Annotated in this window: 59 protein-coding genes (1 of these 59 cut by a window edge); 21 read left to right on the forward strand and 38 right to left on the reverse strand. The window is 70.3% G+C overall.

Going from position 1 to position 56032, the window contains the following annotated elements:
- Positions 1–10 precede the first annotated feature (10 nt).
- The 6 genes from Ato02nite_RS45135 to Ato02nite_RS45160 all read right to left on the reverse strand — a co-directional run bounded on the left by Ato02nite_RS45135 (position 11) and on the right by Ato02nite_RS45160 (position 2816).
- Positions 11–187, reverse strand: a complete 177-nt coding sequence (locus Ato02nite_RS45135) for a hypothetical protein (protein WP_213012889.1) — start codon at positions 185–187, stop codon at positions 11–13.
- Between the two features lie 30 nt (positions 188–217).
- Positions 218–613 (reverse strand): hypothetical protein, encoded by a 396-nt coding sequence (locus Ato02nite_RS45140; protein WP_213012890.1) that lies wholly within the window; start codon positions 611–613, stop codon positions 218–220.
- A 71-nt stretch (positions 614–684) separates the two neighbouring features.
- The gene (locus tag Ato02nite_RS45145) at positions 685–1164 is read right to left on the reverse strand and encodes a hypothetical protein (RefSeq protein ID WP_213012891.1); all 480 of its coding nucleotides are present in this window, start codon (positions 1162–1164) and stop codon (positions 685–687) included.
- Between the two features lie 65 nt (positions 1165–1229).
- Positions 1230–1694, reverse strand: a complete 465-nt coding sequence (locus Ato02nite_RS45150; RefSeq protein ID WP_213012892.1) for a hypothetical protein — start codon at positions 1692–1694, stop codon at positions 1230–1232.
- A 4-nt stretch (positions 1695–1698) separates the two neighbouring features.
- On the reverse strand, positions 1699–2541 hold the full coding sequence (locus Ato02nite_RS45155) for an alpha/beta hydrolase fold domain-containing protein (RefSeq protein WP_213012893.1): 843 nt from the start codon (positions 2539–2541) through the stop codon (positions 1699–1701).
- 41 nt (positions 2542–2582) lie between these two features.
- Entirely contained in the window at positions 2583–2816 is a 234-nt protein-coding gene (locus Ato02nite_RS45160) for a hypothetical protein (RefSeq protein ID WP_213012894.1), read from the reverse strand.
- Between the two features lie 24 nt (positions 2817–2840).
- Between Ato02nite_RS45160 and Ato02nite_RS45165 the strand changes: the two genes are divergently transcribed.
- Positions 2841–3149 carry a hypothetical protein gene (locus Ato02nite_RS45165; RefSeq protein ID WP_213012895.1) on the forward strand — a complete coding sequence of 103 codons (309 nt, stop codon included), beginning with the start codon at positions 2841–2843 and terminating at the stop codon, positions 3147–3149.
- On the opposite strand, the gene Ato02nite_RS45170 is transcribed toward Ato02nite_RS45165, so the two are convergent.
- Both Ato02nite_RS45170 and Ato02nite_RS45175 read right to left on the reverse strand, forming a co-directional pair.
- Positions 3146–3535: a hypothetical protein gene (locus tag Ato02nite_RS45170; RefSeq protein WP_213012896.1), complete on the reverse strand. Its 390-nt coding sequence runs from the start codon at positions 3533–3535 to the stop codon at positions 3146–3148. The two genes, Ato02nite_RS45165 and Ato02nite_RS45170, sit on opposite strands and share 4 nt — an antisense overlap.
- A gap of 62 nt (positions 3536–3597) precedes the next feature.
- The gene (locus tag Ato02nite_RS45175; protein ID WP_213012897.1) at positions 3598–4014 is read right to left on the reverse strand and encodes a PaaI family thioesterase; all 417 of its coding nucleotides are present in this window, start codon (positions 4012–4014) and stop codon (positions 3598–3600) included.
- Between the two features lie 123 nt (positions 4015–4137).
- On the opposite strand from Ato02nite_RS45175, the gene Ato02nite_RS45180 reads away from it, so the two are divergent.
- On the forward strand, positions 4138–4386 hold the full coding sequence (locus Ato02nite_RS45180) for a hypothetical protein (protein ID WP_213012898.1): 249 nt from the start codon (positions 4138–4140) through the stop codon (positions 4384–4386).
- Here the strand turns inward: Ato02nite_RS45180 and Ato02nite_RS45185 are convergent.
- The 3 genes from Ato02nite_RS45185 to Ato02nite_RS45195 form a co-directional block, all read right to left on the reverse strand.
- Complete coding sequence (locus Ato02nite_RS45185) at positions 4383–5642, reverse strand: PrsW family intramembrane metalloprotease (protein ID WP_246608121.1); 1260 nt, start codon at positions 5640–5642, stop codon at positions 4383–4385. The genes Ato02nite_RS45180 and Ato02nite_RS45185 overlap by 4 nt on opposite strands.
- Complete coding sequence (locus Ato02nite_RS45190; RefSeq protein ID WP_213012899.1) at positions 5639–6205, reverse strand: hypothetical protein; 567 nt, start codon at positions 6203–6205, stop codon at positions 5639–5641. Before Ato02nite_RS45190 ends, Ato02nite_RS45185 begins: the two co-directional genes overlap by 4 nt.
- Before the next feature lie 217 nt (positions 6206–6422).
- A complete protein-coding gene (locus tag Ato02nite_RS45195) occupies positions 6423–7202 on the reverse strand; it encodes a class I SAM-dependent methyltransferase (protein ID WP_213012900.1) in 780 nt (259 codons plus the stop codon).
- Positions 7203–7220: 18 nt separating this feature from the next.
- Here Ato02nite_RS45195 and Ato02nite_RS45200 point away from each other — a divergent pair, with 18 nt between their 5' ends.
- Positions 7221–7592 carry a PPOX class F420-dependent oxidoreductase gene (locus tag Ato02nite_RS45200; protein ID WP_213012901.1) on the forward strand — a complete coding sequence of 124 codons (372 nt, stop codon included), beginning with the start codon at positions 7221–7223 and terminating at the stop codon, positions 7590–7592.
- Between the two features lie 73 nt (positions 7593–7665).
- Here Ato02nite_RS45200 and Ato02nite_RS45205 read toward each other — a convergent pair whose 3' ends face one another.
- Complete coding sequence (locus Ato02nite_RS45205; RefSeq protein WP_014687221.1) at positions 7666–7875, reverse strand: BldC family transcriptional regulator; 210 nt, start codon at positions 7873–7875, stop codon at positions 7666–7668.
- 292 nt (positions 7876–8167) lie between these two features.
- Positions 8168–9007, reverse strand: coding sequence for a DUF8083 family protein (locus Ato02nite_RS45210; RefSeq protein WP_213012902.1), 840 nt, complete (start codon positions 9005–9007; stop codon positions 8168–8170).
- A gap of 152 nt (positions 9008–9159) precedes the next feature.
- Between Ato02nite_RS45210 and Ato02nite_RS45215 the strand changes: the two genes are divergently transcribed.
- Positions 9160–10239 (forward strand): Glu/Leu/Phe/Val family dehydrogenase, encoded by a 1080-nt coding sequence (locus tag Ato02nite_RS45215; RefSeq protein ID WP_213012903.1) that lies wholly within the window; start codon positions 9160–9162, stop codon positions 10237–10239.
- Between the two features lie 185 nt (positions 10240–10424).
- Positions 10425–10640, forward strand: a complete 216-nt coding sequence (locus tag Ato02nite_RS45220; RefSeq protein ID WP_020516925.1) for a DUF3073 domain-containing protein — start codon at positions 10425–10427, stop codon at positions 10638–10640.
- 264 nt (positions 10641–10904) lie between these two features.
- On the opposite strand, the gene amcA is transcribed toward Ato02nite_RS45220, so the two are convergent.
- The 5 genes from amcA to Ato02nite_RS45245 all read right to left on the reverse strand — a co-directional run bounded on the left by amcA (position 10905) and on the right by Ato02nite_RS45245 (position 15578).
- Positions 10905–11132, reverse strand: coding sequence for a multiple cyclophane-containing RiPP AmcA (amcA, locus tag Ato02nite_RS45225; RefSeq protein WP_213012904.1), 228 nt, complete (start codon positions 11130–11132; stop codon positions 10905–10907).
- Complete coding sequence (amcB, locus tag Ato02nite_RS45230; RefSeq protein ID WP_213012941.1) at positions 11101–12204, reverse strand: cyclophane-forming radical SAM peptide maturase AmcB; 1104 nt, start codon at positions 12202–12204, stop codon at positions 11101–11103. Before amcB ends, amcA begins: the two co-directional genes overlap by 32 nt.
- Before the next feature lie 134 nt (positions 12205–12338).
- On the reverse strand, positions 12339–13493 hold the full coding sequence (gene purM / locus Ato02nite_RS45235; protein WP_213012905.1) for a phosphoribosylformylglycinamidine cyclo-ligase: 1155 nt from the start codon (positions 13491–13493) through the stop codon (positions 12339–12341).
- Between the two features lie 23 nt (positions 13494–13516).
- Positions 13517–15106, reverse strand: coding sequence for an amidophosphoribosyltransferase (gene purF / locus Ato02nite_RS45240; RefSeq protein ID WP_213012906.1), 1590 nt, complete (start codon positions 15104–15106; stop codon positions 13517–13519).
- Positions 15107–15203: 97 nt separating this feature from the next.
- The gene (locus Ato02nite_RS45245; RefSeq protein ID WP_246608123.1) at positions 15204–15578 is read right to left on the reverse strand and encodes a sterol carrier family protein; all 375 of its coding nucleotides are present in this window, start codon (positions 15576–15578) and stop codon (positions 15204–15206) included.
- Positions 15579–15736: 158 nt separating this feature from the next.
- Between Ato02nite_RS45245 and Ato02nite_RS45250 the strand changes: the two genes are divergently transcribed.
- Positions 15737–17836 (forward strand): carboxypeptidase-like regulatory domain-containing protein, encoded by a 2100-nt coding sequence (locus Ato02nite_RS45250; RefSeq protein ID WP_213012907.1) that lies wholly within the window; start codon positions 15737–15739, stop codon positions 17834–17836.
- A gap of 138 nt (positions 17837–17974) precedes the next feature.
- Here Ato02nite_RS45250 and purL read toward each other — a convergent pair whose 3' ends face one another.
- The 6 genes from purL to Ato02nite_RS45280 all read right to left on the reverse strand — a co-directional run bounded on the left by purL (position 17975) and on the right by Ato02nite_RS45280 (position 25066).
- On the reverse strand, positions 17975–20476 hold the full coding sequence (purL, locus tag Ato02nite_RS45255) for a phosphoribosylformylglycinamidine synthase subunit PurL (RefSeq protein ID WP_246608124.1): 2502 nt from the start codon (positions 20474–20476) through the stop codon (positions 17975–17977).
- Positions 20476–21186 carry a phosphoribosylformylglycinamidine synthase subunit PurQ gene (gene purQ / locus Ato02nite_RS45260; protein WP_213012944.1) on the reverse strand — a complete coding sequence of 237 codons (711 nt, stop codon included), beginning with the start codon at positions 21184–21186 and terminating at the stop codon, positions 20476–20478. Before purQ ends, purL begins: the two co-directional genes overlap by 1 nt.
- Positions 21183–21425, reverse strand: coding sequence for a phosphoribosylformylglycinamidine synthase subunit PurS (gene purS, locus Ato02nite_RS45265; protein WP_213012908.1), 243 nt, complete (start codon positions 21423–21425; stop codon positions 21183–21185). The genes purQ and purS overlap by 4 nt, the downstream gene beginning before the upstream one ends.
- Positions 21426–21765: 340 nt before the next feature.
- Positions 21766–23187 (reverse strand): adenylosuccinate lyase, encoded by a 1422-nt coding sequence (gene purB / locus Ato02nite_RS45270; protein ID WP_213012909.1) that lies wholly within the window; start codon positions 23185–23187, stop codon positions 21766–21768.
- Positions 23184–24515 carry an MFS transporter gene (locus tag Ato02nite_RS45275; protein WP_213012910.1) on the reverse strand — a complete coding sequence of 444 codons (1332 nt, stop codon included), beginning with the start codon at positions 24513–24515 and terminating at the stop codon, positions 23184–23186. Before Ato02nite_RS45275 ends, purB begins: the two co-directional genes overlap by 4 nt.
- The gene (locus tag Ato02nite_RS45280; protein WP_246608125.1) at positions 24512–25066 is read right to left on the reverse strand and encodes an ArsR/SmtB family transcription factor; all 555 of its coding nucleotides are present in this window, start codon (positions 25064–25066) and stop codon (positions 24512–24514) included. Before Ato02nite_RS45280 ends, Ato02nite_RS45275 begins: the two co-directional genes overlap by 4 nt.
- 132 nt (positions 25067–25198) lie before the next feature.
- Between Ato02nite_RS45280 and Ato02nite_RS45285 the strand changes: the two genes are divergently transcribed.
- Positions 25199–25651, forward strand: coding sequence for an SCP2 sterol-binding domain-containing protein (locus tag Ato02nite_RS45285; protein WP_213012911.1), 453 nt, complete (start codon positions 25199–25201; stop codon positions 25649–25651).
- A gap of 21 nt (positions 25652–25672) precedes the next feature.
- On the opposite strand, the gene purD is transcribed toward Ato02nite_RS45285, so the two are convergent.
- Complete coding sequence (gene purD, locus Ato02nite_RS45290; protein ID WP_213012912.1) at positions 25673–26914, reverse strand: phosphoribosylamine--glycine ligase; 1242 nt, start codon at positions 26912–26914, stop codon at positions 25673–25675.
- Positions 26915–27031: 117 nt separating this feature from the next.
- On the opposite strand from purD, the gene Ato02nite_RS45295 reads away from it, so the two are divergent.
- The 3 genes from Ato02nite_RS45295 to Ato02nite_RS45305 all read left to right on the forward strand — a co-directional run bounded on the left by Ato02nite_RS45295 (position 27032) and on the right by Ato02nite_RS45305 (position 30994).
- Positions 27032–28324, forward strand: a complete 1293-nt coding sequence (locus tag Ato02nite_RS45295; RefSeq protein ID WP_213012913.1) for an adenylosuccinate synthase — start codon at positions 27032–27034, stop codon at positions 28322–28324.
- A gap of 4 nt (positions 28325–28328) precedes the next feature.
- Positions 28329–29303, forward strand: a complete 975-nt coding sequence (locus Ato02nite_RS45300; protein ID WP_213012914.1) for a diacylglycerol kinase family protein — start codon at positions 28329–28331, stop codon at positions 29301–29303.
- A 62-nt stretch (positions 29304–29365) separates the two neighbouring features.
- Positions 29366–30994, forward strand: a complete 1629-nt coding sequence (locus tag Ato02nite_RS45305; RefSeq protein ID WP_213012915.1) for a MinD/ParA family ATP-binding protein — start codon at positions 29366–29368, stop codon at positions 30992–30994.
- 4 nt (positions 30995–30998) lie between these two features.
- Here Ato02nite_RS45305 and Ato02nite_RS45310 read toward each other — a convergent pair whose 3' ends face one another.
- Positions 30999–31421 carry a DUF3151 domain-containing protein gene (locus Ato02nite_RS45310; protein WP_213012916.1) on the reverse strand — a complete coding sequence of 141 codons (423 nt, stop codon included), beginning with the start codon at positions 31419–31421 and terminating at the stop codon, positions 30999–31001.
- A 45-nt stretch (positions 31422–31466) separates the two neighbouring features.
- Positions 31467–32444, reverse strand: coding sequence for an ADP-ribosylglycohydrolase family protein (locus Ato02nite_RS45315; RefSeq protein ID WP_213012917.1), 978 nt, complete (start codon positions 32442–32444; stop codon positions 31467–31469).
- Positions 32445–32462: 18 nt separating this feature from the next.
- Between Ato02nite_RS45315 and Ato02nite_RS45320 the strand changes: the two genes are divergently transcribed.
- On the forward strand, positions 32463–33662 hold the full coding sequence (locus Ato02nite_RS45320) for an LOG family protein (protein WP_213012918.1): 1200 nt from the start codon (positions 32463–32465) through the stop codon (positions 33660–33662).
- 1 nt (position 33663) lies between these two features.
- Here Ato02nite_RS45320 and Ato02nite_RS45325 read toward each other — a convergent pair whose 3' ends face one another.
- Together Ato02nite_RS45325 and fbaA are read right to left on the reverse strand one after the other, a co-directional pair.
- Complete coding sequence (locus Ato02nite_RS45325; protein ID WP_213012919.1) at positions 33664–34185, reverse strand: hypothetical protein; 522 nt, start codon at positions 34183–34185, stop codon at positions 33664–33666.
- 105 nt (positions 34186–34290) lie between these two features.
- Complete coding sequence (gene fbaA / locus Ato02nite_RS45330) at positions 34291–35316, reverse strand: class II fructose-bisphosphate aldolase (protein WP_213012920.1); 1026 nt, start codon at positions 35314–35316, stop codon at positions 34291–34293.
- 212 nt (positions 35317–35528) lie between these two features.
- On the opposite strand from fbaA, the gene Ato02nite_RS45335 reads away from it, so the two are divergent.
- The 4 genes from Ato02nite_RS45335 (at position 35529) to Ato02nite_RS45350 (ending at position 40453) form a co-directional block, all read left to right on the forward strand.
- Positions 35529–35699 (forward strand): hypothetical protein, encoded by a 171-nt coding sequence (locus tag Ato02nite_RS45335; RefSeq protein WP_213012921.1) that lies wholly within the window; start codon positions 35529–35531, stop codon positions 35697–35699.
- Positions 35700–35743: 44 nt separating this feature from the next.
- On the forward strand, positions 35744–37105 hold the full coding sequence (locus Ato02nite_RS45340) for a 3' terminal RNA ribose 2'-O-methyltransferase Hen1 (RefSeq protein ID WP_213012922.1): 1362 nt from the start codon (positions 35744–35746) through the stop codon (positions 37103–37105).
- The gene (locus Ato02nite_RS45345) at positions 37102–39576 is read left to right on the forward strand and encodes a polynucleotide kinase-phosphatase (protein WP_213012923.1); all 2475 of its coding nucleotides are present in this window, start codon (positions 37102–37104) and stop codon (positions 39574–39576) included. The genes Ato02nite_RS45340 and Ato02nite_RS45345 overlap by 4 nt, the downstream gene beginning before the upstream one ends.
- 61 nt (positions 39577–39637) lie before the next feature.
- On the forward strand, positions 39638–40453 hold the full coding sequence (locus Ato02nite_RS45350) for a DedA family protein (protein ID WP_213012924.1): 816 nt from the start codon (positions 39638–39640) through the stop codon (positions 40451–40453).
- A 49-nt stretch (positions 40454–40502) separates the two neighbouring features.
- Here the strand turns inward: Ato02nite_RS45350 and Ato02nite_RS45355 are convergent, their stop codons facing one another.
- From Ato02nite_RS45355 to Ato02nite_RS45365, 3 genes are all read right to left on the reverse strand, one after another.
- Positions 40503–41177 (reverse strand): class II aldolase/adducin family protein, encoded by a 675-nt coding sequence (locus tag Ato02nite_RS45355; protein ID WP_213012925.1) that lies wholly within the window; start codon positions 41175–41177, stop codon positions 40503–40505.
- 99 nt (positions 41178–41276) lie between these two features.
- Positions 41277–41654 (reverse strand): ArsR/SmtB family transcription factor, encoded by a 378-nt coding sequence (locus Ato02nite_RS45360; RefSeq protein WP_014440216.1) that lies wholly within the window; start codon positions 41652–41654, stop codon positions 41277–41279.
- Positions 41655–41711: 57 nt separating this feature from the next.
- On the reverse strand, positions 41712–42107 hold the full coding sequence (locus Ato02nite_RS45365) for a hypothetical protein (RefSeq protein WP_213012926.1): 396 nt from the start codon (positions 42105–42107) through the stop codon (positions 41712–41714).
- A 2335-nt stretch (positions 42108–44442) separates the two neighbouring features.
- On the opposite strand from Ato02nite_RS45365, the gene Ato02nite_RS45370 reads away from it, so the two are divergent.
- Entirely contained in the window at positions 44443–44748 is a 306-nt protein-coding gene (locus Ato02nite_RS45370) for a hypothetical protein (RefSeq protein ID WP_213012927.1), read from the forward strand.
- Between the two features lie 167 nt (positions 44749–44915).
- Here Ato02nite_RS45370 and Ato02nite_RS45375 read toward each other — a convergent pair whose 3' ends face one another.
- Positions 44916–45776, reverse strand: a complete 861-nt coding sequence (locus tag Ato02nite_RS45375; RefSeq protein ID WP_213012928.1) for a hypothetical protein — start codon at positions 45774–45776, stop codon at positions 44916–44918.
- Positions 45777–46175: 399 nt separating this feature from the next.
- Between Ato02nite_RS45375 and Ato02nite_RS45380 the strand changes: the two genes are divergently transcribed.
- Complete coding sequence (locus Ato02nite_RS45380) at positions 46176–46352, forward strand: hypothetical protein (protein WP_213012929.1); 177 nt, start codon at positions 46176–46178, stop codon at positions 46350–46352.
- Positions 46353–46407: 55 nt separating this feature from the next.
- On the opposite strand, the gene clpB is transcribed toward Ato02nite_RS45380, so the two are convergent.
- Positions 46408–48996: an ATP-dependent chaperone ClpB gene (gene clpB / locus Ato02nite_RS45385; RefSeq protein ID WP_213012930.1), complete on the reverse strand. Its 2589-nt coding sequence runs from the start codon at positions 48994–48996 to the stop codon at positions 46408–46410.
- Positions 48997–49143: 147 nt separating this feature from the next.
- Here clpB and Ato02nite_RS45390 point away from each other — a divergent pair, with 147 nt between their 5' ends.
- The 4 genes from Ato02nite_RS45390 (at position 49144) to Ato02nite_RS45405 (ending at position 52741) form a co-directional block, all read left to right on the forward strand.
- On the forward strand, positions 49144–50361 hold the full coding sequence (locus Ato02nite_RS45390; RefSeq protein ID WP_213012931.1) for a sugar efflux transporter: 1218 nt from the start codon (positions 49144–49146) through the stop codon (positions 50359–50361).
- A gap of 40 nt (positions 50362–50401) precedes the next feature.
- On the forward strand, positions 50402–50899 hold the full coding sequence (locus Ato02nite_RS45395) for a cation:proton antiporter regulatory subunit (protein ID WP_213012932.1): 498 nt from the start codon (positions 50402–50404) through the stop codon (positions 50897–50899).
- A gap of 48 nt (positions 50900–50947) precedes the next feature.
- Positions 50948–52156, forward strand: a complete 1209-nt coding sequence (locus Ato02nite_RS45400; protein ID WP_213012933.1) for a cation:proton antiporter — start codon at positions 50948–50950, stop codon at positions 52154–52156.
- Positions 52157–52297: 141 nt separating this feature from the next.
- Positions 52298–52741, forward strand: a complete 444-nt coding sequence (locus Ato02nite_RS45405; RefSeq protein ID WP_213012934.1) for a hypothetical protein — start codon at positions 52298–52300, stop codon at positions 52739–52741.
- Here Ato02nite_RS45405 and Ato02nite_RS45410 read toward each other — a convergent pair.
- The 4 genes from Ato02nite_RS45410 to grpE all read right to left on the reverse strand — a co-directional run.
- A complete protein-coding gene (locus Ato02nite_RS45410) occupies positions 52738–53835 on the reverse strand; it encodes an FAD-dependent oxidoreductase (RefSeq protein ID WP_213012935.1) in 1098 nt (365 codons plus the stop codon). The genes Ato02nite_RS45405 and Ato02nite_RS45410 overlap by 4 nt on opposite strands.
- A gap of 108 nt (positions 53836–53943) precedes the next feature.
- Positions 53944–54378 carry a heat shock protein transcriptional repressor HspR gene (locus Ato02nite_RS45415; protein WP_213012936.1) on the reverse strand — a complete coding sequence of 145 codons (435 nt, stop codon included), beginning with the start codon at positions 54376–54378 and terminating at the stop codon, positions 53944–53946.
- A gap of 21 nt (positions 54379–54399) precedes the next feature.
- On the reverse strand, positions 54400–55602 hold the full coding sequence (gene dnaJ / locus Ato02nite_RS45420) for a molecular chaperone DnaJ (protein WP_213012937.1): 1203 nt from the start codon (positions 55600–55602) through the stop codon (positions 54400–54402).
- Between the two features lie 64 nt (positions 55603–55666).
- Positions 55667–56032, reverse strand: partial view of a nucleotide exchange factor GrpE gene (gene grpE, locus Ato02nite_RS45425; RefSeq protein ID WP_213012938.1) — the 3' portion only. The gene runs 276 nt beyond the window's last position; the window shows 366 of its 642 coding nt (coding positions 277–642); the start codon falls outside the window, past its right edge; its stop codon occupies positions 55667–55669.

Consider the following 56032-nt stretch of genomic DNA (forward strand, 5'->3'; position numbering starts at 1 on the left):
TCGAATCGGGTCAAGCCCAGAACTGGCGGGAGCTGTCGGTGGCTCCGCCGCCCAAGTGGTGGTGGACGATCGCGTCGGGGAGTTCGACTATCAGGTCTACTACGTAGCTTCCGGAGTCCTTGGCCAGCTCGCCGTGGGCGAACTGCTTCACGGTGTACGGGCTCACCTGTGGTCTCACCGGGTCCATGAGCTCATGGTATTTGCGGTGGTCAGCGGGTTAGCGGTCTTCGGCCAGTTCGCGTTCCAGGCGCTGCCACACGGGCTTGAGGTTGTAGACCGGGTCGGTGTCGGTTCCTACGAAGCGGTAGCCGTTGTCCAGGCGCAGGTGCAGGCGGCCGGGGACCTCGGGGTATTCGAAGATCGTGGCCTGGTAGGGGCCTCGCCGGAACGTGCGCAGCAGGGTGCGGTGGCTGTCGTCGACCGCGGTTATCAGGTCGGGGCGCCATCGCATCGGGGTGGCCAGGGGTGTGCCGGGGCCGGCCGGGTCGGTGTGCGCGCCGATGTGGGTGGGTTCGCAGTCGGCCGAGCAGAACCGGGATCCGGGCCGTGGTTCGGCCCCGCACGGGCATAGGGCCGTGCGGTGATCGATGCGCTGCACGATGTCGGCTGCCATCGCAATTCAGCGTAGGTCTGCCGCCTTTTGATCGCATGCCCCGTGGGGGTGGACCAGATCGCGAATGGCGCTTACCTCGGGGACGGTGGGGCAACTACCTCGCGCCAGCGGGCCTCGGGGTCCTTCGCGGCTGGGGCGCAGGTCATCAGCTTGCCGTCGCGGGTGTGGCCCAGGGCGCCCGGAAGGGTGCACGGCGTGCCGGAAACGACGCCCTCGTGGGTCTGGCCGGATGCGGGGGCTGCCGTGCCGGGGAAGACCGGCTTGCGGGGCATGTCGGAGAGCCAACCGGCCGCCTGCGCCGCCTTTGCCGCCTTCGGTGTGGCGGTCCGGGTCGGCACGGTGATGGGCGGACCGACGGCGGGTGGGGCGGTGTCGGTTTCGTTGTTCGGCGTGGTGAGCGGCCCGGGGTTCGGCGAGGCCGCGGCCGGGAGGGGCTCGCCGTGGTCGGACAGGGCGCCCAGCGTCGCGATGACGCCGCCGCTGACGGCCAGGGCGGCCAGGAGCGTCAATATGGCCGCCGAGGGAGAGCGGCGGGGCTGCTGTTCGGTCACCGGTACACCTTCTCGGCACTACCGTGCGTCGTCGATGGGCCGTTAGTCCATAACGGAACCCCGGATCAGGCAACTCTCAGGGTCAGGTGAGCCTCGCCGGGGTTACGGGTCGCGTTGATGGTCCAGCAACCCGCGACCGGGAAGATCCAGCCGGTGCCCCACTCCTCGCCGGGGCGCTGGTAGGTGCTCCCGCCGTGCGGCTCGGGGCCCCAGCTGGGTTTCAGGAGGCTGCCGTCGGGCGCGGTCGCGGTCATCGTCAGGTCGCCGCCGCCGGTCATTCGCCAGGCGACCTTGATCTCCTGGCCGGCCACGATCCGGCCGCCGAAGAAGAGTGCCCACAGGGTTACACCGTCGCCCACGCCCTGCATCTCGGCGTCGGCCGGCAGGTCGGCTGTGGAGGGACAGGGCTGCGGCGAAGGGGCGGCCGGCGCCAGCAACGCGGGCGACGGGGTGGGCGGAGCCGACGAGGGCGCCGACGAGCAGCTCGCCGACAGGACGAGCAGCAACAGGGTGGCGCTCAATCGGCGCATGACCTCACTGTATTCCGGCCAGCCAGGTGACGATACGAGAAAGGAAGACCGATTGGTCGCCGTCCAGGTCGGCGATGGTGAAGGCGTGCGGCAGACCCTCGTACACATCGACCTGGGTTTTGATTCCGGCGGCCGTGGCCGCCTCGGCGAAGCGCAACGTGTCGTCCAGCAGTGCCTCCGCCGAGCCGACGGCCAGCAACAGCGGCGGCAGCACGCTCAGGTTGCCGAAGATCGGCGATTGCGGCGCCCGGTCGGCGGGCGCGCCCTGAAGATATTGGCCGACCAGGAAACCGAGCATGCGGCGGTCGACCCCGGAGTCGGTGACCGCGTTGGTGTCGATCGACGGACTTTGCAGCGACAGGTCGGTGACCGGGGAGACCGCGATCAGACCGGCCGGCCGGGAAGCCTCGTCGAGGCCGAGCATCGCGCCGAGCGCCAGGCTGCCGCCGGAGGACTCGCTGTAGAGGACCACCCGCGAGGGCGGCACGTGCTCGACCAACGCCTGATAAGCAGCGATCACCGTTTCCAGCGCGGCCGGGAACGGTGACTCGGGAGCCAGCGGATAGTGCACGACCAGCACGGGACGGCCGGTCGCCTGGGACAGTCTGGCGGCGAAGAGGTTCATCAGCGCCGGCATGCGGTGGGCGAACCCACCGCCGTGCACATAGACCAGCACGCCGCGCTCGATCGAGGCACCCGGCGCGGTCACCCAGTGCTCCCCCACCAGCAGCGGCGGCGTCAGCGAGACCTCGGCGGGCAGCGTGAGGTCGCGGCCGCCCAGGCCGGTGATGGCCGCGAAGACGGTCTCGCGGTCCTGCGGGGTGGTGGGGATGCGGTGGAGGTCCATGCCGGACATCTACCCGCCGGACTCCGCCGCCGGCAACCGGATTACCGCCTCGAGGAAGGGGCGCAGCTGGGTCGCAAGTCGTTAAGGATCTCTTGCTCGTCCACGCCGAAACGGGCGGCGACCCGGGCTGCTACCACCTCGTGCGGCGCATATCCGTTACCGTCCGCATCTGTCAGCCAGGCCACCTGTGACCGGCCGAACCGGGACTCCGCCCAGGTCTTGAAGGCTGCCGTGCGGTCAACGAGAGTGTTGTCCAGATCGATGAGCAGCAACATCGATCGATGATAGGAGACACGAACGTGCTGACATTCACGAACGCGGCGGAACAGGCGGCGTGGACGCTGGCGGAGGCGCTCACCGACAAGGGTTTCGCCGCCATGAAACAGGCCGAGGAAGCCGCCGAGGCGTTCCAGTCCGGGAAGATGGCGATGCGCCGGCAGTTCAAGGCGCGCGGCCTGTCCCAGATCGACGCCGACATCCGCTGGTCGGGCACCACTCAGGCGAAGAAGGCACTGTCCGACAACGAGTGGTACATGGCGCAGGCCGCGATGTACAACGAGGCGGCGGGCGTGCAGTACGCCAAGGCGCTCTATCTCAAGCGGGGCTAGGCCGCTCGGTGCCGCAGCGTGGCGACCGTCGAGCCGGCGAGCGCCAGCAGGCAGTCGGGGAGCTGGCCGTCGGCGATGGCCGCACCGAACAGGGCCTCGCCGGTCGGGACGTCGCCGTTCATGTAGGCGCTGACGAAGCGGGCCACCCAGCGCTTGTCGTACCGCGCGTCGTCGATGCCGGGGAAATCCAGCGTCCAGGCGCCGCCCGACGGCACCTGACCGACCATCGTGGCGGCCAGACACCAGGCCACGTCCCACGCCCCGACGACGCCGGAACGGTCGACGACCGCGTCGAACGTGCCGACCACCGCGTCGCTGTCACCGCTGAGCGCACTCTGCAGGACGAGCGCCGCGTCATCGAACGCGTGCTGTGGTACCTCCGTCACGTGAAGAAAGGTACGTGGATCGGTCAAGGCGCGCTCGCCGACCGCTCAACTGGCGCGGGAATTCACGCTCCGCGCAGAAGACAGGTGATCCGGGCCGTGCAGACCCGCTCCCCGGCGTCGTCGGTGATGACCACCTCGTAGGTGGCCATCGTGCGGCCGCGATGCACGGGGGTGGCCACGCCGGTGACGACCCCGGAACGGGCGCCCTTGTGGTGGGTGGCGTTGATGTCGACGCCGACCGCGAACGGCCGGTCGACGGTCTGGCCGTGCAGCACCGCACCCACCGACCCGAGCGTCTCGGCGAGCACGCAGGAGGCGCCGCCGTGCAGCAGGCCGTAGGGCTGGGTGTTGCCCTCGACCGGCATGGTGCCGACGATCCGCTCCGGCGAGGCCTCGGTGATCTGGAGGCCCATCCGCTCGCCGAGGGTGCCACCGCCTCCGCTGAAGAGGTCTTTGATGCTCTCGGGAGCGATATCCATGAGCGGCAACGTTACCTCCCGCTGCGCGGCTTTCCTGCGACTTCGATCACATCGCCCGGGTCGCGCGGGTGGTCCGCTGGCCCTACTGTTTCGCGAGACCGACCAGCCCCTTGAGGAGATCCCATGACCGAGCCGCAGGAGACCGTCGAGACTCGTGGTGACGAGCGCGTCGACCTGATCGCCAACGACACGACCGGCGACGGCAAGCCCGACGTGTGGGTGGCCGACACCGATGGCGACGGCAAGCCCGACCTGTTCCAGTTCGACACCGACGGCGACGGCAAGGTCGACATCACGATGGTCGACCTCGACCAGGACGGTAACCCGGAGACGATCGTCGACGGCGACGGCGGCCTTCCGCCGCAGGTCTAGGCCCCGCCCAACGCGGACAGAGCGACCCAGAGGACGGCGATCGCCACCACGGTGGTGACGATGGTGGAGGCCGTGTGCCGCCACGATCGAGGACCGGCGATCGCCTCCGGATGGCCGAGCCCGCGCAGCACCCTGCGTTGCACACGGATGTGCTCGCAGGTCGTGTGCCGTTCCGACGAAGAGGCACGGCTCAACTCGACGGCCAGCCGCGCCTGCGCGCGCTGCAGACGGCGTACGGCATGGCGGCCTGCACGCCCGGCGCTCTCCCCGGCCAACCGCCGGGCGGAAGCCCGCGCCGAACCGGAACCCAGCACCCTCATCTCGCTTTCCGTGATCAGCTCGGGATCGCGCAGCGTGGCCAGGTGCCCCACGTAGTACTCGGCCTCCCGGTCGTGCGCGCGCCGCACCAGCCACAGGATCAGCAGCAGCGGTGGCAGGCCCTTGAGCACCAGCACCGCGAGCAGCGCCAGCGCACCGTTGCCGAGGCCGTCGATGAGCAGCGGCGAGTTCCACAGCGCGTGCGAGGCCCAGGCGCCCAGCCAGGCCAGCACCGCCACCCCGATCCGGCGCGCGGGCCGCCGGTCGCGACGCACCACGAGGTAACCGATGCCGGCCCCGGCCAGCGCACCGAACAGGGTGTGACTCCACACCCCGGACACGAAGCCGCGCAGCAGGAAGGTCGCGATCACCGGCTGGATCTGATCGCCCTGCCCGGCCAGCGCGACCGCGCCGACCGCGAACACGATGTCCTCGGCGATCTGGAAACCGAGGCCGACCATCGCGCCGTAGACGACCCCGTCCAGCACGCTGTTGATCTGCGGCCGGGCGATCAGCACGATCACCACCACGCCGAGCGTCTTGGCGATCTCCTCCACCGCCGGTCCGGCCAGCGCGGCCCCCCAACCGGCCGCGAGCTGCGGCGAGCCGAGCTTGGCGATCAGGTTCTCGCCGGCGGTGCCGGCCGGGATGGAAACGCTGGTGGCGACCAGCGCACCCCAGGCAAAGGCCAGCACGAGCAGCTCGATGGGCTCCCGCTCGAGAAAATCCAATTCCCGGACAACCCACCAGAACGGTACGGCGAGCAGCGCGAACAACAGCACCGCGGTGACCGTGGCGATCGGGTACGCGGTGGCGAACCGGGCGGTGATCAGCGTCATCCGCACCGCCCCGGCCAGCAGCAGGGCCGCCACCACCCAGAACGCCGGCACCCGGGCCAGCGCCGCCGCCCGGCCGGGTCGTACCTCGGCCGAGATCACCGGGCGGTCCCGTCCACCCGGAGGGTGCGGGTGCTGGCCTCGATCTGCGGCAACGTGCGCCCGAGGTCGAGATCGTTGCCGCTGATGATGACCTCGATGGTGAGGCCGTCGCCGACGAAGACGGCGTATCGGCCGCCCCGGCCGGGCGCGGTGTAGCCGCCCTGCAGCCCGTCCAGCCCGCCGATCGTGCCGACCGCGAGCTGGGAGCCGGTGACCTGATAGCCGGGGGTGCCGGTGATCCGCTGGCGGAGCCGGGTCGCGGCGGTGTCGAGGTTGCCGTCGAACGGCCGGACCGCGATGCGGTACTGGACCGCGCCGAGTCGGAACAGGGCCGAACCCATCGTGTCGCCGGGACGGGTGCCGGTCACGTCGAGGGTCGCTCCGGACGGCGGCACCACGGTGACCCCGGCGCCGACGTCGACCGGAATGCCGGACCGCAGCGGGCGCTCGGCCGAGAACGCCCGATCGACGGCCGGCAGCCCGAAGGCCAGTCCGGCGAGGGTCGCGACCACCCCGAATGTACCGACGAGATCCTTCAGCTCACGCCCCGTGATCCTCGCCATGCCACAACGCTAATCGGGCCGGAGCATTAAGCCACTTAGGAGGGTGATTTGTCCGTTAGATACCCAGGCGGCACGGCGGCGGTCAGCCAGACACCGTTCTCGCTGCGGTGAAAGACGTAGCGTTCGCGTCGAGCGTGAGCCCGGCGGTCTCCGGCCGGTGCCGCAGGACCAGCGAGATTCGCCGGCTTGACCCGTTTCTGCTCGGGAGACAGGTCGCTCACCGCGTCAGTTCCATGACCGCGAGGTAATAGGGCCGATCCCTGTCGTCGATCGACCTCAGGCGCCAGCGGCTGCCCGCCAGTAGGGCCTCCAGCTCCGCGGGCGAGCAGTTCAGGTAGTCGAACCACTCGGTGGCCAGCAACCGGTAGCGCAGCCGCAGCCGCAACTGGCCGCCGATCCGGCCGGCCTCCCGGTTGCGCCGGTGATAGGCGACGTGCACCGGGTCGGTGGTGCCGTAGGGGTCGGTGCCCTGGGCCACGATCCGGGCGCCCGGCTTGGCCAGCCGGGCGAGGGCATCCAGCAGCACCGGGGCCCGCTCGGGCCCCTCGAACAGCCCGAGGTTGTTGCCGAGCAGCAGGAAGGTGTCGTATCGGGTGGCCGCGCCCTCGGCGTACGCGTCGACGCCGGTGACCACCGTGTCGCGCAGGCCGCGCCGCCGGGCGATCTCGATCGCCCCCGGCGAGGTGTCCAGGCCGGTCACCGCGATGCCGCGCCGCTGAAGCTCGACCGCCACGCGGCCGGCGCCGGTGCCGATGTCGAGCACCTGGCCACGGCAGAGCTTGACCGCGCGGTGGTCGTGCGGCTGCCACTCCTCGGGTCCGCCCAGGTAGTGATCGGCGGGCGCGCCGTTGATCAGACCGTCGTCCCGCTCGATCACCTCGATGACCGGTCGCGGCACCCGGCCACCGGCCAGCGGCCGCGGTCCCACTCCGGTTCGGACGGCGTACGCGTCTCGGATCATCTCGCCGAAGACGTCGCCTATCGGCGGCTGCTCCATGGTCACTACTCTTGGCATATGCCGTCTCTGGAGCAACTCGGTTCCGAGAAGTACGTCCTGCTGACCACGTTCCGCCGAGATGGCCGGGCGGTGGCGACCCCGATCTGGGTCATGCCGGACGGTGCCGGGGTGGCGTTCTGGACCGTCCGTGACAGCGGAAAGGTCAAGCGCATCCGCAACAGCGGGCGGGTCACGCTCACCGCCTGCGACATGCGCGGCAATCCCCGCGGCGAGACGGTCGAGGCGACCGCCCGGCTGGGCGACGCCTCGGACAAGTCCCGGGTCGGCAAGGCCTTGATGAAGAAGTACGGCCTGATGGGCCGCCTTACCTACCTCGGCAGCCGACTCCGGCGCGGCGCCGACGGGACAGTGATCATCCTCGCCGACTGACGAAGAAGGGGCGATCGCCTTCCCCAGCGCTCGCCCCTTGCAACGATTTCGTCCTTGATCGACCGAGGTCCGTTCAGTCGCCTTGACGCTGCGTGGGAATCTGCCCCTGCAGCAGGGCACGAACCTCCGACTCCCGGTAACGGCGGTGGCCGCCCAGCGTGCGGATTGCACTGAGCTTGCCGGCTTTCGCCCACCGGGTGACGGTCTTCGGGTCGACGCGGAACATCGACGCCACCTCGGCCGGGGTTAGTAGCGGCTCAGGATCGTGCGTACGCGATGCCATCGGTCACTCCTCCACAGGTACCTATAGACATCGGCCGGGGTCCCGCCGGCCGGTGCGTCTCTCATGGTCCGGCTAGTCCCCGATGTCCGACATGGGCCGAACGGACGAAGGTCCCCAGATAGACGGATGAAGCATGCCCGATTTTTACGTGTTTTCTACGCCAGATAGTGCCTCGTTTAGTCCGATTATCACGCTTCGCCTGGCACTGATTACGAAGAGTGTTCACTTCGGGAGCGCTCCCGAATGGCTTCCGAGGGCCGTGAATCATGCCCGTCTGTCCGGTTTTCGCAGGTCAGTTGCAGCGTTCGAGAAGCTGAACCGCGCGCCACCGCTCGACGAGCTTCTCGTACGCCTCGGAGGCCGCGTCGGCGTCGCCGCGCGACAGTGCCGACAGTCCCGCCGCCACCAGACCGGGTGAATCGTCGGAGGACAGCACGTCATCCGGAAGGAGGTTGCCGAGGCCGCCGTAATCGAGCTCGACGATGGACCGCGGGTGGAACTCCTCCAGCCAGCGGGTGCCCTCCTCGACCGCCTCGGTGATCGGGGCATCGCCCAGCGACTTGCGCAGCACCGACACACCCCGGTGCGCCCGGCGGCGGGCCTTCGAGATCTCGGTGCGGTAGCGCAGCGTGCGCCGGCCCGGCTCGAGCGAGATCTCCCGCTCCTCCAGGTCGACGAAGACGAACCAGCGCAGCGGCACACCCCAGGTGGCGATCTGCTCGTGCACCCGCGGGACACCGTGCTCCAGAACCTTGGCCCCGGACCGCCAGTCCTCCACGATCGCGCGGGCCTGGCCGGCCAGCACCGGTGGCACGAACGCGTCGGCCAGCACGCTGGGCACGCCGTCCCGGGCGTTCAGCGCCGCCTCGGCGACGCGGAGGCGGAGGTTCCACGGGCAGACCAGCAGCGTGTCCGCCCACTCCAGCACGTACGCCTCGTCGGGCAGGTCGGGCAGGCGGGTCCAGCCGGCTCCGAGCGCCTCGAGGACGGCGGTGCGCTGCTTGACCGGGCCGTCGACCGGGCCCAGAGCGCGACCCTCCTTGGCATACCGCCGCCAAAAAACCTGGCGGTCACGGTCGAAGGCGGTCAGCGGCTCGTAAACCCGTAGGTACGACGCGAACAGTGACGGCACGGCGCGAGTCTTTCACGAATTCCCCGCCATGGAACTTCCCGCGCGGACGTAATCCCGACGCTGTCAGCCCTACTAGGCTCGCTATGTCCGGCTTACCCCGCCGGCGCCCCTCGGCCTCACGAAGGCCACGACCGCAGATCAGGAGAACAGCGATGGGCGTGTTCGACACCGACGGCACCGACGCCAGCGGGCACGAACAGGTCGTTTTCTGCCAGGACCGGCAGACCGGCCTGAAGGCGATCATCGGCATCTATTCCACTGCGCTGGGCCCGGCACTCGGCGGGACCCGCTTCTATCCGTACGAGAGTGAGGCCGCGGCCCTCGCCGACGTGCTCAAGCTGTCTCGCGGGATGGCCTACAAGAACGCGCTGGCCGGTCTCGACCTGGGCGGCGGCAAGGCGGTGATCTGGGGTGATCCGGCGCGAGTCAAGTCCGAGGGTCTGCTGCGCGCCTACGGCCGATTCGTCGAGTCGCTGAACGGCCGCTACTACACCGCCTGCGACGTCGGCACCTACGTGCCGGACATGGACCTGATCGCCCGGGAGACCCGCTACGTCACCGGCCGCAGCCTTGAGCACGGCGGCGCCGGCGACTCCTCCATCCTCACCGCCTGGGGCGTCTTCCAGGGCATGCGCGCCGCCGCCGAGCACACCTGGGGCACTCCGTCGCTGGCCGGCCGCACGGTTGGCATCGCGGGCCTCGGCAAGGTCGGCAAATACCTGGCCGGCCACCTGGTCGAGGACGGCGCCACGGTGGTCGCCACCGACGTGAACGAGACCGCGCTGGCCTGGGCCCGGGCCACCCACCCGCAGATCCGGCTGGTCGCCGACACCCGCGCGCTGATCACCTCCGACATCGACGTGTACGCACCCTGCGCGCTCGGCGGCGCCCTGGACGACGACACCGTCCCGCTGCTGCGGGCCAAGGTCGTGGTCGGCGGGGCCAACAACCAGCTGGCTCACCCGGGCATCGAGAAGACCCTCGCCGAGCGGGGCATCCTCTACACGCCCGACTACGTGGTCAACGCCGGCGGTGTCATCCAGGTCGCCGACGAGATCGAGGGTTTCAACTTCGAACGCGCCAAACTGCGCGCCACCGGAATCTTCGAGACCACCCGCCGGATCCTCCGGCTCGCCGACGACGAGGGCGTGGCTCCGGCGGTCGCCGCGGACCGGCTCGCCGAGCAGCGAATGGCCGACGTCGGGCGGCTTCGCACGATCTATTTGGGCTGAACGGAGAGCGGTTCAGGGCCTGCCGCGCGTTTCCGGAGAGATTTCCACGACGCGCGGCAGTGTCACACGCAACCCGAGGTGCCGAAGGCGGCATCGTCCATGTACCGTAAGACCCACGAGAGATGCCTGACGTCATCGGGGCCCGCCTTCGGGCTGCCCCGAATTCTGTGCGAGGGGGTCGAGCCATGGGGCGCGGCCGTGCTAAGGCCAAGCAGACGAAGGTGGCCCGGGAGCTGAAGTATCACTCCCCGAACACCGACCTCACCGCCTTGCAGCGCGAACTGGCGGGTGCCAGTGGTAAGTCCGACCGTCATTTCGACGACGACAACGATGAGTTCGTCGACGACGACGAGGACGACGCGGACGACGACCAGGACTCCTGGTCGCCAACAAGGCGCTGACCCGTATTGCACAGAGCACGCGGCTGACCGCGTGCTTCCGTGTGTCGCGGTCACATTTCCCACGGTTCAACAAACAACGAAGCCCACGCGGACATGTGCCCGCGTGGGCTTCGAACCGGATAGCGGCTCACCCACCCGCGATCGCCCCGCTGATGAGGAGCCAGTCGGTTTTTCGTCGCCGCGGGTTTTGCGGTGCCGGAAAATCGCCTGGCTCCTCATCAGCCTCCAGGGGGCGAGCGCCCGCTGAGCGAAGCGAAGCCATAGTTACCGCGGTCGGTTGTTCCAGTTGTAGAACGTCGGGATGTTCTCGAAGTGGTTCCAGGCGCAGACCGCCGAGCCACCCTCCTCCGACGTGCCTTCGGCGCGACGTGCGCGGGCCGCTTCCGCCTCCTCGATGAGCGCGGCCAGCCCGGCCCGGGTGTCCTCCACCCGCGCCGTCACCGGATCATCTCCCGTACCCTCAGACAGCCGTGGGCTGGTGATCTCGGGCATGGTCCAGCACTCCCTCCAGTAGGCGAATCTTGCTGTTACGGCAGTGATCGGTCTCGGTCACGTCGAATCGGCCGCGCTCGAAGTAGCGGTTCGCCGCATGGGCGCCGCCGCAGAAGCCGAAATATGGGCAGGCGGCCCGGCAGTTCTCCACCCCGCGCAGGAACTCGGCGATCCACGGCGTCGTGGCCGCCCCGGCCAGAATCTCGCCCAGCGGCGTGGTCAGCACGTTCCCGCTGCTGAAGTCGCCGTACCGCAGGTCGTGGAAGCCGGCCAGCTCAGGCGAGAGCAGCACCACCGATCCGTCGTGGGCGACCGTCGGGATGGGGTCGAGCCGGCGCGGCAGCACGTCGTCGGCGGTGCCGTCGAGCACGGCGGCCGCATAGCGCAGCGACCACTCCACCTCGCGCAGGTGGATCCGTGGGTCGCGACGCCAGGCCCCGACGAGCTCGGCCCAGAACGCGGTCACGTCGGCCGGGTCGTGCCGGTTGGCCCGGGTGTTGACGCCCTCCTGCTCCTCGATGTTGATCCCGAGGACCTCGCAGCCGAGCGCCGAAAAGTATTCGTACAGTTCGGCGGCCACGCCCGGTTGCGGATCGCCGACCACGCAGAGTGCCGAGAACGGGATGCCGTGCCGGTGCAGCGCGTCCACCCCGCGCATGATCCGGTCGTAGGCGGGTTTGCCACCGCGGGTGACCCGCTCGCCGTTGCGCGGCTCCGGCCCGTCCACGCTCACGCTGACCCGCATCTCGTGCTCGGTGAAGAAGCGGCACCAGTCGTCGTCGATCAGGGTGGCGTTGGTCTGGACGTGGTGCTCGACCGCGGGATCGAACGGCGCCAGCAGCGCGGCCAGGTGGTCGCGCCCGGCCGCGAGCGGCTCACCGCCGTGCCAGACGACCGAGAAGCGCCCGTTCCGCGTGAAGCCGGCGACCGAGCCGGCCACGGCCGCGGCCACCTCGACCGGCATGCGCTTGTCGGCGGCCCGGAACGGAAGGTAACAGTAGGAGCAGTCGAGGTTGCAGAGCGTGGTGGGCTGCATCACGACATAGGTAGGCACTGCCGAGATGCCCCGCATCCCGCTCCACGCCGTTGTCATGTTGTGCACCCCCGTCCACCATCGGAGTCAGGCTAGGCCGACCCGTCCACCTCCAGGAAGCAAAAGATCCGCATGCACCGAATAAATCGATACATGCGGATCTAAATGTAAGCTCAGCCGCGGGTGTACTGCCCCATCATCTGCACCTCGCCGGTGCCCTCGATGACCTCGCCCACCTGCCACGCCTCGACACCGCGGCCGGTCAGGTAGGCCATCGCGCGGTCGGCGTCGTCGGAGGAGACGACCGCGAACATGCCCACGCCCATGTTGAACGTGGCCTCCATCTCGTGGTCCTCGATCCGGCCCTTGGCCTGGATAAGGTCGAAGATGGGCTGCGGCCGCCAGGTCGAGCGGTCGACCACCGCGTCCAGGTGCTCGGGCAGGACCCGGACCAGGTTGCCGGGGATGCCACCGCCGGTCACGTGCGAGAACGCGCGGACCTCGGTCTCCTCGATCAGGCCCAGGCAGTCCTTGGCGTAGATCTTGGTGGGGGTGAGCAGTTCCTCGCCGAGCGTGCGCTGCGAGCCGAAGTCGTCGACCACCGAGTCGAGCCGCATCCGGCCGGCGCCCAGCAGCACGTGCCGCACCAGCGAGTAGCCGTTGGAGTGCAGGCCGGACGAGCGCATCGCGATCACCGCGTCGCCCACCTCGACCCGCTCACGGCCCAGGATCTCGCTCTCCTCGACCACACCGACACCGGTGGCCGAGACGTCGTACTCATCCGGGCGGAGCACGCCGGGGTGCTCGGCGGTCTCGCCGCCGAGCAGGGCGCAACCGGCGTACCGACAGCCGTCGGCGATGCCGGCGCCGATCTCGGCGACCTTGTCCGGCACGACCTCGCCGCAGGCGATGTAGTCGAGCAGGAACAGCGGCTCGGCGCCGCACGCGACCAGGTCGTCGACGACCATGGCGACCAGGTCGATGCCGATCGTGTCGTGGATGTCGAGCTGCTGCGCGATCACCAGCTTGGTGCCGACGCCGTCGGTCGACGAGGCCAGGATCGGGCTCTTGTATTTCGCCGTGTTGAGCTTGAACAGGCCCGAGAAGCCGCCCAGGTCACCCATCACCTCGGGACGGGTGGTCTTGCGCACCTTGCTCTTCAGAAGCTCCACTGCGCGGTCGCCGGCCTCGATCGAGACACCGGCCTCCGCGTAGGTGACCGAACGCTTGCGAGCACCGCCCCGGCCGGAACCGGCCGTCCACGGCCGGCGGTCGCCACCCTCGGCGCCGTTGGATCCGGCACTGTTGCGCTCGGACACGTGCGTCACGGTTCTCCCCTTATTCGTCAAAGTCACGGGTGCTGCAGGGCGTTGCCACCGCCCGGGCTACCGACCAGGCGTGCGGTCGGGCGGTCGTCGTACTCGGTTTCGAGTTCGGCGACGGCCGCCGTGGCGGCGTCATCGCTCGCGGCCGGCATCGAAGCTCGCTTGCCGACGCCCTCGAGGACATGCTTCCCGATCAGGTTGTCCGCCGGAAGCGGGATCGGGTAGTGGCCGTCGAAACAGGCCATGCAGAGCCGGGACTTGGGCTGCTCGGTCGCTTGGACCAGGCTTTCCATGGAAACATAACCCAGGCTGTCGGCCCCGATCGAGCGCCGGATCCCGTCGATCTCCAGGCCGTTCGCGAGCAGCTCGGCCCGGGTCGCGAAGTCGATGCCGTAGAAACACGGCCACTTCACCGGTGGCGCCGAGATGCGCACATGCACCTCGAGGGCGCCCGCCTCGCGCAGCATCCGGACCAGTGCCCGCTGGGTGTTACCTCGGACGATGGTGTCGTCCACCACCACGAGCCGCTTGCCCCGGACGACCTCGCGCAGCGGGTTGAGCTTGAGCCGGATGCCCAGCTGCCGGATCGTCTGCGAGGGCTGGATGAAGGTGCGGCCCACATAGGCATTCTTGGTCAGACCGGCGCTGTAGGGGATGCCGGAGGCCTCGGCGTAGCCGATCGCGGCCGGCGTGCCGGACTCCGGCACCGGGATGACCAGGTCGGCCTCGACCGGGTGCTCCTTGGCGAGCCGGCGGCCGATCTCGACGCGGGCCGAATACACGTTCCGGCCGGCGATGGTGGTGTCGGGACGGGCCAGGTACACGTACTCGAAGAGGCAGCCCTTCGGCTCCGGCGCGGCGAACCGGGTGGAGCGCAGGCCGTGCTCGTCGACCGCGACGATCTCGCCCGGCTCGACCTCGCGGACGAAGCTGGCGCCGACGATGTCCAGGGCCGCGGTCTCGCTCGCGATCACCCAGCCGCGCTCCATCCGGCCGAGCACGAGCGGGCGGACGCCCTGCGCGTCACGGGCGGCGTAGAGCGTGTTCTCGTCCATGAAGACGAAGCTGAACGCGCCGCGCAGGCGGGGCAGCACCTCGAGTGCCGCGGCCTCGACCGACATGTCCGGCCAGCTGGCCAGCAGAGCGGTCACCAGGGCGGTGTCGTTGGTCGTGTTCTTGTCCATCTCGATGCCGCGCTCGGCGACCTCGCGGGCGAGCTCGGCGGTGTTGACCAAGTTGCCGTTGTGGGCCAGCGCGATCGTCGTGCCGGCCGTGGTCGCGCGGATCGTGGGCTGCGCGTTCTCCCAGTTCGAACCGCCGGTGGTGGAGTAACGCGTGTGGCCGATCGCGAGGTGGCCGCGCAGGCTCGCCAGGGTCGGCTCGTCGAAGACCTGGGAGACCAGGCCGAGATCCTTGTATACCACCACGCCGGAGCCGTCACTGACGGCTATGCCGGCGGCTTCCTGGCCACGGTGCTGGAGTGCGAAGAGCCCGAAATAGGTAAGTTTTGCGACCTCTTCCTCCGGGGCCCAGACACCGAAGACGCCACAGGCATCCTGGGGGCCGCGCTCCTGGGGGTCGAGATCGTCGGTCAACCGGCCGTCGCCTCGGGGCACCTGATCGCTCCCTGTGTTCTAGCTCGAACTTTGCTGGTCCGCTCCGATCGCCCAGTGTACGCGAGCGGACGGGCCGCGGCTCGGGCTCGAGGCGGCCTCACTCGACGTCAGCGACCGGATACAGCGGCAGGTACTCGCTCAGGTCGGTTCGGATGCCGCTGGCGCGCAGACGGCCGTCACGCTGCGCATCCGCCCAGGTCACACGCTCCGTGGCGACCAGGAGCCAGGTGACCGGATCCGTTTCGACCACATTGGGCGGTGTGCCACGCGTGTGCCTGGGACCAACGACACACTGAATTGCACCGAAAGGCGGAATCCGCACCTCCACCGAACGGCCAGGTGCTCGTCGGGACAACTCGGCCAGCAGTGCTCGCACAGCGTCACGCAGCACCGGACGGTCGGGTTGGACACCTTGATCCAGCGCGTCCAACGCTTGTTTCACAGCTTCGGATCTATTGTGCGCAGGGGACACGTCGGGACAATACGACCCACTCGGCCGAGATTGCTACACGCCCCTGGGTCGCGCAATGGGCGTACGACAAGGCATAGTGGCCGACGGTGTTTTAGTCGCGGGAAGTAACCGGCACTCTAGACAGCCGGGAAAACCGTGCGACCGGAAGGGCGGTGGACGTGACAACGCACCTACGAGCCCGAGTGGCCCAGGCCGGTGCGTTACTGGCGGTGGTCCTCGGCGTAATCGTCGTCGCTCCCGCGGTGGCGCTGGCCGATCCACCCGACGTGCAAATCACGAGCCTGCCTACGGATGTGGTCTCGGGTAACAGCCTGCAGATGGGCTTCAAGGTTCGCGCCGTCAACGTCAACGGCGGTGCCGGCGGGCAGGCCACGGCGACCATCAAGGTCAGTGGCATGACCTGCGACGGCTGCAACCAGATCGCTCAGGTGAGCTCGGACGGCACTGACTTCAACGTCAAGCTGACCGCACCGACGGTCGACGCCGGCGCTACGAAGACCGTCAACATCTCGGTCAGCGCGACGATCGACGGCCAGACGAACTCCACCAGCCAGCCGGTGAACGTCAAGGGTCCGGACAAGCCGCAAACCGTCACATCCATCTCCGGCAAGGTGAAGGATCAGGACGGCAAGGCCATCTCCGGCGCCGCGGTCGCCATGAAGGACAGTGCCGGTCACGCGTACCAGACAACGACCAACGGCTCCGGTGGTTACTCCTTCAACTCGTCGGATTCGTCGCAGATCACGCCCGGCAACATCTCGGTCGGCGCGCTCAAGGACGGCTTCAACGCGGCCACCGTGCAGATCCAGGCCTCGGCCGGCAAGAGCGTCACGGTTCCGCTGACGCTCAAGGCCGTCGAGGCCACGGCATCGGCGACCCCGTCCGCGTCCGTCTCGGCCGCGGCCAGCTCCGCGGCCCTCGACGAGGCCACCGAGGACCCGACCACCGACGAGTCGGCCGCGGTCGACGCCGACACGGAGAACAAGTCGGCCGATTCGGGCAGCGGCTCCGGCTCGATGCTGTTCATCATCGTCGGCGGCCTGCTGGTGGCGGCCGGTGTCGGTGCGATCGTGCTGGTCCTGATGCGTCGCAAGAACAACGGCGAGGACGGCGGCGTCGACGACGACCCGACCTCGATGCCGGTCGGTCCCGGCGGCGTGGTGCCGCCGAGCCAGGGCCGGTTCAACGACGCGACCCGGGTCGCCTCCCCGATGGCAGCCGGCCGGGACGCCACGATGGTGGCGCCGCGTGCGGCCTCGCCGATGTCCGACGCGCCCACCATGCTGCACCGCCCGGTCGTCGAGGACGAGTTCCCCGACCCGTACGGCGTGCCCGTTCCGAACCAGGGCGGCTACGCCGGCGGTGGTGGCGGCTGGGACGACCCGGGCGTGCCCGGCCAGCAGTACGGCGGCGCGGCTCAGGGCGGCCAGTACGGCGGCGCGGCCCAGGGCGGCGGCGGCCAGTACGGCGGCACCTACGGTGCGGCGCAGCCCGCCGGCCCGCAGTACGGCGGCGGCGCGCCTCAGGGCGGCGGCCAGTACGGCGCGGCGGCGGCCCCGGCCGATGCCCCGCAGCAGCGCTACGACGAGCCGACCGGGATGTACCGGCCCGAGGCCGGCAACGACTACGACGAGTACGAGCAGCCCGGCGCCCAGCAGTACGGCGGCGGCGCGGCTCAGGGCGGCGGCCAGTACGGCGGCGGCACCTACGGCGGTGGCGCTCAGCAGTACGGCGGCTCCCAGCAATACGGCGCCGCCGAGCCGACCGGCTACGGCGACCAGCGCGGCGGGTACCCGGATCAGGGTGCCGGCGGCTGGGGCGGTCAGGACGCCGGCAACGGCTACGGCCCGCAGCAGGGTGGCGGCCGATACGGCGCAGCCGCTCCCGCCGGTCAGTACGGCGGCGGTTACGACGACCAGGCCGGATACGGCGGCGACCAGGGCGGCCAGTACGGCGCGGCCGGTGGCGGCTACGACCAGTACGGCGGCGCCCAGGGCGCTGCCCCCGGCGGTCAGTACGGCCAGGCCGCTCCGCCGCCGCCCGTCCCGCCCGTCCCGCCCGTCCCGAGCGCCCCGGGCGGTCAGTACGGCGCTGGTGGTGCCCCGGCCGGTCAGTACGGCGCAGGCGGTTACGACCAGGGTGGTTACGACCAGCGCGGCGGCTACAACGAGCAGAACCGCCATGGCGGACAGCCGCCCCGCCCGCAGGAGCCCTCCCAGCCGGGTCAGCGTCGCTCGCTCGACTGGATGGACAACTAGAAAGCCCTAGCAAAAAGATCGGCCCGCGCCACTACACGGCGCGGGCCGATCTTTTGCTATCCGGACTACCCGGGACCACCCCGGAACGACGAAAGCCGGTCAGCGTGGACGCTGACCGGCTTTACCGTCGGTTGTGGATCAGTCGGTGCTCGGCTCGGCCGGCTCGATCGGCCCACCCGGAACCGGCTCCGCGATCTCCAGCGTCACCGACCGAACCGCCGGCTCCTCGGCCGGGACGGCCGCCGCGGCCAGATCACCGAAGAGCTTGGGCAGCGTCGAGGTCCAGGCCTCCCGCACCTCGCTCAGCGGAATCTCGAACTGGTCGCGAACCTCGAGCACCGCGTCCCGCGACGTCACGCCGATCGGGGTGCACGGCACGCCGTAGTCGGCGGCGAGCGCCACGAACGCCTTGTCGTGCCCGCGCGGCACCGCCACGACGGCCCGGCTGGCCGACTCGCTGAACAGGTGCACGAACGCGGACTGGCCGTCGTCCGGCAGCGTGATCCGGGCACCGACCTCGCGCCGCAGGCAGCTCTCCACCAACGACTGGGCCAGACCACCATCGGAGAGGTCGTGCGCGGCGTTGACGTGGCCGGCCTGCGAGGCCCGCGACATCAGCGCGCTGAGCCGCTGCTCCTTCGCCAGGTCGATCTTCGGCGGGCGACCGCCGAGGTGCGCGTGGGTGACCCACGCCCACTCCGAACCGGACAGCTCGCACTCGGTCTCGCCGAGCAGGAACAGCAGGTCACCGTCGCCGGTCGGCGGCGTGAAGCCCATCGGGATGCGACGGGCCACGTCGTCGAAGACGCCGAGCACACCGACGACCGGGGTCGGGTGGATCGCGGCGGCGCCGGTCTGGTTGTAGAAGCTGACGTTGCCGCCGGTCACCGGGGTGCCGAGCTGCTGGCAGCCGTCGGCGAGACCGCGCACGGCCTCGGCGAACTGCCACATCACGGCCGGGTCCTCGGGCGAGCCGAAGTTGAGACAGTCGGTGACCGCGACCGGCTCGGCGCCGGTGACCGCGACGTTCCGGTACGCCTCGGCCAGCGCGAGCTTGGCGCCCTCGTAGGGGTCGAGGCGGGCGAAGCGGCCGTTGCCGTCCACCGACAGCGCCACCCCGAGGCCGGTGCGCTCGTCGATCCGCAGCACACCCGAGTCTTCCGGCTGGGCCAGGATCGTGTTGCCGAGGACGTAACGGTCGTACTGCTCGGTCACCCAGGTCTTGTCGCACAGGTTCGGCGACGCGGCCATCCGCAGCACGGTCTCGCGCAGCTCGTCGCCGGTGGCCGGCCGCGGCAGCGTCTCGGCCCGATCGGCCTGAAGCAGTATCAAGTCGGCGGGCTCCCGGATCGGCCGGGCGTAGACCGGGCCGTCGTCGGCCAGCGAACCGGGCGGCACGTCGACCACGACGTGCTCGTTCCAGCTGATCACCAGCCGGCCCGGAGCGCCGTCCGCCTCGGACTGGGTGACCTCGCCGATGGCGGTGGCCCAGACGCCCCACTTCTCGGCGACGGCCAGCACCGGGGCGAGGTTGTCCGGCGTGACGATCAGGAGCATCCGCTCCTGCGACTCGCTGGCCAGGATCTCGGTGGGCGACATGGACGCCTCACGCAGCGGCACCCGCTCCAGCCACACCCGCATGCCGGTGCCGGCCGCGGCCGCGGTCTCGGTGAGCGCGCAGGTCAGGCCCGCGCCGCCGAGGTCCTGGATGCCGGCGACGAGGCCGGCGTCGTAGAGCTCCAAGCAGCTCTCGATGAGCAGTTTCTCCATGAACGGGTCGCCGACCTGCACCGACGGGCGGCGCTGCTCGGCCTCGTCGTCGAAGGTGGCGGAGGCGAGCACGGAGACGCCGCCGATGCCGTCGCGGCCGGTGCGCGCACCGAGCAGCACGACGATGTTGCCGACGCCGGCGGCTTCCTTGTGCTGCAGCCGCTCGACCGGAAGCACACCGATGCTCAGTGCGTTGACCAGCGGGTTGCCCTGATAGGTCGGGTCGAAGACGATCTCGCCGCCGATGTTAGGCAGGCCCAGGCAGTTGCCGTAGCCGCCGATGCCGGCCACCACGCCGGGCAGCACCCGGGCGGTGTCGGGGTGGTCGGCCGCACCGAAGCGCAGCGGGTCCATCACCGCGATCGGCCGGGCACCCATGGCGAGGATGTCCCGGACGATGCCGCCGACGCCGGTGGCCGCGCCCTGGTAGGGCTCGACGAAGCTGGGGTGGTTGTGCGACTCGACCTTGAAGGTGACCGCGATGTCGTCGGAGATCTGCACGACGCCCGCGTTCTCGCCGATGCCGGCCAGCATGCGGGTGTTCTGTGGCTGCTTCTCACCGAACTGCCGCAGGTGCACCTTGCTCGACTTGTAGGAGCAGTGCTCGCTCCACATGATCGAGTACATCGCGAGTTCGGAGGCCGTCGGGCGACGCCCGAGGATCTGCCGGATCCGTTCGTACTCGTCGTCCTTGAGACCGAGCTCGGTGTGCGGCTGGAGCTCCGTCGGAGTCTGGTACGCACGCTCCACGGTGTCCGGAGCGCCGGCGAACTCGTTGATCAGAACGTCGGTCGCGGCGAAGCCGGTCGGCTTCTTCTCACTCGGCGACGCCGCCGCGCCGCTGGTGGCCGTGTCCGGCTGCGAGGTCATTACTGGTGTCCCCCTGATTGCTGCCCGCCCGCGGTCGCCCCGGCCAGGGCGCGCAGGACGGAGGTGAAGAAGCCGAGGCCGTCCAGCGACGGGCCGGTCAGCGCCTCCACCGCGTGTTCCGGGTGCGGCATGATGCCGACGACGTTGCCGGCCTCGTTGGTGATCGCGGCAATGTCGCGCTGCGAACCGTTCGGGTTGCCCTTGATGTAACGGGCGATGATCCGGCCCTCGGCCTCGAGCGCGTCGAGCGTGTGGGCGTCGGCGACGTAGCAGCCTTCGCCGTTCTTCACCGGGACCAGGATCTCCTGGCCTTCGGTGAAGTTGTTGGTCCACGCGGTGTCCGGGGACTCGACGCGCAGCCACTGGTCACGGTTGCGGAAGTGCAGGTGCTGGTTGCGGGTCAGCGCGCCGGGAAGCAGGTGCGCCTCGCACAGGACCTGGAAGCCGTTGCAGATGCCGAGCACCGGCAGGCCGCCACGGGCCGCGTCGATAATCGTTTCCATAACGGGGGCGAACCGGGCGATAGCGCCACAGCGAAGGTAGTCGCCGTAGGAGAAACCGCCGGGCAGCACCACGGCGTCGACGCCGTGCAGGTCGGGGTCGCCGTGCCAGAGGCGGACCGCCTCAGCGCCGGCGATGCGCGCGGCGCGGGCCGCGTCCCCATCGTCGAGTGATCCGGGGAAGGTGACCACACCGATACGCATGGTCAGGCGACCTCCGCCACACGAATGTCAAAGTCCTCGATCACCGGGTTCGCCAAGAGCTTGTCGGCGATCTCGCGGGCGCGATCGAGGTCGGCCTCGCCCTCGAACTCGATCTCGATCCGCCGGCCGATGCGAACGGAGGAGACATCGGTGACCCCGAGCCTGGGCAGCGCGTTCGCAACCGCCTGGCCCTGCGGATCAAGGATCTCCGGCTTGAGCATGACGTCGACCACGACGCGAGCCACGGGCACTCCTGACTGATAGATGTGAGCACCGGCAGCCTACCTTGTGAACCCTGGCATCGACCCATCGCCCGCTGTCGGCAGAGCGACGCAATCCCCGCTGACCAGGGCACTTCGGCGGTGATCTAGGGCACGCCCAAGATCACCGCGGGGTCATCACATCGTGATATGTGGGATCTGAGTGGTAGGCGGCACACCGAGATCCACCTACTGTTCGGTACATCGATCTCCGTAGGGCCGGACGGCGGCGCCCCCGCTGTCGTCCGGCAGGAGTTTCGAGCAGTCTCCGCCGAGGTGCGACGTGAGGGTCGAGCTCCGTTGCGCCTCGGCGGCACGATTTAGATCACAGGATGGGTGCCGGCGCGTAGTGCGCCGCGGCGGGATGCGCCGCCACGATCGCGGCGACTCGGTCCGCCACCCGGGCCACCTGGGACGACGCGGCACCGACGAAGCCGGCCCGGTCCGCCACCAGAGTGTCGATCTCGGCGCGCGAGAGCCGCATCCGCTCGTCGCCGGCCAGCCGGTCGAAGAGGTCGTTGACCGGAGCGCCCTTCTCCCGCATGGCCAGCGCCACCCCGACCGCATGCTCCTTGATCACCTCGTGCGCGGCCTCCCGGCCGACGCCCTTGCGCACCGCCGCCACCAGGATCTTGGTGGTGGTCAGGAACGGCAGGAAGCGGTCGAGCTCACGGGCGATCACCGCCGGGTAGGCGCCGAACTCGTCGAGCACGGTCAGGAACGTCTGGAACAGGCCGTCGGTGGCGAAGAACGCGTCCGGCAGCGCCACCCGGCGGACCACCGAGCAGGAGACGTCACCCTCGTTCCACTGGTCACCGGCCAGCTCGCCGACCATCGACAGGTAACCGCGGACGATCACCGCGAGGCCGTTGACCCGCTCCGACGAGCGCGTGTTCATCTTGTGCGGCATCGCCGACGAGCCGACCTGGCCGGGCTTGAAGCCCTCGGTGGCCAGTTCCTGGCCGACCATCAGCCGGATCGTGGTGGCCAGCGACGACGGGCCGGCGGTGACCTGGACGAGCGCCGACACCACGTCGAAATCGAGCGAGCGTGGGTAGACCTGACCGACGCTGCTGAGCACCCGGTTGAAGCCGAGGTGGCCGGCGACCCGCTGCTCCAGCTGGGCGAGGGCGTCGAAGTCGCCGTCCAGCAGGTCGAGCTGGTCGGCCGCGGTGCCGACCGGGCCCTTGATGCCGCGCAGCGGGTAGCGCCCGATCAGGTCGTCCAGCCGTTCGTACGCGATCAGCAGCTCCTGCGCCGCCGAGGCGAACCGCTTGCCCAGCGTGGTGGCCTGCGCCGCGACGTTGTGCGAGCGGCCGGTCATCACCAGGTCGGAGTATTCGACCGCGCGCTCGGTGAGCCGGGCCAGGGTGGTGACCACCCGCTCGCGGATCAGCTCGAGCGAGGCCCGGATCTGCAGCTGCTCGACGTTCTCCGTCAGGTCGCGGGAGGTCATCCCCTTGTGGATCTGCTCGAAGCCGGCCAGCGCGCTGAACTCCTCGATGCGCGCCTTCACGTCGTGCCGGGTGACCCGCTCGCGGGCCGCGATCGACGGGAGGTCGACCTGGTCGAGCACCGCTTCGTACGCCTCCACGGCGCCCTCGGGCACGGCCACGCCGAGATCACGCTGAGCGCGCAGCACGGCGAGCCAGAGCCGGCGCTCCATCCGGATCTTCTCCTCCGGGGACCACAGGTCGGTGAGCTCGGCGGAGGCGTAGCGGGCGGCCAGCACGTTCGGGATCGTCACGGCACCGATTCTTTCACGGGCGCGTTTTCCGGCTCGGGCAGCTTGTGCGGCAGGGTGCGCACGTCCCGGCTGCTCAGCTGGGCGAGGAAGGCGCCGGTGACGAGGATGCCGGCGCCGACCAGGGTCGCCTCGGTGCCGACCACGTGCGAGATCGGTCCGATCGCCATCTCGCCGATCGGGATCGCCACGAACGAGCCGACCATGTCGTACGAGTAGACCCGGGCCAGTTTGTCGGCCGGGATGTGCTCCTGCATCGTCGTCTCCCAGGCCACCCCGAACTGTTCGAGCCCCAGGCCGGCGATCAGTGCACCGGCGATGAGCACCCAGAGGTTCGGATAGAGACCGAGCACGTAGATCGGCAGGGCCATCAGCGTGCAGCAGGCGACGCCGAAGTAGAGCAGTCGCTCAAGGCGCAGTCGCATCGCGATCAGGGCTCCGATGATCATGCCGACGGTCTGTGCGGCCAGCACGAAGCCCCAGGCCCGGCGGCCGAAGGTGTCGTCCGCGATGACCGGTCCGAGCACGAAGAGGGAGCCGCCCCAGGCCATGTTGGCCACGCAGAACCCGGCCACGACCACCCACAGCCAGGTCCGCGAGCGGAACTCGGACCATCCGGTCCGAAGATCAACAAAGACGTTGGGGCGCTTTGGCGACGGCTCGGCACTTTCGAGTACGGGCACTGCGGTGCCGGCCAGACCGCCGGCCGCCTCCTCGACGACCATCTCCGCGTTCACCGGCTTCGCGGCGCCGGCGGCGATCGCCAGACCGAGGCCCGCGAAGCAGAACGCCGAGATCACGAACGTGGCCGCGTCGACCACGATGCCCCAGCCCGGACCGACCGCCGCGACCACGATCCCGGCCGCCGGCGCGCCCAGGACGGCCGCGCTGTTCAGGAAGACCCGGCTGATCCCGTTCGCCTGCTGACGGATCTCCGCCGGCACGGTCTGCGGCAGGATCGACGCGCTCGCCGGCAGGGCCAGCGCCCCGACCATGCCGTTGAGTGCGGCCAGCACGATGAGCAGCGGAATCGTGGCGTTGTGGGTGAGCACCAGAGCCGCCACGGTGCCCTGGGTGATGGCCGCCGCCAGGCTGGAGCCGACCATCAGCAGGTTTTTCGGCAGACGGTCGGCCAGCACGCCGCCGAACAGCAGGAACACGACGTTGACCACCGTGCGGGCGCCGACCACGAAGCCCAGGTCGGTGGCGGACCCGGTGAGGTCGAGAACCGCGAAGGCGAGCGCGATGGGGGCGAACGCGTTGCCGAGCGCGTTGATCGTGCGGCCGGCCAGCAGGAGTTGAAAGGGGCGTTGGCGGAGGGGGCCGTTCATTCGGACTCCATCTCGAACAGGGCAGCGGTGGTGCTGGTGCGGACGGTGCCGGGGGTGCGGGGTGGCTGAGCCGCGCCGTGCAGCTCGGTCAGCGCGAGGGCGATCCGTTCCCGCAGCTCGTCCCACTTCGCCGGATCGACCCAGAGCTCGGCGTCGGCCAGCACCTTCTGGCCGGCCGGGAAGCGCGCGTCCCGCGAACGGCGGATCAGCTCGTTGGCGAACGCGGCGATCTCGATGCGCAGCTGCTCGTCGGAGAGCGGGCGCTCGCTGAGCCGCCGCTCCCGCTCGTGGGCGACGTCGTAGCGGTAACGCTTGGCGACGCCACCGCGAATCTTCTCCTCGCTCTCCACGAAGATCAGCCCGCCGGAGAGCAGGGTGCGCAGGTGGTAGCTGGCGTTGGCGTGGGTGAGGCCGAGCTCACGGGCCACCTCGGCCGCGGTCATCGGGGCAGCCGTCAGCAGCGACATGATCCGCAGCCGCACCGGATGGGCCATCGCCCGCAGCGAAGCCGTGCTCTGCTCTCGTGGCGACGCCGAATCTCCCAAAGACATGTTGGGGAGTCTAGGCATTCAGCGCGCCGACTGTCCAACACTTGTTTGGGAGTGGCACACTGCACGGAGAAGCGGCATTCTCGCTAGGGTTACTCGCGAGTAGGTACAGCGCAGATACCGAAAGGTCCACCGATGACTGATTTCAACCCCGAGTCGCTCTCCTCGATCGGCCCGAAGGAGTTCGCGCAGCTCGTCAAGTCGACGCCCGACTCGCAGATCGCCGAGGTCATGTCCGGCGACGCACGCACGAAGATCCTCGACGAGGTCTTCAACCGCATGCCTCAGCTCTTCCGCGCGGAGAAGGCCGGCAACACCTCGGCCGTCATCCACTGGGTCATCACCGGTGGCGCCGGCGGCGGCAACGACACCTACGAGACGGTGATCGAGAACGGCGCCTGCACGGTCACCAGCAAGCCCGAGCGCGACCCCAAGCTCGCCATGACCATGGACCCGGTCACGTTCCTGAAGGTCGTCTCCGGTGACGGCAACCCGATGATGATGTTCATGACCGGCAAGATCAAGGCAAAGGGTGACCTGGGCCTGGCCGCCAACGTGGCCAAGCTGTTCGACATTCCCAAGGCCTGACGGGCCGCTGACGGGGCCGGATCAGAGCTGGATCCGGCCCTCGACGGCGTTCAGGGCGATGTCGGTGCGGTACTGCGCCCCGTCCAGGCGGACGCCGTCGACCAGGGCATAGGCGAACTCGCGGGCCGCGACCAGGTCAGCGCCGACGGCCGTGACACTCAGCACCCGGCCACCCGAGGAGACCAGGGCGCCGTCGTCCCGGCGGGCCGTGCCGGCGTGGATCACGCCGGGCACCTCGGCACCCTCGATGACGTCGCCGGTGCGCGGGGTGCCGGGATAGTTCGCGCTGGCCACCACCACGGTGATGGCGGCGCCGTCGTGCCAGAGCAGCGGCGGGTAACCGGCCAGGTTGCCGGTTGCGGCGGCGTACAGCAGCCCGGACAGCGGCGTGTCCAGCAGGGCCAGCACCACCTGGGTCTCCGGGTCGCCGAAGCGGGCGTTGAACTCGATCACCTTCGGGCCGTCCGGGGTGAGCGCGAGTCCGACGTAGAGCAGCCCGGCGAACGGGGTGCCCCGCTTGCGCATCTCGGCCAGGGTCGGCTCGACCGTCTCCCGCATCACCCGGGGCACGAGATCGTCCGGCGCCCAGTCCAGCGGGGCGTACGCCCCCATGCCGCCGGTGTTCGGACCGGCGTCGCCGTCCCCCAGCCGCTTGAAGTCCTGGGCCGGCATCAGCGGCACCGACGCCGTGCCGTCGGTCACCACGAACAGCGAGACCTCGGGACCGGGCAGATATTCCTCGATCACGACCTTGCCGCACTCGGCGGCATGGCGGCGAGCCTCCTCGATCGAGTCGGTGACCACGACTCCCTTGCCGGCGGCCAGGCCGTCGTTCTTCACCACATAGGGCGCACCGAGGTCGGCCAGCGCGCGGTCCACGGCCTCGGGCGAGGTGCACTCATAAGATCGCGAGGTCGGCACCCCGGCCGCGGCCATGACGTCCTTGGCGAACGCCTTCGACCCCTCCAGCTGGGCGGCCGCGGCGCTCGGACCGAAACAGGCGATGCCCTTGGCCCGCACGGCGTCGGCCACGCCCGCCACCAGCGGCGCCTCCGGACCGACCACGACCAGGTCGGCCGCGACCTCGACGGCGAGGGCGGCCACGGCGGCCGGATCGGTGGCGGTCACCGGATAGAGCGCGGCGACCTGCGCGATGCCGGGGTTACCGGGGGCGGCGGCCAGGAATTCGACGGAGGGGTCGGCAGCGAGCTCGACGGCGAGGGCGTGTTCCCGCCCGCCGGATCCGATCAGAAGTACGCGCACGACCGCCGATCCTACCGGCGGCCTCCTTCCGCACGTCGCACCGCAGGTCGGTCGCGTAAACTTCGGCAGTACCCGGGCTTCGCCGAGTACGCAAGCACGCGGAAAGGCGTCACAGACGTGCCGGTGATCGTGTTGGTCGGCGCCCAATGGGGCGACGAGGGCAAAGGCAAAGCCACTGATCTGCTGGGCGACCGGCTCGACTACGTCGTCAAGTTCAACGGTGGCAACAACGCCGGTCACACCGTGGTGATCAAGGGCGAGAAGTACGCGCTGCACCTGCTGCCCAGCGGCATCCTGACCCCGGGCGTGACCCCGGTGATCGGCAACGGTGTGGTGGTCGACCTGGCTGTCCTGTTCCAGGAGATCGACGGTCTCGAGGCGCGCGGCATCGACACGTCCCGCCTGCGGATAAGCGCGAACGCGCACGTCATCGCGTCCTACAACCGCACGCTCGACAAGGTCAGCGAGCGTTACCTGGGCGCCCGGCGGATCGGCACGACCGGTCGCGGCATCGGCCCGACCTACGCCGACAAGATGAACCGCCTGGGCGTGCGCATCCAGGACCTCTTCGACGAGTCGATCCTGCGGCAGAAGGTCGAGGCGGCCCTCTCCTTCAAGAACCAGGTGCTCTCGAAGATCTACAACCGCCAGGCGGTCAAGGTCGAAGAGGTGGTGGCCGAGCTCCTGTCGTACGTCGAGCGCCTCCGCCCCTACGTGGGCGACACCGCGCTCGAGCTGTCCCAGGCGCTCGATGCGGGCAAGGTCGTGCTCTGCGAGGCCGGCCAGGCCACCCTGCTCGATGTGGACCACGGCACCTACCCGTTCGTGACCAGCTCGAACGCGACGGCCGGCGGTGCCTGCACCGGCGCCGGCATCCCGCCGACCCGGATCGACCGGGTGGTGGCGGTGCTCAAGGCGTTCACCAGCCGGGTGGGCGAGGGCCCGTTCCCGACCGAGCTGCATGACAAGTTCGGCGACTACCTTCGTGAGGTCGGCCACGAGTACGGCACGACCACCGGCCGCCCGCGCCGGATCGGCTGGCTCGACCTGGTGATCGGCCGCTACGCGCAGCGGATCAACGGGGTCACCGACTTCGCGCTGACCAAATTGGACAACTACGACGGTCTCGACGAGATCCCGGTGTGTGTGGCCTACGAGGTCAACGGCGTGCGCCACGACGAGATGCCGGTCAACCAGACCGACTTCCACCACGCGACTCCGATCTTCGAGACGTTGCCCGGCTGGAAGCAGGACATCTCCGGTTGCCGCAGCTTCGACGACCTGCCGAAGGACGCGCAGCGCTTCGTCGAGTTCGTCGAGCAGCGTCTCGGCGCGCGCATCTCGATCGTCGGCGTCGGCCCGGGCCGCGAGGCGGTCATCGAACGCCACTCGGTGCTGGGCGGGGCGTAAGCGGATGTACGACGTCGTGATCCTCAGCCTGGCCGAGGGCGCGGGGCCGTCGGTGGACGCGTGCGGCGCCGGCGGCTGCGGCGGTTGCGGTTCGGCCGAGAAAGAGGCGTGCGCCACACCGCGCGTTCCGGTTCTGCAGTGCGCCGAGGCGCTCACCGCCGGTGGCGCGCGCGTCGAGATGATCACCGCCGGCTCCGATGCGGAGATCGACGCGGTGCTCGAACGCTTCGACGGCCCGCCCCGGCCGGACGGCCTGACCTGGCCCGACACCGAGAACAAGACCAGGCTCGTGGTTGCCTGCGCGGTCGACGGCCAGCTGCGGGCCGTCCTGCGACGGCTGGTCCGGCGGTACGCTCCGCCGCCCAGCAAACGCCCCGGTGACCTGGACACCAACCGCACCGTTCCGGACCTCCCGCCGGTGGCGCTGCTCCCGCTCGACGCGACCGGCACCACCGACCTGGCCGCGCAGCTGGGCCTGCCGCGCACCCCGGCCGGGGTGGCCGCGGCGGTGCTGACCGGCCCGGTCCGGCGGCTCGACCTGCTGCGCAACGACGGCGGATCGGTCACCGTGGACGGTGCGTTGGTCGGCGGCGCGGACGACGACGGCCGCGCGGTGGCCTGGCGCGGCCGGGTCGAGGTGGACGACAAGGTCCTCTCCGACGGCACCGACCCGATCCTGGCCTGCGCGATCGGCAACGGCGGCGGCTACGCCGAGTTCGACGGCCTCCGGTTGCTCACCGATGGCGACCCGACCGACGGCCGGGTCGAGGTGGCCGTGGCGGTGCCCAAGGTGGTCAAGCAGCGGTTCCGGCGGGGCTCCAAGGTCCAGATCGAGGTGCGCCGGGCCCGCGGCCGGGCGGTGTCCGTGCTGCCCCGCGACGGCGAGTTGCAGTTCCTCGACGACGGCGTCGGTGGATCGATGAACCGCAAGCGTTCCTGGTGGACGGAGGCCGGGGCGTGGGCGGTGTACGCGAGCTGACCTACTGTGCGAGTCTGAAGTAGTACTGAAATACCGCTAGGTAACTCGGGGAGGACGCTTCCGTGGAGGACGAGCACGCCGACCGCGTCTACGTCCCAGGGACGAACCCCACGCCCCCCGATCGGGACGTGGAACCGTTCTGGGCGGATGAGGAGCCGGACGCTCCCGTGCACGGTGGCGGGCCTGTGCCGCACCAGACGCCACCGGCCGTGCCGATTCCGGGCCCGGCGACCGGTGTCTACCGGCCGGACCGCCCGGTCCCGGTGCCGCCCCCGGCCGTACCGGTGCCGCCGCCGGCCGTCGCACCGGCCGAGCCGACCTCCGGTTCCGGAGTGCACACGAGCCCGGATTCGCCCTGGTCCCAGCCCCCGCAGCAGCGGCCCGCGCAACCGGAGCCGCCGCCGCGGGCCACCGCTTCGGTCCCGGTGCCGAACGTGGCGCGTCCCGAGACGCCACCCCCGCCGGCCCCACCGACCCCGGACCCGTCGAACGGCCAGATCTACCGGCCGTCGCCGCCACCTGCGCCGTTCCCGCCACAACCAACGCCGCCACCACAAACGCCGCCGCCGCCAGCGCCGCAGCAACCGATGCCACCACAGCCGATGCCACCGCAGCAGCAGGGACCGGCCCGGCCGATCGCCGGCCCCTACCCGCCGACGATGGATCCCCGCGTGGTTCCGCAGCAGCGCCCGCCGCAGACCGACACCGGTGGGCAGCCTCCCGTCGACCCGTTCCAGGACCTCCCGTGGGTCTCCGACGGCAGCCCCACGGCCGAGGAGTTCGCCCGCCGCCGGCTGGCCAAGCCGGCCGAGCCGATCGCCACCATGGGCCCCCGGGCGGTGCTCCGGAAGACCACGGCCGGCCTGGTCAAGCTCGCCCCGGGGAAGCGCGAGCTGGAGTTCAAACAGGACGTCGAGATGGTCCGCCGCAACTTCGGTGGCCTGCGCCAGGTGACGATCGTCAACCCGAAGGGCGGTGCCGGCAAGACCGTCGCCGTGCTGCTGCTTGCCATGACGTTCGGCCAGAAGCGCGGCGGTTACGTGCTGGCCTGGGACAACAACGAGACCCAGGGCACCCTCGGCATGCGCGCCCAGCAGGACTTCCACGCCCGTACGGTGCGTGACATGATGCGCGACCTGCACCTCTTCCGGGGCGCGCACGGCCGGGTCGGTGACCTGTCGCAATACGTGCGGGCTCAGGGCGAGGGCATGTTCGACGTGCTGGCCTCGGACGAGTCCGCGACGGCCGGCGAGATGCTGACGGCCGGCGCGTTCGCCGAGATCCGGGAGATCGTCAGCCGCTTCTACAAGCTGATCTTCGTGGACACCGGCAACAACGTGCGGGCCCAGAACTGGCAGGCGGCAATCGACGCCACCGACCAGCTGGTGATCACCATGTCGGCCCGTAACGACTCGGCCGAGACCGCCGCCCGGATGCTCGACCACCTGGAGCAGAGCGGCCGGCAACGGCTCGTCCGCCAGGCGGTCAGCGTGGTGTCGATGCCGCCGACCCGGAAGGACATCGACCTGCCCGCGATCCAGCGGCACTTCGCGGCCCGCACCCGGGCGGTGCTGATGGCGCCGTACGAGAAGTTGATCGACTCCGGCGAACCGCTGCGCTACGGCCAGTTGTCCAGCAATACCAAGGACGCCTGGCTGAAGATCGCCGCAGCGGTCGCCGAAGGGCTCTAGCGGCTCAGGAGAGGGCGTCGGCCGCGGCCGGGTCGCTGTCGCGCAGGAACTGGGCGCAGCGGGCCGCCTCGTCGGCCTCGCCGATCTCGGCGGCGGCCTTGGACAGGCTGTGCAGGCAGCGCAGGAAGCCCTGGTTGGGTTCGTGCGCCCAGGGCACCGGCCCGTGCCCCTTCCAGCCGTTGCGGCGCAGGGCGTCGAGGCCACGGTGGTAACCGGTGCGGGCGTAGGCGTACGCGGTGACCGGCTCGCCGGCCTCCAGCGCGTCGGCGGCCAGCGCGGCCCAGCCCCCGCTGTAGGCGGGGTGGTCGGCGGCGACGGTCTTGTAGGCGTCGGCGGTTCCGGTCTCGGCCGCGGTGGCGAGGGCCTTGTCGGCCTCGACGTCGGCGGGGAGCAGGGTGGCCGGCGGCTCGGGAAGCAGATTCTGCATAACCCCATTCAACCGGCCCGACCAGGATGAATTCCCAGCGGCCCGCTAATCCCACGCGTTACTGATCATGGCGAGCCGATCGGTGTATTCGATCTGCCGCTGCCAGGCCGCCGGCCAGGCGTCGAGGCCCAGCGACGCACCGGCGAACGCACCGGCGAGGCAGGCGATCGAGTCGGAGTCGCCGGAGGAGGCGGCACCGCGCCCGATCACCGCGACCGGCTCGTCCGGGGAGATCAGATAGCAGTGCAGCGCGGTCGCGAGGGCTTCCTCGGCGATCCAGCCCTCGCCGGTGATCAGGCACGGATCGCCGGTGCCGCTCCCGGTGCCGACCTTGGCCAGCGCCGCCAGGCATTCGTCCCAGCCGACCGCGATGAAATCCTCGGGCGACGCGGACAGCGAGGTCCGCCACAGCTCGCCGAGCCAGTCGCCCCGGTAGACGCTCCGCTGCCGCCGGCAGCGATCCCGCAGAGCGTCGAGCAGTTCCCGCGGCGGAAGACCATTCAAGAGCCAATTGCAGGCGTACGCCGTGAGCTCGCTCGCCGCCAGCCCGGTCGGGTGGCCGTGGGTGAGTGCGGCCTGCAACTGAGCCGCCCCGGCCCGCTGGTCGTCGGTCAGCCCCGGCATCAGCCCGACCGGGGTGACCCGCATGTTGGCGCCGCACCCCTTCGAGCCCGCCTGCGTCGCCTGCTGCCACGGCCGCCCGTCGGCCAGCGCCGCGCACGCCCGCAGGCAGGTCATGCCGGGGGCGCGGTTGTTGTCCGGGCTCGCCGCCCAGTCGAGGAACGCCTGCCGCAGCAGCGGCTCCAGAACCCCCGGGGTGATCTCCGAGGCGGCCAGCAGCGATTCGCCGACCGCGAGCGCCATCTGGGTGTCGTCGGTGACCAAGGCGGGCGTGCCGGTCAGCTCGACCGGGCCGGCCGGGCCGTAGGCCGCGACGATCGCGTCGTACGCCATGAACTCGGTTGGTTTCCCGAAGGCATCCCCGTAGGCCAGTCCATAGAGCGATCCCGCCGCATTTCGCACGGTAGCTACCCTACGGTCATGCCCGGCGACCCATTACATCCCGTCCTCGGCGGGGACAGTCCGTTCGACAGCACCGCGCTCGAGGTGGAGTCCCGGGCCGAGTTCGAGTCACACCTGGCGCGGCGGTCGTTGGCCGGCCTGGTCCTTCTCGGTCTGCGGCTGGACGCCGATCCGCCCGACCTCACCGGCGTCGACGTGACCGGCACGCTGTTCGTGGGCTGCCGGCTGGCGAACGACGACGTGGAGATCGACCTGATCCGCCGGGGTGCGCACCTGGTGCCGCCGTTCGACGCCCAGCCCTACCCGACCCACCCGGCCACCCTCTACACCCCGGAAGATCTGTCCTTCGGCTTCGCCCAGGACGGCTTCGCCGGAATGTACGACACGGCGGTCTACCAGCACTTCCTCGAGCACGGCGGGGCCGGGCCGGACATTCGCGAGGCGATCGCGCAGCGGCTGCACGACGCCGGCATCGACAACGCGCTCGGCAAGGCACTGGCCGCCTGGGTGGCCAACCACGACGCGAAGGCCGCGGTCGGCATCATGGGCGGGCACGCGGCGCCGCGCGGTTCGGCGCCCTACCGGATGGCGGCCACCCTGGCCTGGCGGCTCGCCTCGGTGGGCCGGCTGGTGGTGACCGGCGGCGGGCCGGGCGTGATGGAGGCGGCGAACCTCGGCGCCTACTTCGCGGCCCGGCCGGCCACCCAGCTCAAGGCCGCGATCGAGATGCTGTCAGCGGCGCCGCACTTCGCCGATCATGATCCGTACACGGCGGCGGCGCTCGAGGTGCGAGCGGCCTATCCGGCCCCGCGGACGGCGGTGTCCGATGTGGTGGGCAGGCTGCGGCACGGTGGTCTGGCGCTGCCCACCTGGCTGTACGGGCACGAGTCGGCCAACCTGTTCGCCGGTCAGATCGGCAAGTACTTCTCGAACGCCGTCCGGGAGGACTCGATCCTGCGGCTGGCCCGGGGTGGCATCGTCTTCGCGCCGGGCTGGGCCGGCACCGTCCAGGAGATCTTCCAGGCCGCGACGAAGACCTTCTACCAGACCGACGGCCCGTCCGGAGCGTTCGTCTTCCTGGGCGTCGACCACTGGCGCGAGCTGCCGGTCGAGGCCCTGCTGCGCTCGCTGCTGGCCAAGTCGCCGCACGGCGACCAGTCGAACCTGGTGGTGGTGACCGACTCGCTGGACGTGGCGATGGCCGCGCTGTCCCGCTGACTCAGGCGATGTGCACGCGGCGCCAGTTGGTCGCGGGCAGCTCGGCCTCGGGCAGGTCGGTTATGCCGTTCTCGTCCATCGCGTTGTAGATCGCCAGCCGGGCGCCGTCGAAGAGGAACTCGACCGCGTGCAGCACCCGAGGCCGCCATTCGGCCGGCGTCACCAGCTCGATCACGTTCACGGCACGAAGAACCTTGCCGCGGGCCAGGCGCAGCGCCGCCACCGGATCGGGCCGCCAGTCGAAGTGCTCGTACCAGTCGATCGGCAGGTTCAGATCGATCTGGTCCCAGGTGATCGCGCACTCATCAAACTTACGGTGAGTAATCTCCACATGCGTCTGTCCGAAGTCGAGGATGACCGGGCCGTCGGCGAACCAGCCCCGCTCGGCCATGTCCCACATCAGCCAGCTTGATCGCAATTTCCGGCCGATAAGCCGCACAAATCTGGTCCGATGGACGGCCGCGAGGGCCTCCGCGTCATGGTGCCAGGCGGGCTCGTAGCCCTCGATACCAAGCACGATCATGAACCTCCAGTGAACCAGAGGACGATCGTACCCATACCGCTGAGTAACCCTGCAACATGAAGACGGCCGATCCCCGCGAACGGGGACCGGCCGTCATCGAACGACTTACTTGGAGAGGCTGGTGCCCGTCGAGCGGAGATTCTCGCACGCCTCGACGACTCGCTTGGCCAGGCCGTTCTCGGCCAGCTTGCCCCAGGCCCGCGGGTCGTACGCCTTCTTGTTGCCGACCTCGCCGTCGATCTTCAGCACGCCGTCGTAGTTCTTCAGCACGTGGTCGACGACCGGACGGGTGAACGCGTACTGCGTGTCGGTGTCGATGTTCATCTTCACCACGCCGTAGTCCAGGGCGCCGTGGATCTCCGAGAGCAGCGAGCCGGAGCCGCCGTGGAAGACCAGGTCGAACGGCTTCTCCTTGCCGTACTTGGCGCCGACCGCGTCCTGGATCTCCTTGAGGACCTCCGGGCGCAGCTTGACGTTGCCCGGCTTGTAGACGCCGTGCACGTTGCCGAAGGTCAGGGCCGTGATGTAGCGGCCCTTCTCGCCCAGGCCGAGCGCGGCCGCGGTGGCCAGGCCGTCCTCGACGGTCGAGTACAGCTTGTCGTCGATCGCGGCGGCGACGCCGTCCTCCTCGCCGCCCACGACGCCGACCTCGATCTCCAGGATGATGTGCGCGGCCGCGGCGGCGGCCAGCAGCTCCTCGGCGATCTGCAGGTTCTCTTCGACCGGCACGGCCGAGCCGTCCCACATGTGCGACTGGAACAGCGGCGCGCGGCCGTTGTCGACCCGCTCCTTGGAGATGGCGAGCAGCGGACGGACGTACGCGTCCAGCTTGTTCTTCGGGCAGTGGTCGGTGTGCAGCGCGATGTTGATCGGGTAGTTCTTGGCGACCTCGGTGGCGTACTCGGCCAGCGCCACGGCACCCGTGACCATGTTCTTGATGGTGGGTCCGGACGCGTACTCCGCGCCACCGGTCGAGATCTGGACGATGCCGTCGCTGCCCGCCTCGGCGAAGCCCTGCAGGGCGGCGTTGAGGGTCTGCGAGGACGTCACGTTGATCGCCGGGTAGGCGAACGCGCCGGCCTTGGCGCGGTCGAGCATCTCGGCGTAGACCTCAGGAGAAGCGATGGGCATCGGTGCGCTCCTTGCTCTTTTCACACGAATGGAGACAGAGGGCAGGACCGCGCTGTCCTCCAGCTAGGCAGTATTCCGCAGCCCGAGAACCGAGGGGAAACCGCCCCGAAACTTGCTCCCAGAACCCTCACGGTTAGGGGTTACCGCCGACCGGTTTGCGCGCATGCTGAGGGGGAAACGGGGCCGGACGGACGACGAGAGGGGAACGCGCCATGACGTACCCGGATTACATCGACCCGGAGACCCCGGAGGCGGACGCCGCCGAACAGGCCGCCAGCGCACGCCTCGAAGAGGACGCCGAACCTTCGCCCGACCCCGAGGCCCCCGAGTGGGACGCCCGCGAGCAGAGCCGGGTCGTCGAGCTGGAGGACGACTACCGCTGACAATTGGGTCGCCAGGCCCGGCCGGGGCGCCCGATCATTAGGGCGTGCTGCTCACCGTGACGACCACCCGCCCGCCCGCCACCGACCTCGGCTACCTGCTGGTCAAGCATCCCGGCAAGGTCCACACCTTCGACGTGCCCACCGGTACGGCGTACGTGCTGTACCCCGAGGCGACCGAGGATCGGTGCACGGCGGCGCTGCTGCTCGACGTGGATCCGGCCCGGCTGCGTGCTCAGCAGGAGTCGTTCGAGCTCGGCGCGTACGTCAACGACCGTCCGTACGCCGCCTCCAGCCTGCTCGCCGGGGCGCTGGCCAAGGTTTTCCGCAGCGCCCTGCGCGGCGCCTCGAAGGACCGTCCCGAGCTGGCCGCCGAGGCCATTCCGCTGGAGATCCGGGTGCCGGTGCTGCGCGGTACCACCGAGCTGGCCGAGCGACTGTTCGGGCCGCTCGGCTGGCAGGTGACCGCGGCGCCGATCCCGTTCGAGCCGGAGATCGGCGGCGACAGCCGCTACGTCGACCTGACGCTGGCCGGCACCGTCCGGCTGGCCGACGCCCTCAACCACCTGTACGTGCTGCTGCCGGTGCTCGACGACGGCAAGCACTACTGGGTGGCGCCCGACGAGATCGAGAAGCTGCTGCGCTCGGGCGAGGGCTGGCTCGGCGGGCACCCGGAGAAGGTGCTGATCGCCCGTCGTTACCTCGCGCACCGCAAGCATCTGGCCGAGTCGGCGCTGTCCCGCCTCGATGCCGACTCCGCCCCGGTCGAGGAGGAGGCCGAGCTGCCGGTCGCCCGCAAGGTCTCGCTGGCCGAGCAGCGCCGCGACGCGGTACTGGCCGCGCTGGCCGACGCCGACGCCGCCCGGGTGCTCGACCTCGGCTGCGGTGCCGGCGCGCTGCTCGCCGCCCTGGTCAAGGACCGCCGGTTCACCGAGATCGTCGGCACCGACGTCTCCTCCCGGGCGCTCGACCAGGCCGCCCGCCGGCTGCACCTGGACCGGCTCCCCGACCGGCAGCGGGACCGCATCAAGATCTGGCAGTCGGCCCTCACCTACCGCGACGACCGGCTGCGCGGCTACGACGCGGCCGTGCTCATGGAGGTGATCGAGCACGTCGACCCGCCGCGGCTGCCGGCCCTGGAGGCGAGCGTGTTCGGGCACGCCCGGCCGCGCACGGTCATCGTGACCACGCCGAACGCCGAGTACAACGTCCACTACGAGGGCTTGACCGGGATGCGCCACTCGGACCACCGCTTCGAGTGGACCCGCGCCGAGTTCCAGGCCTGGGCCCGTCGGGTCTCGGAGAACCACGGCTACCGGGTCGCTTTCCGCCCGGTCGGCGACGAGCACGAGACCACCGGCGCACCCACCCAGCTGGCGATCTTCACGATTACGGAGGTGACTTCATGATCGACGTACCGGAGCTCGCGCTCGTCGCGCTGGTCGGCATCTCCGGATCCGGCAAGTCGACGTTCGCCCGCACCCACTTCAAGCCCACCCAGGTGCTGTCCTCCGACTACTTCCGGGGGCTGGTCGCCGACGACGAGAACGACCAGTCCGCCTCGGCCGACGCCTTCGACGTGCTGCACTACGTGGCCGGCAAGCGCCTCGCGGCCGGCCGGCTCACCGTCGTCGACGCCACCAACCTCCAGCCGCACGCCCGGGCCGGGCTGGTCAAGGTCGCCCGGGAGCACGACGTGCTCCCGGTCGCGATCGTCCTCGATGTGCCCGAGTCGCTGGCCTGGGAGCGCACGCAGGGCCGCGCCGACCGCACGTTCGGCCGCCAGGTCCTCACCCGCATGCACCGCGACCTGCGGCGCTCGCTCGGGTCGCTGGCCCGCGAGGGCTTCCGCAAGGTGCACGTGCTGCGCGGCACCGACGAGATCGCGGCCACCGAGATCCGCTACGAGAAGCTGTTCAACGACAAGCGCGAGCTGACCGGCCCGTTCGACATCATCGGCGACGTGCACGGCTGCCATGCCGAGCTGGTGACCCTGCTCGGCAAGCTGGGCTACGACATGACCCGGCCCGACGCCGCGCACCCGGAGGGCCGCACGGCCGTCTTCGTGGGCGACCTGGTCGACCGCGGGCCCGACTCGCCGGGCGTGCTGCGCCTGGTGATGGCCATGGTCGCGGCCGGCACGGCGATCTGCGTGCCGGGCAACCACGAGCAGAAGCTGGCCCGCAAGCTGAACGGCCGCCAGGTGCAGCTCACCCACGGCCTGCCGGAGACTCTCGCGCAGCTCGCGGCGGAACCGCCGGAGTTCGTCACCGAGGTCAAGACCTTCATCGAAGGTCTGGTCAGCCATTACGTGCTGGACGGCGGCAAGCTGGTGGTCGCGCACGCCGGCCTCAAGGAGGCCTACCAGGGCCGGGCGTCCGGCCGGGTGCGCAGCTTCGCGCTCTACGGCGAGACCACCGGCGAAACCGACGAGTACGGTCTGCCGGTCCGCTACCCGTGGGCTCGCGACTACCGCGGTTCGGCCGCGGTCGTCTACGGCCACGTGCCCACCCCGCGCCCGGAGTGGATCAACAACACCATCTGCCTGGACACCGGCTGCGTCTTCGGCGGTTCACTGACCGCGCTGCGCTGGCCGACCCGGGAACTGGTGTCGGTACCGGCGGCCCGCGAGTACTACGCCCCCGTACGCCCGCTCGCCGGCCTTTCGGCAAAGCCGGACGAGGGCCTCGACCTCGCGGACGTCACCGGCCGGCGGCACATCGACTACGGGTACGGGCGGGTCACCGTCGACGCCGAGAACGCGGCCGCCGCCCTGGAGGTGATGAGCCGGTTCGCGCTCGACCCGGCCACCCTGGTCTGGCTGCCGCCGACGATGGCACCCTGCTCGACCTCGACCCTCGACGGCTACCTGGAGCACCCGTCGACGGCCTTCGCCGACCTGCGGGCGGCCGGGGTCGACCGGGTCGTGTGCGAGGAGAAGCACATGGGCTCCCGGGCCGTGGTCCGGGTGTCGCGCATCGGCACCGGCGACGCGATCTGGACCAGGACCGGCCGCCCGTTCTTCGGCCCCGCGCTCGACGGGCCGCTGCTGGAACGGGTCCGGGCCGCGGCCGCCGGGCTCTTCGACGACCTCGACACCGACTGGCTGCTGCTCGACTGCGAGCTGCTGCCCTGGTCGGCGAAGGCGGGCGGGCTGATCCGGGAGCACTACGCCGGGGTGGGTGCGGCCGGCCGGCACGCCCTGCCGGCGGCGCTGGAGGTGCTCGACCGGGTCGCGGCGCGCGGGCTCGACGTGTCCGCGCTGCGGGACCGGATCGAGCTGCGCTCGGCCGAGATCGACGGCTACTCGGCGGCCTACCGGGCCTACGTGCGGCCGACCGACGGCCTGACCGGCATCACGCTCGCTCCGTTCGCGGTCCTGGCGGGCGCCGGTGTCTCGTACGCCCGTAAGGACCATGGCTGGCACCTGGCGCAGGCGGACCGCCTGGTCGCGGCCGACCCGGAGATCTTCACGCCGACCCGGCGGATGATCGTGGATCTCGGTGACGCGTCGGCCGAGGCCGACGCCACCGACTGGTGGCTCTCGCTCACCGCGGCGGGTGGCGAAGGCATGGTCATCAAGCCGTACGGCGGGCCGGCGGTCACCGACACGAAGGGCCGGCTCGTGCAGCCCGGCGTGAAGTGCCGTGGCCGGGAGTACCTGCGGATCATCTACGGTCCCGAGTACACCCGCCCGGAACAGCTGACCCGCCTGCGCAAGCGGAACCTCGGCCGCAAGCGCAGTCTCGCGCTGCGCGAACACGGGCTGGGTCTCGCCGCGCTGGATCGGCTGGCCGAGGGCGCACCGGTGTGGCGGGTGCACGAGTTGGTCTTCGCGATCCTGGCCGCCGAGTCGGAGCCGGTCGACCCGCGCCTCTGAAAGGTTTTCCACAGCTTTCATACAGGTACGAGGTGCCAGGCTGCCGGTACCCTGGCTCCTCGTGGACACCCATGCGCTCACCGAGCAGCTCGCCCTCAACCCGCTGGACGCCAGCGACCTGATTCACACGTTCGGGCTCATCGGCGTGATCGCGATCATGTTCGCCGAGACCGGGCTGCTGGTCGGGTTCTTCTTCCCCGGTGACTCGCTGCTGTTCCTGGCCGGCGTCGCGTCGTCCCCGGTGGCCGACTCGCTCTTCGGTGCGAACACCCGGATCTCGTTCGCCGGGCTGCTCATCGGTGCTCCGGTGGCCGCGATCCTGGGCGCGCAGCTCGGCCACTGGCTCGGCGCCCGCTACGGCCGGCGGATGTTCGACAAGCCCAACTCGCGGCTCTTCAAGACCGAGTACGTCGAGAAGGCCGAGTACTACTTCGAGAAGTTCGGCCCGGCCAAGGCCGTGGTTCTCGCCCGCTTCATCCCGATCGTCCGCACGTTCCTCAACCCGGTCGCCGGCACCCTCGGCATGCCGGCGAAGAAGTTCTTCATCTGGAACGTGGTCGGCGCCGTCCTCTGGACCGACGGCATCCTGCTCATCGGCCACCTGCTGGCCCAGCAGATCTTCGACTGGACCGACGGCAAGATCGACCACTACATCCTGCCGGTGGTCGCGTTGATCGTGCTGATCTCACTGCTGCCGATCATCATCGAGGTCCTGCGCGAACGGAAGCACAAGAAGAATGGCACCGGCACCGACTCGGTCGAGCCGGCGCAGGCGATCGGCGTGGTGGCGGCGGCCAGCATCGCCGGCCTGGTCGACGCGGTCCGCGACGACGAGGACGACGAGCCGCGCACCCCGCGGTCACACCGCAGGCACTGAGGACCCACGAAAAAGGCCGGCCCGATCGGGCCGGCCTTTCTGCTGCTTACTAGACGGAGATTGCGGCGGAGCCGGACAGGCGGTCCAGGAACTCCTCGGGGCAATCGCGCAGGTTTTCCAGCCGGCCGGCCGCAAGCGCGCGATAGGTCAACTGGGCGGCCTCTTCGAGGTTGCGGGCCCGCTTGTGGGCCAGCTCGACCGAGTCGCCCATCACGACGCAGCCGTGGTGGCTGAGCACCAGGCAGTCGGTGCCGTCGGCGGCCATGGCCGCGGTCAGCGCCGCGACCTCGGGACCACCGGGCAGGCGGAACGGCACCGTCGAGACACGCCGCAGGTAGTAGGCGTGGTCGGTGGTGACGATGCGGATGTGCTCGCCCAACGCGTCGAGCAGCAGAGCGGTCTGCGGGTGCAGATGCACGACGGCGTTGACGTCCGGACGTGCACGATAAAGCGCCAGGTGCAACGCCAGCTCGCTGGTCGGCTCGAGTCGCGGCGTCGGCAGGTCGCCGATCGTCGCGGGCCCGCCGTCCTCAACCCGCACGGCCGCAAACGAGCTGCGGCTGAGCCGGTCGAGCCAGGAACCGCCGGCAGTCACCCAGATGGCGTCCTCGTCGGGAATCCGTGCGGACACGTTGCCGCCCGAGCCGACCACCAGGCCGGCTTGGACCACGTCGTAGCCCACATGCGCGAGTTGGTCACGCAGGTCACCCGGAACGTAGTTCACCCATTACTCCTCGGGTCCGGGGGGTGGACTGGAGGGAGGGGACTTCAGCCTGGCGCCACGCCCCCATGACGGTGACGCCAGGCGTTTCCGCCTTGCTACTTAGCGGGCCTTCTTGGTCGCCCGCTTACGGGGCGGCGTCAGAAGGTCGGCGATGGTCGCGATGGCGGTCGGCACGAGCCGGTAGTAAGCCCACACGCCTCGCTTCTCGCGCTCAAGGAGGCCGGCCTCCGTCAGGATCCGCAGATGGTGGCTCACGGTCGGCTGCGAAAGGCCCAGGGGGGCCGTCAGGTCGCAGACGCACGCTTCGCCGTCCGTTGCGGACTGGATGAGGCTCAGCAGCCGCAGCCGGGCCGGGTCGGCGAGTGCCTTCAGCACTCCCGCGAGCCGCTCGGCGTCGGCACGTTCAATTGGCTCGCCGGCAAGCGGCGAGATCTGAGGCATTGTCATTTCCGCCAACGCAGTTCCCACGATCTCCATCCTTCCACCAACTGCATCGATTCTCCTGCATGTGCGCAGGAACGAACCGGCTAACTTTCAGGCCGTAAGGCCGATATCGATCACCTTCTCGGTTGACCGCAGGACGTCCGGCAGCCCGTCCTTACGATCGACCCTTTCCGGCGTACCGACTTCGGTCTCTGCCTCCTGCAACGCCTCAGCCGCCGTCTGGTCGCTGCCAGTGCGTGTCGGGCTCTCGATCCCCGCCCCCAGGGTGAGGAGCCCCACATTGTCAATTCGTCGATCTGTTTCGGGTCGCTGATCCGTACTTGTTGAGGCGGTTACCCACCTCGTTGTCGCCATCTCGCCACGCTGCGCGATCTCTCGGCCGAGGCGGCTCGGCGCGAGAACTACACGACCCGATGAAAGCACGGCACCACGCTCCGCGACGGACAATTCAGTGATGAATTTACGCAGGTCGTAGCGTGCTTCCATGCATCGAGCGTACTTGCTGGAACGAAACTCGTACCTTTCGCCCCGGCGGGGCGGAAGGGAACTATTGACGCACAGCATTGGGCTGATCTGAAAATAAACTTAACAGTTACGCTAGTCCCTTTCGCCCCATCCCGGAGGCATCGACGCAGCTCAAAGCGCCTATGTCCACCGTCACATGACCGAGGGCCGACAGATCACCCGGTCGTGGCGCTGGGAAGGTCCTGTGAATCGCGCGAACGGACGTTTACCCATCCAGCGAAAAACACCCTCCGACCGGTTGGCGGACAACCAACCGGACAGCCGATAGAGGGACATCACCGAAGGACAAAGCTACCCGTTCGGGTGACGCACGGCGGTCGATACGAGACACCGTGTGACCAGTTACTCCGCCGGCCGGGCCCAGTAGTCGTCGTCGCTCCTGGTAGCTCCCGTGGACTTCGCACGCCCCGCCGAGGCCTCCGGAACGATATCCGCTCCCTCCGCCACCGAACTAGCCGCCGGTGCCTCCCCGGCCGACGCCCCACCCGAGCGATCCGCAAAAGAGGAACTTGAATCGCTCTCAGCCGACACGCCATCCGGCTGCGCAGAGGTGCCCGCAGCCCCCTGAGATGCAGATACTTCGGCGGCGGGTCCCGCGGCCCCAGCGCCGGACGCAGATCCCTGAGACGCAGGCCCATCGGCTCCAGCTCCCTGAGACGCCAGCCCCTTAGACCTCGGTCCTTGAGCCGCTTCAGGTCCGTGGGACGCCGCAGGCCGCTGGGTGGCCGCAGGCGAAACCGGCGCCGCAGGCCCCTGCGTAGCCGCAGCCGATTCGGACGCCGCAGGTCCCTGGGTAGCCGCAGCCGATTCGGACGCCGCAGGCTGCTGGGTAGCCGCAGCCGATTCGGACGCCGCAGGTCCCTGGGTAGCCGCAGGCGAATCCGACGCCGCGTCCGCTCCGGCGCCCCCGGCAGCGAGGCTTTGCGGCGCTGCGGGTGGCTGAGGGGCCGCAGGCGGCCCCCAGACAGCCGCTTGGTTGGCGTCGGGCGGCGTTACCGGCGGGTAGCCGGGTCCTGCCGGATATCCCGGGCCGTAAGCGGTCGGCTGGCCCGGATAGGGCGGGAAGCCCGGCACCGGCTGGCCAGGCTGTGACGAAGCCCACGGGCTGGGCTGACCTGGATAGGGAGGAACGCCCGGACCCGGCCCACCGGCATAGGGCGAGACGCCCGGGGCCGGCTGACCGGCGTGAGGCGAGACGCCCGGGCCCGGCTGACCGGCGTGAGGCGAGACGCCCGGACCCGGCTGACCGGCGTGAGGCGAGACGCCCGGACCCGGCTGGCCTGGATGGGGCGAAGCGCCGGGCTGACCAGCGAAGGGCGCGGGCTGGCCAGGGTAGGGCGGAAGGCCAGGCGCGGGCTGGCCCGGCCAACCCTGCGGCGCGGACGGATCGGCATAGCCCGGCGGCAACGGCGGGATCGCACCCGTCGCCGGCGGCGCCGAGGCCGGGCCGAAGTCAGGACTGGCAGGCACCGGCGCGGTGGCGCCTGTCGCGGACGGCGCAGGGGCCGGAACATAGTCAGGGCCGCCAGGCACTGACGACGCCGGGTCGTCGCCGGAACCCGCAGGCACCGTCGGAACCGCACCCGTCGCCGGCGGAGCCGAGGCCGGGCCGTAGTCAGGGCTGCCGGGCAACGCCGGGAACGCCCCGGGCGCGGACGCCGGCCGGTAGTTCTGCGCGGAAGGCGGACCGTAGCCCTGAGCGGGAGGCGGACCGTAACCCTGAGGAGGTGTCGGACCGTAACCCGGGGGAGGCGGGCCGTAGCCCTGAGCGGCAGCCGGGCCGTAGCCCGTAGCGGGCTGACCGTAGCCCTGAGCGGCAGCCGAACCGTGGCCCGTAGCGGGCGGGCCGTAGCCCGGAGCAGGCGGACCGTAGCCCTGAGCGGGAGGCGGGCCGTAGCCCGGAGCGGGCGCCGGCGCGTACCCCTGGCCGGGTGGCAGCGATGGCGCCGGACCGAAGCCGCTGGGCGCGGGCGGGGCGGACGCCGGGCCGTACCAGCCGGCGGCCGGCGGTGCCGAGGCCGGGCCGAACGCACCCAGTGCCGGTGGGGCCGACGCCGGGCCGTATCCCTGCGGCGCGTAGCTCAGCGGGCCGGGGTAGGGGACGCCGTACTGCGGGAACGTCTCGGGTGTCGGGTCGGCCGCCGCGGCCCGGCGGAAGAAGACCTTCGGTGCGGCCAGGATCAGGATCGCCACCAGGACGTAGGCCAGGACCTGCGCTACCGAGACGGAGATGTTCATGCCGAGCCAGCCGCTGGGGTACGCATCGGTGAGCTGCTGACCGACCGACAAGGGTGCCGTGTCGCCGCCCCGCTGGACGCCGACCGCGATCAGGCTGCCGAGGCCGGCGACCGCGCCGATGGCGCAGACCACGAGCGTGGCGGTCCGGGCCACGTTGCTGCCCCGGCGTAGCGCTATGCCGAGCACCACGAACAGCGCGAACACGATCACCGCCAAGGCCAGGGCGACGGCCGCGCCGAGCCAGACGATCGCGACGTACGCGTCCGGGTCGACGCTGCTGCGGAACTGCTGCATCGCGCCGTCGGCCACGTCGCGGAACCGGCTGATCGTGCCGGGCACCACCGCCATGGTCGCGATCGCGTAGATCAGCCCGACCCCGGCCATCGCCCAGAGCAGCAGGGCGGCGGCCGACACCACCGGCGGACGCCCCGCAGGTGACGGCGGGGCGACAGCAGGCGGCAGCAGAGTTGGGTATGACATCGACGACTCCCCACGGTGATCCGTTGGCCCGAACCTACCGTGCGGGCTGGATCAGGACCGGTCGGTGGGCGGATTGGGTGGCTGGTCGCCCCACGGGTTCGGGTTCGCCGGCGGCGTTCCCTGGCCGGGCGCGGGCGGCGACTGCTGCCCCGGGCCCGGCTGCCCGGGATAGGGCGGCTGGTCGGGGGGCTGCTGGCCCGGATAGGGCGGCTGGTGGGGTGGTGGCTGCTGGCCGGGGTAGGGCGGCTGGTCGGGCGCCTGCTGGCCGGGGTAGGACGGAAGGCCGGGCGCCGGCTGGCCGGGCTGACCCCAGGGGGCGGCCGGCGGCGGGTAGGCGGGGGGCTGGCCGGGGTACGGCGGGTAGGCCTGCCCGGGTTGGCCCCACTGGTCGGCGGCCGGCTGCTTGCGGAAGAACTCGTTCGACTTCGGCAGCGCCAGCAGGATGATCACGGCGAGCAGGGCGATCAGCACGATCACGGTGATCGTCGTGCCGACCGGGGTGAACCAGGACGGCAGGGCCTCGTCGAGGCGCCGCTGCACTTCCTCGGGGGTCGGGCCGCCGGCCGTGTCGGCGCTGGTCTCGAGCGAGCCGGAGATGCTGCTGCTGCCCAGGCCGGCGCCGACGCAGCAGAGTGCGATGCCGCCGAACACCCAGGTGAGGATGCGGGCCCAGTTCTTGCCGCGGCTGTCGAAGGCGCCCAGGACCGCGAAGAGGGCCCCGAGCAGCAGGTTGACGACGGCGCCCCCGGCGTAGAACGCGGTGATGATCGTGTCGGCGCTGTCCGAAAGTGTGGTGTCGGCGTAGACGTCCGAGATGGCGTCGGTGACCGGGCCGAGCGTGGCGAACGTGAGGATCGCGTTGATGATTTCCAGGGCGGCCACCGCATACAGAAGGTAGGTCGCAGCGCTCACGGTGCCGGGTCTGACCCGGGGGGCGGGTGTGGCGAAGCTGGGAACGGTCACGAATCCCCCAATCTTGATCCAAACCCACGGTATCGGTACGGGTCCACATTCGCGACCGCGCTGCGCGCCCAGTGACGCTGTGGCAACATCGGGCGACGATGGCCGAAATATCCGGAAATAGGTCGCTCGATCAGGGGGCGACATGGGGCGATCGCGGCCCCTACACTTCCATCCGTGGCGCCGACCTGGCAGCAGAGACCTCCGGCGACGCCACCTGCCCGCACGAGTCGCCCGCCCCGCAAACAGAGTTCCGGGGCCGAGGCAGACCGCAGCCGGGCACCCTTCCCATTACGCCGGCCGCGTGACCACACCGCGGCTGCCCCAGACTTAAGGACCGGTGAGTCCCACATGCCACAAGCCGACACGTTGACGGTCGTCCATCATGACGACACCCGCACCCGATTCAAAGACGTCCGGTACGAATTGCACCGCGACGGCATCCGCATCTGGTCCGACGAGGGCGAGCACCACGTCACGGACGTACTCATGACGCACGCTTATCGTCAGCGGGACGCGACGCACTAGGCGCAAGCACGACAGAGGCCCCGGGGAACCCCCGGGGCCTCTTCCATCTGGCGAGTCAGGCTCGGTGGATGGACAGGCTGTCCTTGCCGTCACCCAGGTCGACCACCACGGTGTCGCCGTCCCGGATCTCCCCGGCCAGCAGCGCCTTGGCGAGCAGGTCACCGATCGAGGACTGGATGAGCCGCCGCAGCGGGCGGGCACCGTAGATCGGGTCGTACCCGTGCTCGCCCAGCCACTCCACCGCCGCCGGCGCGACCTCGAGCCGCAGCCGCCGCTCGGCCAGCCGGTCGCGCAGCCGCCCGAGCTGGATGTCGACGATCGACGACAGGTCGTCCTTGGTGAGCGCGTGGAACACCACGATGTCGTCGAGCCGGTTGAGGAACTCCGGCTTGAAGTGCGCCCGCACCACGGCCATCACCTCGTCGCGCCGCTCCTCGTCACCCATGGTGAAGTCGGCGGCCTGCGATCCGAGGTTGGAGGTGAGCACCAGGATCGCGTTGCGGAAGTCGACCGTACGGCCCTGCCCATCGGTGAGCCGGCCGTCGTCGAGCACCTGCAACAGCACGTCGAAGACGTCGGGGTGGGCCTTCTCCACCTCGTCGAGCAGCACCACGCTGTACGGCCGGCGGCGCACCGCCTCGGTGAGCTGGCCACCCTCTTCGTACCCCACGTAGCCGGGCGGGGCACCGACGAGCCGGGCGACCGAGTGCTTCTCGCCGTACTCGCTCATGTCGATGCGGACCATCGCCCGCTCGTCATCGAAGAGGAAGCCGGCGAGGGCCTTGGCCAGCTCGGTCTTGCCGACGCCGGTCGGGCCGAGGAAGAGGAAGCTGCCGGTCGGCCGGTCGGGGTCGGCGATGCCGGCCCGGGCCCGGCGGACGGCGCCGGCCACCGCGGCGACGGCCTCGCGCTGGCCGATGACCTTGGCCTGCAGCGATTCCTCCATGCGCAGCAGCTTGGCGGTCTCGCCCTCCATCATCCGGCCGGCCGGGATGCCGGTCCACGAGGAGATGACCTCGGCGATGTCGTCGGCGCCGACCTCCTCCTTGACCATCGGCGGCTCGGCGTTCTCCTCCTCGTCCGCCTCGGCCGCGGTGTTCAGCTCCTGCTCGAGCGCGGGGATCTCCTGGTATTGCAGGCGGGACGCCTTTTCCCACTCGGCGTCGCGCTGGGCCCGCTCCAGTTCGGCCCGCGCCTCGTCGAGCCGCTTCTTGAGCTCACCGACCCGGTTGAGGCCGCCGCGCTCGCGCTCCCACCGGGCGTTGAGCGCGGTCAACTCCTCCTCGCGGTCGGCCAGCGCACGCTCGAGGTTGGCCAGCCGGTCGCGGGAGGCCGGGTCGGTCTCCTTCTCCAGGGCGAGCTTCTCGATCCGCATCCGGTCGACCTGCCGCTGGAGCTGGTCGAGCTCGACCGGCCGGGAGTCGATCTCCATGCGCAGCCGGGAGGCGGCCTCGTCGATCAGGTCGATCGCCTTGTCCGGCAGGAATCGGTCGCTGATGTAGCGGTCGGACAGCGAGGCCGCGGCGACCAGGGCGGCGTCGGTGATCTGCACCCGGTGGTGCGCCTCGTAACGGCCCTTGAGCCCGCGCAGGATGCCGATCGTGTCCTCGACCGTCGGCTCGCCGACCACGACCGGCTGGAACCGCCGCTCGAGTGCCGGGTCCTTCTCGATGTGCTCGCGGTATTCGTCAAGGGTGGTGGCGCCGACCATGCGCAGCTCGCCGCGGGCCAGCATCGGCTTGAGCATGTTGCCGGCGTCCATCGAGCCCTCGCCCTTGCCGGCGCCGACGACCGTGTGCAGCTCGTCGAGGAACGTGACGACCTGGCCGTTGGAGCTGCGGATCTCCTCGAGGACGCTCTTGAGCCGTTCCTCGAACTGACCGCGATATTGCGCACCGGCCACCATGGCGCCGAGGTCGAGCGAGACCAGCTTCTTGTCGCGCAGGGTCTCCGGCACGTCGCCGGCCACGATGCGCTGGGCCAGGCCCTCGACGATCGCGGTCTTGCCGACGCCCGGCTCGCCGATCAGCACCGGGTTGTTCTTGGTGCGGCGGGAGAGGACCTGGATGACCCGGCGGATCTCGGCGTCCCGGCCGATCACCGGGTCGATCTTGCCGTCCCGGGCCTGGGTGGTCAGGTCGACGCTGTACTTCTCCAGCGCCTGGTAGGTCTGCTCGCCGTCGGGGGTGGTGACCCGCCGCTCGCCGCCGCGGACCTGCGGGAACGCGGCCACCAGCGACTCCTCGGTGGCACCGACCCCCTTCAGTGCGCGACCCACGGCGCCGGCGCCCCGGGCCAGGCCGGACAGCAGGTGCTCGGTCGACACGTATTCGTCGCCGAGCGGCTGGGCGATCAGCTCGGCCTCACCGATGGCGTTCACGAACTCGCGGGACAGGCTCGGCTCGGCGGTGCTGGCACCCCGGGCCGAGGGCAGCTGCTCGATGGCATGCACCGCGGCCCGGCGCACGTCCGCGGGATTGGCACCGACCGCGCGCAGCAGCGCCGGAGCGGTGGAACCGCCGGTGTCCAGCAGCGAAAGCAGCAGGTGCCACGGCTCGACCGTGGCATGGCCCCGCCGGCCCGCATCGGCAACCGCACCGGTGATGACGTCTCGGCTCTTGGTGGTCAAACGTTCGGCGTTCATGTGCTCCCCTGAAGCTCAGCAGACTTGAGCCTACGCCACTCAACCTTAAGAGCGAACGACCATCTCGACAACGCCGATGACGGATCCGTCGTGATGCCTGCCACGACGGCCCCGAGCAGGTCTTCCGGCGCCGTAACGTAGCGATACGTGCTCCGCCGGCTCCTGCCCCTGTCCCTGATCTTCGTCGTGGTCGGCCTGGCGACGTCATTCGTCGGCCCCTACCTGGCCCTCTTCCTCGCCGACGGCCTGCACGCGGGCCCGCTCGCGACGACCGCGTTCCTGATCGTCGCACCGATCTCCGGCGTACTGATCTCGTGGCTGATCGGGCGAGCCTCCGATCGCTGGCCGATCCGCCGGCCGCTGCTCATCGGCGCGGCACTGGCCGGCGCGGCCGGCACCGCGCTGACCGCCCTCTTCCAGAACTACTGGGCGGTACTCGCGGTCACCGTCTCGCTCACCGCGGTGGCCGGGGCACTCTTTCCGCAGAGCTTTGCGTACGCCCGCCAGCTGCTCCAACAGCAGGAACCGGGCCGGGTGGCCTTCGGGATCAGCGCGCTCCGCACCCTCTTCTCGGCCGCCTGGGTGGGCGGTCCGCCGTTGGCCGCGGTGGTGCTGGCCGCGCACGGCTTCGGCTGGACGTACGGGATGGCCGCCGCGCTCTACCTGCTCGGCGCCCTGCTGATCGTGTTCTGGCTGCCCCGGGTGCCGCAGCCGGCCGTGGGCACCGCCGAGGTCGAGACGCACGGCGGCCCGACGGTCCGCCCGATCACGCTCTTCCTGATCATCGCGAGCTTTACCGCGGTCACCACCGCGTCCACCCTGAACGTCCAGGCCATGCCGCTGTTCGTGAGCGATGATCTGGGCGGCTCGATCAGCCAGGCCGGCCTGGTTCTCGGCGTCTGCGCGGCGCTGGAGATCCCGATGATGCTGGCCCTCGGCGCGCTCACCACCCGGATCCCGGTGCGCCGACTGATCTACGTGGGAGTGGGGTGTGCGGTCGCCTACCACGCGATCGTGGTGGTCGCGACCGCCGTCTGGGTGCTGGTCGCCGCGCAGGCGCTGCAGGCCATGGTCATCTCGACGGTGGGCGCGCTGAGCATCTCGTACGTGCAGGACATGATGCCGGACCACCCCGGCCGGGCCACCACGATGGTGACCAACACGTTCCCGGTCAGCCAGATCCTGGCCGCGCCGCTGTTCGGACTGGCACAGCACTTCGGCTTCCGGTACGCGTACGGCATGAATCTGGGTCTTGGGGTTCTCGGCCTGGTCCTGCTGATCGCCAGCGGCCGGGCGAGGTCGAAGGCCGTCCCGGAGCTTTCGTCTGATCAGTTCTCCCCCACAGAACCGGCATATCACCCATAGTGGAAGGGTGCACCCCTCCGAGTCCGTTACGGTGGTCGGCGTGCGTGTACGGGTGGAACAGACTCCGTTGCCGGGCATCGGTGTCCGGCATGACCTGGTGACCTCGTCGGGTCGTACGGTCGGGGTGGTCTCCCACCGCAACGGCCGCCGCGACCTGGTGCTGTACGACGTGGACGACCCCGACGCCTGCCTCGCCTCGATCCCGCTCACCGACGGTGAGGCGGAGGCGCTCGCCGACGTGCTCGGCGCGTCCCTCATGCTCGGCCAGCTCGCCGGTCTGCGGCAGCAGGCCGCCGGTCTGCTCACCGAGCAGATCGCGCTGCCGGCCGGCTCGCCGTTCGTCGGCCGCAAGCTGGGCGACACCCGGGCCCGCACCCGCACGAGTGCCTCGATCGTGGCCGTGCTGCGCGACCGCGAGGTGATCGCGTCGCCCGGCCCGTCCTTCGTCTTCGAGGCGAACGACGTGGTCGTCGCCGTCGGCACCCGCGATGGCCTGGACGGCGTCACCGCCATCCTGGCCGGCAACCACGACGACTAGGCCACTGAGCCTGCCCGCGGCGGAAAACCCCAGAATTAAAGGCGGAGGATGCACAGTACGACGATTCTCCTGATCGAGGTCGGCGCGCTGCTCTTCGCGCTCGGCATGCTCGGGCGGCTCGGCCGCACGATCGGCCTCTCGCCCATCCCGCTCTACCTGCTCGCCGGGCTCGCCTTCGGCCACGGCGGCGTCGTCCCGCTCTCGGCCAGCGAGGAGTTCATCTCGATCGGCGCCGAGATCGGCGTGATCCTGCTGCTGGTCATGCTGGGCCTGGAGTACTCCGCGACCGAGCTGGTCGGCAATCTGCGCGCGGCCGCGCCCGCCGGGGTGATCGACGCGCTGCTCAACGCGCTGCCCGGGGCCGGCTTCGCGCTGCTGCTGGGCTGGGGCTGGCAGGCCGCCCTGGTGCTGGCCGGCATCACCTGGGTCTCCTCCTCCGGCGTGATCGCCAAGGTGCTCGGCGACCTCGGCCGCCTCGGTAACCGGGAGACCCCGGTGATCCTGTCCGTGCTGGTCATCGAGGACCTGGCGATGGCCTTCTACCTGCCGCTGGTCACCGCCGTGCTGGCCGGCGTCGGTCTGGCCGGCGGGCTCCAGGCGCTCGCCGTCGCGGTGGTCACGGTGATCGCGGTGCTGGTCGTGGCGATCCGCTACGGCAGCACGATCAGCAAGGCCATGTCGGTGTCGGACCCGGAGGCACTGCTGCTCAGCGTGCTCGGGCTGACCCTGTTCGTGGCCGGCGTGGCGGCCGAGCTCAAGGTGTCCGCCGCGGTCGGCGCGTTCCTGGTCGGCATCGCGCTGTCCGGTCCGGTCGCGCACCACGCCACCCAGATGCTGGAACCGCTGCGCGACCTGTTCGCGGCGGTCTTCTTCGTCTTCTTCGGGCTGTCCACCGACCCGGCCGACATGCCGCCGGTGCTGCTGCCCGCGCTCGGCCTGGCCGTGCTGACCATGACGACGAAGGTGTTCACCGGTTACCTGGCCGCCAAGCGGGTGGGCGTGGCCCTGCCCGGTCAGCTGCGGGCCGGGCTCGCGCTGATGCCGCGTGGCGAGTTCTCGGTGGTCATCGCCGGCCTGGCGGTGGCGTCCGGGGTGGAGCCCCGGCTCGCGCCGCTGGCGACCGCCTACGTATTGATCACCGTCGTCACCGGACCGATGCTCGCCCGGCTGCCCGATTACCAGTGGTTCAAGAACATTGTCAGGCGGCGGATGGCCCTCCGGCAGCGCCGCGCAGCCCCTGTTCCCGCAGGTGAGTGACCCTGGTTACGGGTAGAACTCCGCAAAGCTACTGACCAGTATCCGATTGTGATGCCCTAACACTTCCGTAGGAACTTGGGGCGCGCTACCGTTCCGGCTCGACAACTACGTGTTATTCGGACTTTCTGTCTAGGCGGCGGCGTGACAGTGCGTGAGTCGACTTTCTATGGATTCGCGAACCCGGTCGATCCTCGGCCGGAGGAGATGCAGGCGTGGGCGTACAGCCCGGAGTCAGTGCCTCTCGATGCCATGCCCGGAGACTGGGATCTGCTCATCTCCGGTGACGTACTCGCACCGACCCTCTTCGAGCTGGCCATGGATCGGCAGTGCCCGGCGCGCCGCTTCGCGCAGCACTGCATGTACATCTACGCCGCCGACGGGGTCCGGCAAAATGCGACCAGCCAGCGCAAACGACGTCTCAAGAAGTTCGTCGAGCGGGCCGAGGAGGTCGGCGACGAGCCGATGGCGATCTGGGCGCACAACGTGCGCGTCCTGATGAGCCGTCCCGAGACGTTCGACTACGCCGACTGGATCGAGGGTGGCCTGGTGCGCCACCCCCGACGCCTCGGGATGTTCCGCCGCTAACCGGCTGCGTACGAGAGGAACATGTCGGCCAGTCGGCGCGCGCCGTGCGGCCGGAACAGGTCGACCATGTTCGACGCGGACTCCTCGGCCGCGGCTCGGGCGCGCGGGAACATCGCGGTCTCGTAAGCGCTCAGCGCGGCCTCCACGTCGGCCGGGTGCGCGATGATCGCTTGCGCCAGCTCGGCGCCGTCCTGCATGGCCAGGTTGGCGCCCTCGCCGGCGAACGGTGACATCAGGTGCGCGGCGTCGCCGACCAGCGTCACCCCGGGCGTGCGTGACCAGCGGTGCCCGACCGGCAGCGCGTGGATCGGCCGGGTGATCAGCGAACCGTCGCTCTCGGAGATGATGCCGCGCAGGTCCGGGTGCCAGTCGTCGAAGAGGCCCAGCAACTGCTCGCGGGTCACGCCGGCCGCAGCCCAGTCGGCCGGCTGCTTCACCGCGACGTAGGCGCAGATCTCGTCGTTCGACTCGCGGTGGGCGAGGATGCCGCGCTCGTCGTCGAGCGCGAAGAGCATTCCCTCGCCGCACAACCCGGCGAGGCGGGGGTGCTCGGCGATCGCCTCCGGGATCCGGATCTCGACGAACGACAGGCCCGAATAGACCGGCTGGTCGGCGGAGACCAGCGCCCGGACCCGCGACCAGGCGCCGTCGGCGCCGACCAGCAGTTCCGTGGTCTCGGTCCGCCCGTCGGCGAAGGTCAGCTCGTGCCCGCCGGCGACCGGCCGCACCCCGGTGACCCGGGAGTTCCACCGGACGGTCCCCTCGGGCAACGAGTAGAGCAGCAGGTCGCGCAGCGCTCCCCGGTCGATCTCGGGCCGGGCGTCGTTGCCCTCCTCGTCGAACAGCACGGTCGCGTTCCGGTCCAGCACCCGGGTGGCGTCGCCGCCGGCGAGCACGTGCCGGCGGAACTCCTCGAACACCCCGGCGGCGCGCAACGCCATCTGCCCGGACTCCTCGTGCATGTCGAGCATGCCGCCCTGGTGCCGGGCGTGCGGTGCGGCGTCCGCGTCATGGATGACGGACTCGATCCCGTGCACCGCCAGCACCCGCGCCAGGGTCAGCCCGCCGAGCCCCGCTCCAACAATCGTGATCATCTCGATCTCCTCCTTCGCCTGCGTTCGACAATACACGAACACGTTCTTAACGAACACGTTCGTCAGGACACAGAGAAAAGCGGCCTCCCCGGGGAAGGCCGCCTGTCGTTACTTGTCGGAGGACCGGCGCGGCCGCCAGACCACCAGGGCCGTGGACGGTCGCTCCTGGCGAACCAGGTCCCGGCCGGAGTACGGGCTCTCCATGTGAGCTATCCGGGTGTAGGCGTCGTCGAGCTGCTGCTCCAACTCGGCGACCCGGTGCTGCAGGTCGGCGACCAGCTGCTCCAAGCCGATGATGCGCTTGATGCCGGCCAGGTTGACGCCCTCGTCCTGGCTGAGTTTCTGCACCTCACGCAGCAGGGCAACATCACGTTCGCTGTACCGGCGGCCGCCGCCGCCCGCTCGGCCGGGCTGCACCAGGCCGAGCCGGTCGTACTGGCGCAGCGTCTGGGGGTGCATGCCGGCCAGTCGTGCGGCCACCGAAATGATCAGAACCTTAGCGTCAGAGGCTTGCTCCACCGAGATGTGGATCTCCTCATACATGTGCCACCTCCCGATCAGGTACTAACCGCCTCGGCGCACACGCGCCTCGAGCCGGTCCCGCCCAGCCGGCGGGGTCAGTTTCGCGAAGCGCTCCAGCGCGTCCCGCGCTTCCCCCGTGACGGCATCCGGCACCTGAACCTCGACCGTGACGATCAGGTCGCCGGGTGGTCCGTCCTTGCGAGCCACGCCCTTGCCGCGAGCTCGCAACTTGCGTCCGCTCGGGGTGCCGGGTGGCACCCGCAGGGTGACCGGGCCTTCCAGGGTCGGCACCCGGAGGTCGGCACCGAGCACCGCCTCGGCGATGCTGATCGGCACGGTCAGCGTGAGGTCGTCGCCGCTGCGCCCGAACAGGTCGTCGGGTCGCACCGCGACCTGTACGTACAGGTCGCCGGCCGGACCGCCGCGATCGCCCGGCTCACCACGGCCGGAGAGCCGGATGCGCTGGCCGTCGGCAACACCGGACGGGAACCGGACGTTGATCGTGCGGGCCTTGGTGACCCCGCCCGTGCCCCGGCACTCGGGGCACTTCTCGTCGACGATGGTGCCGGCGCCCTGGCACTCCCGGCACGGCTCGCTGAAACTGAACGAGCCCTGGTTACGGGAGATCAGGCCGCTGCCGTGGCACTGCGGACAGGTGCGTGGCGAGGTGCCCGGCTTCGCGCCGTTGCCGTGACACGTGTCGCACTCACCGGCCGACCGCAGCGTCAGCGGCAACGTCGTACCGCGTACGGCCTGGGTGAAGTCGAGAGTCACCTCGGTCTCCACGTCCCGGCCGCGGCGCGGGCCGCGCCGTGCGGCGGCGTTGCCGCCCGGACCTCCGCCCGAAAATATCGAGCTGAATATGTCCGAGAAGCCCGCCCCCCCGAAGCGCCGGTCGCCGGGGCTGCCGGCCCCGGCACCCGCTCCGGAGAACCCGCCGAACAGGTCGGACGGGTCGAACTGCGCACCGCCGGTGCCCGAGCGAGCGCCCCGGCGGAACGCGCCCGAGCCGAACAGCGAGCGCATCTCGTCGTACTCTTTGCGCTTCTTGTCGTCGGACAGCACGTCGTACGCCTCGGACGCGGCCTTGAACTTCTCCTCCGCCTCCTTGTTGTCCGGATTGCGGTCGGGGTGCAGGTCGCGTGCGAGCTTTCGGTATGCCTTCTTGATCTCGTCGGTCGTGGCGGACTTGTTCACGCCCAGGACGGCATAGAAGTCCTTCTCGAGCCAGTCCTTCGAGCTCATCGCGTCCACCTCCGCCTAGCGGTAGTCCCGCCCACCGGGGGGTGGGCGGGACGAGCCTGTGAGATCACTCCGGGTCGGCCACCGCGACCAGAGCGGCACGAAGCATCCGCTCGCCCAGCGTGTAACCCCGGCGCATCACCTCGACGCAGGTCGGCTCCGTGACGTCGGCTGACGTCAGGTGCGCGACCGCCTCGTGCCGGTTCGGGTCGAAGGGATCACCCTTCTCGCCGAACGCGGTGAGGCCGAGCTTGCCGGTCACCGCGGTCAGCGACTCCGCCACCGAGGCGAACGGGCCGACCAGATCGCCGTGCTCGCGCGCCCGGTCGATGTCGTCGAGCAGCGGCAACAGCGCGGTGAGCACCGCGCCGGTGGTCAGCTCGGCGGCCGCCGACCGGTCGCGGTCGACCCGCTTGCGGTAGTTGGCGTACTC

Origin of the sequence: Paractinoplanes toevensis (assembly GCF_018332695.1) — a bacterium.
GTDB classification, from domain to species: Bacteria; Actinomycetota; Actinomycetes; order Mycobacteriales; family Micromonosporaceae; genus Actinoplanes; species Actinoplanes toevensis.

Coding starts and splice junctions, on each gene's coding strand:
- purL (WP_246608124.1), bottom strand. CDS start 20,476: ATGACCTCGCAGCCGGACACGGCCACCAGCGGCGCGGCGGCGTCGCCG.
- Ato02nite_RS45380 (WP_213012929.1), top strand. CDS start 46,176: ATGCCACAAGCCGACACGTTGACGGTCGTCCATCATGACGACACCCGC.
- Ato02nite_RS45180 (WP_213012898.1), top strand. CDS start 4,138: ATGACCGAGCCGCAGGAGACCGTCGAGACTCGTGGTGACGAGCGCGTC.
- dnaJ (WP_213012937.1), bottom strand. CDS start 55,602: ATGAGCTCGAAGGACTGGCTCGAGAAGGACTTCTATGCCGTCCTGGGC.
- Ato02nite_RS45195 (WP_213012900.1), bottom strand. CDS start 7,202: ATGGAGCAGCCGCCGATAGGCGACGTCTTCGGCGAGATGATCCGAGAC.
- amcA (WP_213012904.1), bottom strand. CDS start 11,132: ATGCCCGAGATCACCAGCCCACGGCTGTCTGAGGGTACGGGAGATGAT.
- Ato02nite_RS45280 (WP_246608125.1), bottom strand. CDS start 25,066: ATGTCTTTGGGAGATTCGGCGTCGCCACGAGAGCAGAGCACGGCTTCG.
- Ato02nite_RS45200 (WP_213012901.1), top strand. CDS start 7,221: ATGCCGTCTCTGGAGCAACTCGGTTCCGAGAAGTACGTCCTGCTGACC.
- Ato02nite_RS45205 (WP_014687221.1), bottom strand. CDS start 7,875: ATGGCATCGCGTACGCACGATCCTGAGCCGCTACTAACCCCGGCCGAG.
- Ato02nite_RS45345 (WP_213012923.1), top strand. CDS start 37,102: ATGATCGACGTACCGGAGCTCGCGCTCGTCGCGCTGGTCGGCATCTCC.
- Ato02nite_RS45190 (WP_213012899.1), bottom strand. CDS start 6,205: ATGGCGAGGATCACGGGGCGTGAGCTGAAGGATCTCGTCGGTACATTC.
- Ato02nite_RS45320 (WP_213012918.1), top strand. CDS start 32,463: ATGCCCGGCGACCCATTACATCCCGTCCTCGGCGGGGACAGTCCGTTC.
- Ato02nite_RS45310 (WP_213012916.1), bottom strand. CDS start 31,421: ATGCAGAATCTGCTTCCCGAGCCGCCGGCCACCCTGCTCCCCGCCGAC.
- Ato02nite_RS45215 (WP_213012903.1), top strand. CDS start 9,160: ATGGGCGTGTTCGACACCGACGGCACCGACGCCAGCGGGCACGAACAG.
- Ato02nite_RS45275 (WP_213012910.1), bottom strand. CDS start 24,515: ATGAACGGCCCCCTCCGCCAACGCCCCTTTCAACTCCTGCTGGCCGGC.
- Ato02nite_RS45400 (WP_213012933.1), top strand. CDS start 50,948: ATGCACAGTACGACGATTCTCCTGATCGAGGTCGGCGCGCTGCTCTTC.
- Ato02nite_RS45360 (WP_014440216.1), bottom strand. CDS start 41,654: ATGGAGATCGTGGGAACTGCGTTGGCGGAAATGACAATGCCTCAGATC.
- clpB (WP_213012930.1), bottom strand. CDS start 48,996: ATGAACGCCGAACGTTTGACCACCAAGAGCCGAGACGTCATCACCGGT.
- Ato02nite_RS45220 (WP_020516925.1), top strand. CDS start 10,425: ATGGGGCGCGGCCGTGCTAAGGCCAAGCAGACGAAGGTGGCCCGGGAG.
- Ato02nite_RS45140 (WP_213012890.1), bottom strand. CDS start 613: ATGGCAGCCGACATCGTGCAGCGCATCGATCACCGCACGGCCCTATGC.
- Ato02nite_RS45160 (WP_213012894.1), bottom strand. CDS start 2,816: ATGTTGCTGCTCATCGATCTGGACAACACTCTCGTTGACCGCACGGCA.
- Ato02nite_RS45300 (WP_213012914.1), top strand. CDS start 28,329: ATGTACGACGTCGTGATCCTCAGCCTGGCCGAGGGCGCGGGGCCGTCG.
- amcB (WP_213012941.1), bottom strand. CDS start 12,204: ATGCGGGGCATCTCGGCAGTGCCTACCTATGTCGTGATGCAGCCCACC.
- Ato02nite_RS45175 (WP_213012897.1), bottom strand. CDS start 4,014: ATGGATATCGCTCCCGAGAGCATCAAAGACCTCTTCAGCGGAGGCGGT.
- Ato02nite_RS45335 (WP_213012921.1), top strand. CDS start 35,529: ATGACGTACCCGGATTACATCGACCCGGAGACCCCGGAGGCGGACGCC.
- Ato02nite_RS45415 (WP_213012936.1), bottom strand. CDS start 54,378: ATGTATGAGGAGATCCACATCTCGGTGGAGCAAGCCTCTGACGCTAAG.
- Ato02nite_RS45325 (WP_213012919.1), bottom strand. CDS start 34,185: ATGATCGTGCTTGGTATCGAGGGCTACGAGCCCGCCTGGCACCATGAC.
- Ato02nite_RS45150 (WP_213012892.1), bottom strand. CDS start 1,694: ATGCGCCGATTGAGCGCCACCCTGTTGCTGCTCGTCCTGTCGGCGAGC.
- Ato02nite_RS45135 (WP_213012889.1), bottom strand. CDS start 187: ATGGACCCGGTGAGACCACAGGTGAGCCCGTACACCGTGAAGCAGTTC.
- Ato02nite_RS45285 (WP_213012911.1), top strand. CDS start 25,199: ATGACTGATTTCAACCCCGAGTCGCTCTCCTCGATCGGCCCGAAGGAG.
- fbaA (WP_213012920.1), bottom strand. CDS start 35,316: ATGCCCATCGCTTCTCCTGAGGTCTACGCCGAGATGCTCGACCGCGCC.
- Ato02nite_RS45410 (WP_213012935.1), bottom strand. CDS start 53,835: ATGATCACGATTGTTGGAGCGGGGCTCGGCGGGCTGACCCTGGCGCGG.
- Ato02nite_RS45155 (WP_213012893.1), bottom strand. CDS start 2,541: ATGGACCTCCACCGCATCCCCACCACCCCGCAGGACCGCGAGACCGTC.
- Ato02nite_RS45365 (WP_213012926.1), bottom strand. CDS start 42,107: ATGGAAGCACGCTACGACCTGCGTAAATTCATCACTGAATTGTCCGTC.